The sequence below is a fragment of the Dasania marina DSM 21967 genome (assembly GCF_000373485.1).
Taxonomy (GTDB): Bacteria; Pseudomonadota; Gammaproteobacteria; order Pseudomonadales; family Dasaniaceae; genus Dasania; species Dasania marina.
This window is the reverse complement of record NZ_KB891592.1, coordinates 1-57,671: the sequence shown is the minus strand read 5'-3', so window position 1 is coordinate 57,671 and position 57,671 is coordinate 1. Positions and strand designations below refer to the sequence as shown.

The 57,671-nt window shown below is 45.9% G+C and carries 50 protein-coding genes (1 of these 50 running past the window's edge); 10 read left to right on the top strand and 40 right to left on the bottom strand.

What is annotated here, in order from left to right:
• The 7 genes from B067_RS0118975 to msrA form a co-directional block, all read right to left on the bottom strand.
• Positions 1 to 694: the 5' portion of a GGDEF/EAL domain-containing response regulator gene (locus tag B067_RS0118975; RefSeq protein ID WP_019531683.1), read on the bottom strand. 1,091 nt of this gene lie to the left of the window's left edge; 694 of the gene's 1,785 nt are visible here — the first part of the coding sequence; its start codon is at positions 692 to 694; the stop codon falls past the left edge of the window.
• A gap of 29 nt (positions 695 to 723) precedes the next feature.
• On the bottom strand, positions 724 to 3,618 hold the full coding sequence (locus B067_RS21530; protein WP_169335599.1) for a hybrid sensor histidine kinase/response regulator: 2,895 nt from the start codon (positions 3,616 to 3,618) through the stop codon (positions 724 to 726).
• An 11-nt stretch (positions 3,619 to 3,629) separates the two neighbouring features.
• Positions 3,630 to 8,723, bottom strand: a complete 5,094-nt coding sequence (locus B067_RS0118965) for a DUF4347 domain-containing protein (RefSeq protein WP_083921472.1) — start codon at positions 8,721 to 8,723, stop codon at positions 3,630 to 3,632.
• A gap of 82 nt (positions 8,724 to 8,805) precedes the next feature.
• On the bottom strand, positions 8,806 to 9,663 hold the full coding sequence (locus B067_RS21020) for an efflux RND transporter periplasmic adaptor subunit (protein WP_019531679.1): 858 nt from the start codon (positions 9,661 to 9,663) through the stop codon (positions 8,806 to 8,808).
• Between the two features lie 152 nt (positions 9,664 to 9,815).
• Complete coding sequence (locus B067_RS0118950) at positions 9,816 to 12,023, bottom strand: HlyD family efflux transporter periplasmic adaptor subunit (protein ID WP_169335598.1); 2,208 nt, start codon at positions 12,021 to 12,023, stop codon at positions 9,816 to 9,818.
• Complete coding sequence (locus B067_RS0118945) at positions 12,020 to 13,765, bottom strand: efflux RND transporter periplasmic adaptor subunit (RefSeq protein ID WP_019531677.1); 1,746 nt, start codon at positions 13,763 to 13,765, stop codon at positions 12,020 to 12,022. Before B067_RS0118945 ends, B067_RS0118950 begins: the two co-directional genes overlap by 4 nt.
• A 74-nt stretch (positions 13,766 to 13,839) precedes the next feature.
• Positions 13,840 to 14,400 carry a peptide-methionine (S)-S-oxide reductase MsrA gene (gene msrA / locus B067_RS21015; RefSeq protein WP_019531676.1) on the bottom strand — a complete coding sequence of 187 codons (561 nt, stop codon included), beginning with the start codon at positions 14,398 to 14,400 and terminating at the stop codon, positions 13,840 to 13,842.
• Between the two features lie 125 nt (positions 14,401 to 14,525).
• Here msrA and B067_RS0118935 point away from each other — a divergent pair, with 125 nt between their 5' ends.
• The 3 genes from B067_RS0118935 to B067_RS21525 all read left to right on the top strand — a co-directional run bounded on the left by B067_RS0118935 (position 14,526) and on the right by B067_RS21525 (position 15,846).
• Positions 14,526 to 14,723 carry a hypothetical protein gene (locus B067_RS0118935; protein ID WP_019531675.1) on the top strand — a complete coding sequence of 66 codons (198 nt, stop codon included), beginning with the start codon at positions 14,526 to 14,528 and terminating at the stop codon, positions 14,721 to 14,723.
• Positions 14,724 to 14,817: 94 nt separating this feature from the next.
• Positions 14,818 to 15,303 carry a DnaJ domain-containing protein gene (locus tag B067_RS0118930; protein WP_019531674.1) on the top strand — a complete coding sequence of 162 codons (486 nt, stop codon included), beginning with the start codon at positions 14,818 to 14,820 and terminating at the stop codon, positions 15,301 to 15,303.
• 117 nt (positions 15,304 to 15,420) lie between these two features.
• Positions 15,421 to 15,846 carry a hypothetical protein gene (locus tag B067_RS21525; protein WP_156820912.1) on the top strand — a complete coding sequence of 142 codons (426 nt, stop codon included), beginning with the start codon at positions 15,421 to 15,423 and terminating at the stop codon, positions 15,844 to 15,846.
• 164 nt (positions 15,847 to 16,010) lie between these two features.
• Here the strand turns inward: B067_RS21525 and B067_RS0118920 are convergent, their stop codons facing one another.
• From B067_RS0118920 to B067_RS0118905, 4 genes are all read right to left on the bottom strand, one after another.
• Positions 16,011 to 18,683, bottom strand: a complete 2,673-nt coding sequence (locus B067_RS0118920; RefSeq protein WP_019531672.1) for an ATP-binding protein — start codon at positions 18,681 to 18,683, stop codon at positions 16,011 to 16,013.
• Positions 18,684 to 18,697: 14 nt separating this feature from the next.
• Positions 18,698 to 19,987: an ABC transporter substrate-binding protein gene (locus B067_RS0118915; RefSeq protein WP_019531671.1), complete on the bottom strand. Its 1,290-nt coding sequence runs from the start codon at positions 19,985 to 19,987 to the stop codon at positions 18,698 to 18,700.
• A 175-nt stretch (positions 19,988 to 20,162) separates the two neighbouring features.
• A complete protein-coding gene (locus B067_RS0118910) occupies positions 20,163 to 21,026 on the bottom strand; it encodes an HpcH/HpaI aldolase/citrate lyase family protein (protein WP_019531670.1) in 864 nt (287 codons plus the stop codon).
• 113 nt (positions 21,027 to 21,139) lie between these two features.
• The gene (locus B067_RS0118905; protein ID WP_019531669.1) at positions 21,140 to 21,955 is read right to left on the bottom strand and encodes a flagellin N-terminal helical domain-containing protein; all 816 of its coding nucleotides are present in this window, start codon (positions 21,953 to 21,955) and stop codon (positions 21,140 to 21,142) included.
• 208 nt (positions 21,956 to 22,163) lie between these two features.
• Between B067_RS0118905 and B067_RS0118900 the strand changes: the two genes are divergently transcribed.
• From B067_RS0118900 to B067_RS0118875, 5 genes are all read left to right on the top strand, one after another.
• Positions 22,164 to 22,553, top strand: a complete 390-nt coding sequence (locus B067_RS0118900; RefSeq protein ID WP_019531668.1) for a carboxymuconolactone decarboxylase family protein — start codon at positions 22,164 to 22,166, stop codon at positions 22,551 to 22,553.
• A gap of 218 nt (positions 22,554 to 22,771) precedes the next feature.
• Positions 22,772 to 23,443, top strand: coding sequence for a PEP-CTERM sorting domain-containing protein (locus B067_RS0118895; RefSeq protein WP_169335597.1), 672 nt, complete (start codon positions 22,772 to 22,774; stop codon positions 23,441 to 23,443).
• A gap of 151 nt (positions 23,444 to 23,594) precedes the next feature.
• The gene (locus tag B067_RS0118890; RefSeq protein ID WP_019531665.1) at positions 23,595 to 24,377 is read left to right on the top strand and encodes an SDR family NAD(P)-dependent oxidoreductase; all 783 of its coding nucleotides are present in this window, start codon (positions 23,595 to 23,597) and stop codon (positions 24,375 to 24,377) included.
• A 512-nt stretch (positions 24,378 to 24,889) separates the two neighbouring features.
• Positions 24,890 to 25,570, top strand: coding sequence for a YiaD family glycine zipper/OmpA-like lipoprotein (locus tag B067_RS0118880; RefSeq protein ID WP_019531663.1), 681 nt, complete (start codon positions 24,890 to 24,892; stop codon positions 25,568 to 25,570).
• A gap of 63 nt (positions 25,571 to 25,633) precedes the next feature.
• Positions 25,634 to 25,939 (top strand): hypothetical protein, encoded by a 306-nt coding sequence (locus tag B067_RS0118875; RefSeq protein ID WP_019531662.1) that lies wholly within the window; start codon positions 25,634 to 25,636, stop codon positions 25,937 to 25,939.
• A 136-nt stretch (positions 25,940 to 26,075) separates the two neighbouring features.
• Here the strand turns inward: B067_RS0118875 and B067_RS21005 are convergent, their stop codons facing one another.
• Genes B067_RS21005 through B067_RS0118860 form a run of 3 tightly spaced genes read right to left on the bottom strand, consistent with a single transcriptional unit; the run spans position 26,076 to position 28,890 of the window.
• Entirely contained in the window at positions 26,076 to 26,810 is a 735-nt protein-coding gene (locus tag B067_RS21005; RefSeq protein ID WP_156820911.1) for an NUDIX hydrolase, read from the bottom strand.
• Positions 26,811 to 26,813: 3 nt separating this feature from the next.
• Positions 26,814 to 27,326: a hypothetical protein gene (locus B067_RS0118865; protein WP_019531660.1), complete on the bottom strand. Its 513-nt coding sequence runs from the start codon at positions 27,324 to 27,326 to the stop codon at positions 26,814 to 26,816.
• A gap of 46 nt (positions 27,327 to 27,372) precedes the next feature.
• On the bottom strand, positions 27,373 to 28,890 hold the full coding sequence (locus B067_RS0118860) for an AMP-binding protein (protein WP_019531659.1): 1,518 nt from the start codon (positions 28,888 to 28,890) through the stop codon (positions 27,373 to 27,375).
• A 198-nt stretch (positions 28,891 to 29,088) separates the two neighbouring features.
• Between B067_RS0118860 and B067_RS0118855 the strand changes: the two genes are divergently transcribed.
• Positions 29,089 to 30,822 carry a DEAD/DEAH box helicase gene (locus tag B067_RS0118855; protein ID WP_019531658.1) on the top strand — a complete coding sequence of 578 codons (1,734 nt, stop codon included), beginning with the start codon at positions 29,089 to 29,091 and terminating at the stop codon, positions 30,820 to 30,822.
• Between the two features lie 380 nt (positions 30,823 to 31,202).
• On the opposite strand, the gene B067_RS0118850 is transcribed toward B067_RS0118855, so the two are convergent.
• The 26 genes from B067_RS0118850 to B067_RS0118725 form a co-directional block, all read right to left on the bottom strand.
• The gene (locus tag B067_RS0118850; protein ID WP_169335596.1) at positions 31,203 to 32,093 is read right to left on the bottom strand and encodes a helix-turn-helix domain-containing protein; all 891 of its coding nucleotides are present in this window, start codon (positions 32,091 to 32,093) and stop codon (positions 31,203 to 31,205) included.
• 669 nt (positions 32,094 to 32,762) lie between these two features.
• Positions 32,763 to 33,323, bottom strand: coding sequence for a c-type cytochrome (locus B067_RS0118845; protein ID WP_169335595.1), 561 nt, complete (start codon positions 33,321 to 33,323; stop codon positions 32,763 to 32,765).
• 11 nt (positions 33,324 to 33,334) lie between these two features.
• A complete protein-coding gene (locus B067_RS0118840; protein ID WP_205620008.1) occupies positions 33,335 to 33,742 on the bottom strand; it encodes a cytochrome c, class I in 408 nt (135 codons plus the stop codon).
• An 11-nt stretch (positions 33,743 to 33,753) separates the two neighbouring features.
• Entirely contained in the window at positions 33,754 to 34,269 is a 516-nt protein-coding gene (locus tag B067_RS21735; protein WP_083921470.1) for a methylamine dehydrogenase light chain, read from the bottom strand.
• Positions 34,270 to 34,293: 24 nt separating this feature from the next.
• Positions 34,294 to 34,896, bottom strand: coding sequence for a methylamine dehydrogenase accessory protein MauD (gene mauD / locus B067_RS0118835; protein ID WP_020700334.1), 603 nt, complete (start codon positions 34,894 to 34,896; stop codon positions 34,294 to 34,296).
• Positions 34,897 to 34,911: 15 nt separating this feature from the next.
• Positions 34,912 to 35,457, bottom strand: a complete 546-nt coding sequence (locus tag B067_RS0118830) for a MauE/DoxX family redox-associated membrane protein (RefSeq protein WP_019531653.1) — start codon at positions 35,455 to 35,457, stop codon at positions 34,912 to 34,914.
• A gap of 13 nt (positions 35,458 to 35,470) precedes the next feature.
• On the bottom strand, positions 35,471 to 36,778 hold the full coding sequence (locus tag B067_RS0118825) for an amine dehydrogenase large subunit (RefSeq protein WP_019531652.1): 1,308 nt from the start codon (positions 36,776 to 36,778) through the stop codon (positions 35,471 to 35,473).
• A gap of 42 nt (positions 36,779 to 36,820) precedes the next feature.
• Positions 36,821 to 38,242 (bottom strand): aldehyde dehydrogenase family protein, encoded by a 1,422-nt coding sequence (locus tag B067_RS0118820; RefSeq protein WP_019531651.1) that lies wholly within the window; start codon positions 38,240 to 38,242, stop codon positions 36,821 to 36,823.
• 121 nt (positions 38,243 to 38,363) lie between these two features.
• Complete coding sequence (locus B067_RS0118815; protein WP_019531650.1) at positions 38,364 to 40,658, bottom strand: TonB-dependent receptor; 2,295 nt, start codon at positions 40,656 to 40,658, stop codon at positions 38,364 to 38,366.
• 189 nt (positions 40,659 to 40,847) lie between these two features.
• A complete protein-coding gene (locus tag B067_RS0118810) occupies positions 40,848 to 42,053 on the bottom strand; it encodes a multidrug effflux MFS transporter (RefSeq protein ID WP_019531649.1) in 1,206 nt (401 codons plus the stop codon).
• A 315-nt stretch (positions 42,054 to 42,368) separates the two neighbouring features.
• Complete coding sequence (gene pcaD, locus B067_RS0118805; RefSeq protein WP_169335594.1) at positions 42,369 to 43,172, bottom strand: 3-oxoadipate enol-lactonase; 804 nt, start codon at positions 43,170 to 43,172, stop codon at positions 42,369 to 42,371.
• A gap of 4 nt (positions 43,173 to 43,176) precedes the next feature.
• Positions 43,177 to 44,058: a dioxygenase family protein gene (locus B067_RS0118800; protein ID WP_019531647.1), complete on the bottom strand. Its 882-nt coding sequence runs from the start codon at positions 44,056 to 44,058 to the stop codon at positions 43,177 to 43,179.
• A gap of 44 nt (positions 44,059 to 44,102) precedes the next feature.
• Positions 44,103 to 44,393, bottom strand: coding sequence for a muconolactone Delta-isomerase (gene catC, locus B067_RS0118795; RefSeq protein WP_019531646.1), 291 nt, complete (start codon positions 44,391 to 44,393; stop codon positions 44,103 to 44,105).
• 28 nt (positions 44,394 to 44,421) lie between these two features.
• On the bottom strand, positions 44,422 to 45,549 hold the full coding sequence (locus B067_RS0118790; protein WP_205620007.1) for a muconate/chloromuconate family cycloisomerase: 1,128 nt from the start codon (positions 45,547 to 45,549) through the stop codon (positions 44,422 to 44,424).
• Positions 45,550 to 45,802: 253 nt separating this feature from the next.
• Positions 45,803 to 47,161: a 3-oxoacid CoA-transferase gene (locus B067_RS21730; RefSeq protein WP_019531643.1), complete on the bottom strand. Its 1,359-nt coding sequence runs from the start codon at positions 47,159 to 47,161 to the stop codon at positions 45,803 to 45,805.
• Positions 47,158 to 48,366, bottom strand: a complete 1,209-nt coding sequence (gene pcaF, locus B067_RS0118775; protein WP_019531642.1) for a 3-oxoadipyl-CoA thiolase — start codon at positions 48,364 to 48,366, stop codon at positions 47,158 to 47,160. The genes B067_RS21730 and pcaF overlap by 4 nt, the downstream gene beginning before the upstream one ends.
• A 127-nt stretch (positions 48,367 to 48,493) precedes the next feature.
• The gene (locus B067_RS0118770; protein WP_019531641.1) at positions 48,494 to 49,426 is read right to left on the bottom strand and encodes a flavin reductase; all 933 of its coding nucleotides are present in this window, start codon (positions 49,424 to 49,426) and stop codon (positions 48,494 to 48,496) included.
• Positions 49,427 to 49,457: 31 nt separating this feature from the next.
• On the bottom strand, positions 49,458 to 49,649 hold the full coding sequence (locus B067_RS0118765) for a 2-hydroxymuconate tautomerase (protein ID WP_019531640.1): 192 nt from the start codon (positions 49,647 to 49,649) through the stop codon (positions 49,458 to 49,460).
• Between the two features lie 58 nt (positions 49,650 to 49,707).
• The gene (locus B067_RS0118760) at positions 49,708 to 50,664 is read right to left on the bottom strand and encodes a PDR/VanB family oxidoreductase (RefSeq protein WP_019531639.1); all 957 of its coding nucleotides are present in this window, start codon (positions 50,662 to 50,664) and stop codon (positions 49,708 to 49,710) included.
• 42 nt (positions 50,665 to 50,706) lie between these two features.
• Positions 50,707 to 51,450: an SDR family NAD(P)-dependent oxidoreductase gene (locus tag B067_RS0118755; RefSeq protein ID WP_019531638.1), complete on the bottom strand. Its 744-nt coding sequence runs from the start codon at positions 51,448 to 51,450 to the stop codon at positions 50,707 to 50,709.
• Between the two features lie 8 nt (positions 51,451 to 51,458).
• Positions 51,459 to 51,941: an aromatic-ring-hydroxylating dioxygenase subunit beta gene (locus B067_RS0118750; protein ID WP_019531637.1), complete on the bottom strand. Its 483-nt coding sequence runs from the start codon at positions 51,939 to 51,941 to the stop codon at positions 51,459 to 51,461.
• 14 nt (positions 51,942 to 51,955) lie between these two features.
• On the bottom strand, positions 51,956 to 53,233 hold the full coding sequence (locus tag B067_RS0118745; protein ID WP_019531636.1) for an aromatic ring-hydroxylating oxygenase subunit alpha: 1,278 nt from the start codon (positions 53,231 to 53,233) through the stop codon (positions 51,956 to 51,958).
• 45 nt (positions 53,234 to 53,278) lie between these two features.
• Positions 53,279 to 53,800, bottom strand: a complete 522-nt coding sequence (locus tag B067_RS0118740) for a nuclear transport factor 2 family protein (protein ID WP_019531635.1) — start codon at positions 53,798 to 53,800, stop codon at positions 53,279 to 53,281.
• Between the two features lie 13 nt (positions 53,801 to 53,813).
• Positions 53,814 to 54,173, bottom strand: coding sequence for a hypothetical protein (locus B067_RS0118735; RefSeq protein ID WP_019531634.1), 360 nt, complete (start codon positions 54,171 to 54,173; stop codon positions 53,814 to 53,816).
• Between the two features lie 29 nt (positions 54,174 to 54,202).
• Complete coding sequence (locus B067_RS0118730; RefSeq protein WP_019531633.1) at positions 54,203 to 55,351, bottom strand: acyl-CoA dehydrogenase family protein; 1,149 nt, start codon at positions 55,349 to 55,351, stop codon at positions 54,203 to 54,205.
• 44 nt (positions 55,352 to 55,395) lie between these two features.
• Positions 55,396 to 56,505: an amidase gene (locus B067_RS0118725; protein ID WP_019531632.1), complete on the bottom strand. Its 1,110-nt coding sequence runs from the start codon at positions 56,503 to 56,505 to the stop codon at positions 55,396 to 55,398.
• 249 nt (positions 56,506 to 56,754) lie between these two features.
• Here B067_RS0118725 and B067_RS0118720 point away from each other — a divergent pair, with 249 nt between their 5' ends.
• The gene (locus B067_RS0118720) at positions 56,755 to 57,231 is read left to right on the top strand and encodes a MarR family winged helix-turn-helix transcriptional regulator (protein ID WP_019531631.1); all 477 of its coding nucleotides are present in this window, start codon (positions 56,755 to 56,757) and stop codon (positions 57,229 to 57,231) included.
• Positions 57,232 to 57,671 lie beyond the last annotated feature (440 nt).

The following is a 57,671-nucleotide window of genomic DNA, read 5'->3' as shown; positions in this document are numbered from 1 at the left end:
ATAGGTCATCTATCCCTAAGCGCGACACCAAGTCACTCTCACGCACACTTTCTATCAAGCGCATAGAGACTTCTGTTAAAATTTCATCACCAGTTCGTGGCCCCAGGCTATCATTCACCTGTTTAAACTTATCTAGGCCTATATTTAATAGCGCCATGCGCTCATGGTCTCTGCGCGTTTTTTTGAGTGACCACTCTAATCTATCTAAAAACAATTGCCGATTGGGCAAATGGGTAAGCGCATCATAGTAGGTAAGCTGATCCTGATAGGCTTTAACCATTAAGGTGTTACGCAAACGCAGGGCTAGTTCACTAGAATCTACCGGCTTAGAAAGAAAATCTGTCGCTCCCAACTCCAAGGCTTTGAGCTTGGTTGCACCGTCACTGGAGGAAGTCAGTACTATCACCGGAATCTTCTGCATCATTTTAAGCTTGCGAACAGCCTCTAATATATCAAAGCCATCCACATGCGGCATATTTAAATCCAGCAATAAAATATCGGGACGTTTTGTATCCAGAATTTCCATGGCCTTACGTGAATCTTCTACCGCAATAAAATTTTTATAGCCTTCTTCTTCTAAAAAAGCCTGCAGCAATTCCATTAGCAAAGGCTCATCATCGACCATCATAATGACAGCATCTTTCAACTGCGTAAAAAGTTCATCAACATGTAATTTAGAAATCTTTTCGTTCATAAATATCCTTGCGAGCTTTCTTAACGGCGTTAAACCGTGTCGTTAACTTCGGCTTTTCCTATACGCTCAAACAACGCTCTAATGGTTTTCATAATCGCTTTAACTTGTTCTACGCTTTGCTGCTTAGCCTGTAGCTCTAATTCAGCAGCCTGCTCGGTAAATACACCAAAACCGGCTGTGCCGGCCGACCCTTTCAACCAGTGAGCTAGGTCGGCGACTCTAACAAAATCATGTTGTTCTACAGCGGCATCCATAGCGTGCAGTTGCGCCTCTAAACGCATAACAAATCTCTCTATAATGGGTCGCAGCTTTGGGTTGCCTATCAGCGATGATGTTACCTCCCCAACGGGCTGATGGTTTGAGCTAGTAACGTGTGACGCGGGCGCGGCTTGACGCGGCACTACTGCTGGCTCCGTATCGCTTATCCCTGCCTGCACCCGCTGGGTTAGCTTTTTAATACGCGCTAGGGTTGCCTCTAGCCCAGCGTTATCCTGTTGCTTTGCAAAATCCTCTAGCGCCTTACCGGGCTCATTAAATTGATGGAAGCCCACTGACCCCGCCGAGCCCTTTAACCAATGGCCTAAGTCCTGCAAAGTTTTATACTCATTTTTCTGCACTGCAGTTTCTATAGTATTGAGCTGTTGCTGCAAGCGCTGCACAAATTTATTGACAATAGTTTGATACTTTTTATTAGCCCATAAGCTGCTCACTATGGGGCTGTCATCGGTAGCAATTGATTCTACATCACTGTTTTCTGTCGCTAGTGTAGGAATCGTGACATCACTATCGTTATCGTCCTGCCACTGGCCGCCCAATTCTGCGGCCACCAGCTCTAACAATTTTTCTATATTGATAGGTTTAGTCATATAGCCTGAATAGCCGGCCTGTAGGCATTTTTCCCTTGCACCTTTCATGGCGTCAGCGGTCAATGCAACAACAGGTATTTGCAAGCCTTGCTGGCGCATTGTAGCCACCGCGGTAAAACCATCCATAACCGGCATTTGCACATCCATTAACACCAAATCATAGTGCTGTTCATCCAATGCCTCTAGCGCTTGCAGGCCATTGTCTGCGGTATCAATAGCCAAGCCCACTTCGGTAAGCACTACGCTTAACAACTCGCGGTTTTCAACGCCATCATCAACCACTAAAATTTTGGCGGGTTTAAACAACCAGCGACCGTGGTTATGGGTTTCTTCCAGTTTATTCGCCGTGGTCATTTGCTCAGGGCTTAACAGGCTTACCCCGCTAACATCGCCCGCGGTGATGCGCGTTTTAAAACAACTGCCCGCACCTTGCTCGCTGCTAACCACAATGTCACCACCCAAAGCTTCGGCAAAGCGTTTACTGATGGTTAGCCCTAAGCCGGTGCCACCAAAGCGACGGGTAATAGAACTGTCGGCCTGCACAAAGGGCGAGAATACAGCGCTGGCCTGTTGCTCGGTCATGCCTATACCGGTATCCAACACATCAATTTCTATAATAGAATCTTTGCCGCCGCTAACTAAGCGCGTGACCACTTTCACGCCACCCTGCTCGGTAAACTTAATAGCATTGCCGATAAGGTTGGTAAGAATTTGTCGCAAGCGTCCAGGGTCCGAATGTATAGTCGCGGGAAAATCACCTTCCGGGATAAATTCCAAGCTCAGGTTTTTTTCTTGCGCTTTTACCCGCATAACCTGTATCACATCATGAATAATGCTATGCAGCGAACACGGTAAGGTTTCCACCTCCACCTGCCCGGCTTCTACTTTAGATAAATCGAGTATGTCGTTAATTAACTCCAGCAGGTGCTGGCTGCTGTTGGCGATAGTGTTGAGGTATTGCAGGCTATCACCCTGCACTTTATCGCTGTTGCGGTTGCTGTAAGCGCGTTTTAGCACTTCGGTGAAGCCCATAATGGCATTCATGGGGGTACGGATTTCATGGCTCATATTGGCCAAAAAGTCACTCTTAGCTTGGTTGGCTTGTTCAGCTTCCAGCTTTGATATCCGCAACTGCTGCTCTTTTTCTTCTAACTCAGTAATATCATCAAAGCTAATTAACACACCGCCGGCTTTATCATCATTACCTAATACCGGTGAACAATTCGTTAAAAAGGTACGGTTACTGTTGTCGGGTAAGCGCAACTTAATGGTGCGGCCCTTTTGTGCGAGGCTGTCGTTTAAAGCCTCGGTCCAGGGATAATTAGCTTGGATTAGGGGCTGATCTTCACCATCAAACCACTCAAATCGCGACACCTTTCTGCCAAACAATTGTTCGCGCGTGAGTTGCACCAAGGTTGAGAATGCCTCATTCGCCAAGACTATATTTTGTTTGGCGTCTAGCACCAACAAACCTTCAGCCATGGTATCTAAAGCTGAACGCACCCTCTCTGGCACCGCCTGTGATGGATCTAAATCTTTAAGCATTTTTCGTAAATAAAGAAAAAACAACAACAAACAAGTAAACGATAAAAACGCAATCAGTAAAAAAATGGGTTCAAGCATAAAACCCAAATAACCTTGCGGCCGTAGAGGCTCAAAACGTAACTCTATTTGCCCCCATTGACTTTCACCTTCCCATATAGGCACCACCAGCTGACTATTATTGTCGCCATCTACCAACCAGTTAGCTTCATGATCACCTACCATCATTATGGCTTTGGCCTCACCTCTGCGTATAGCCGCCGATAATATTTCAGGGTTACGGCTTAGCACTAAGCGTAGGTTGGCCTCCATGCGGCCTAGATCAGAACGGGTAATAAATATGGAAGCATTAGAGACTATCGCTTCCGCCACGGCCACGCGGCCATCTATTATGGCTTGATCGCGGTTAGGGATTAAACCAAAAAACGCCGCCACTAATAGCAAGGTAATTAATATACTGCACTGCCCCATTGCCAGGCGTAAGGTAGTGCCATTACTTTTAAAAAATTGTTTCAAAACCTGCATGCTTAATGACTCAACTTATTATTGTTATCGGTTTGCTGTTCAGGCAGATCATTGGCGGCATTACTTTTATTGGCCACTATAGACTCTAGTGATTCATCATCTCCGCCCGCCAAGCCGCTATTGCCCTGCGACAATATGGGCAGGGGATCAATAAAACGCCATGCGGGTAAGGCGCTTAAAGCACTGCTTAATAACACGCCACTGCGTACCAGCCACACCACATAACCCACGGACAAACCTGCCGTAGCGGTAACTGTGCCACCCAATATGGATTGGCTGCGCTCAGCCTTGCCAATAAAATTTTTCCTCATGCTATCTAAGCTGTCCGATAAATTTTGCGATCTCACCAACACCAAAGGATCAATAAGAGAAGAAAAACCAGTATTAACGCTGCCCGACACACTGGCTTCTACCGCCGTGGCTAAGGCAGAATCTTTATTCAGCAAGCGTACGTTAATACCGCTGCCATTGTTGTTAGCGGATGCATTGTCACCATTAGCAAATTCATTAGCAAAGCCGGTTAAGCCCTCTAAATCGACACCCTGCAAATTACCAAAGGCTGGACTCTGGTTATCGAACGTTTCAGCCTCTGACGCTACATAGGCCGCAGCTTCGCTCTCTTCATCATCTTCTGACTCTTCTGATTCTTCTGCTGTGCTACTATCGTCAGTATCCTCAGTACTTTCTTCTGAGTCTGGGCTTTCAGGCGCTGGTGCCTCTGGCACTACCGGCTCAGTCACAACTACAAACGCAGACTCAACCGCCACCGCTGCACTGGTGCGAGCCTCTACCGAGCCGTGGCTGTCGGTAGCATTTACCCGCACACTGATGTCGCTACTCGCGTCATCACTGCTTAACAAATAGCTACTGCCGGTAGCACCGCTAATGGCCACACCGTCACGCAACCATTGGTAACTAAAACTGGCAAGGCCATCCTCATCCGACAACCCTGAGGTGTTAGCGGTTACCGTGCTGCCCATAAAGGTGCTGCCATCCACAACCACACTGCCGGTTAACGGGTCATTGATATTAGCCACTGCTGCTGTCGCCGTGCTGTTGAGGCTTTCTGCATTGCCGCTGCCGTCGGTATAACTCACCACTACCTGTATCGCTTTATCGACATCGGTATCGCCTAGGATGTAGCTACTACCGGTAGCGCCGCTAATGGCCACGCCATTGCGCTGCCATTGGTAGCTAAAGGTTCCCAAACCATCGTTATCGCTGATAGTGGAGGTGTTAGCTGTGAGTTTTTGGTCTTCCACCGCCGAGCCGGTAATAGTGACACTGCCGGTAGGCACATCATTTACCGCCTGTACCGTCACGGTAGAGCTAATACTCAACGCCACTTCATCATCGCCACCATTAGCCGTGCCGCCGCTATCTTTAAAGCTAATGATGGTCACCACTCGGTTGCTGGTATTAGGTGCTTCACTGTTGTTTTGGTAGCTAATACCCTTAACCAAGTTTTGCGTAGCGGCTGCATTTATGCTGCCGCCACTTAGGGTGATGGTGGCTGTGGTGCCGCTTACCGACACGCTATAGCTCAAACCATTGGTGGCGGTGACGCCGCTGCTGCTATTGGTGAGCGCTATGGCCGTGCCGTCTAGGTTTAGGATTTCATCAGCGCCGTTATTAACATTATTTACCGTTAGGGTGAGTTCGCTAAGGGTTTGTGCAGCCTCTATGGTATCAACCGCCGCTGCGCTAAATAGGTTTTGCGCAGCCCCCCCCTCGGTAAAGGTAGGGTTGCTGGCGGTGGCGGTGAGCGTGGGTTCGTCGTTAACGGCTAGCACGGTTACGGTACTGGCGATGCCTAACGCGGCGGTATCGTCACCACCATTGGCAACGCCGCCACTGTCTTTGAGGTTGGCAAGGGTGACTACCCGGCTGCTGATGCTGGGGTCGTCGCTGTTGTTTTGGTAATTCATACCATCAACCAACGCTTCCATTTGCGCGCCCGTCATGGTGCCTCCCACCAAGCTCACAGTGGCTGTGCTCCCCACTAGGCTCACACTGTAAACCAAACTATTGTTGGCGGTAATACCACCGTTGCCATTGGTTAAGGCAATGGTGGTGCCATCTATATTAAGCACTTCGTTACTACCATCATTAACGTTGGTGACGGTGAGGCTCAGATCCGTAAGTGTTTGACCCAGCTCTATAGTCGAGGCATTAGTACCGCTAAAGAGGCTGGCAGCAGCCCCTCCTTCGATAAACGTAGGATCGGTAGCCGTGGTGCTAAAACCGGGTTCAGTGTTCACCTCTTGCATAGTTACCGTACTACTAAGAGCGAGTGCTGCGGTATTATCGCCGCTATTGGCTGTGCCGCCGTTGTCTTTCAGGCTGGTAATAGTGATGACCCGATCGCTGGTGCTAGGGACAACACTGTCGTTCCGGTAGCTCAGGTTATCCACCAGTGTTTGCGTTTCTGCTTCACTTAGGCTGCCACTCAAACTAATCGTCGCCGTGCCGCTCACCACGCTAACGCTATAGACTAGGCCATTGTTAGCAGTGAACCCCGGGAGAATGGTGTTAATCAGCCATATGGTGCTGCCATCGATGTTGAGTTTTTCATTACTACCATCATTGACGTTGGTAACGGTTAAGGTCATCGCGGTAAAGGTTTGGCCACTTTCTATGGTACTGGCACTGGCACCACTAAACAGGCCTTGGGCTACCCCCGTTTCGGTAAAGGTGGGGTTGCTGGCGGTGGCGGTTAAGGTAGGTTCATCGTTAACACCGACCAGGGTAATGGTGCTGGCTATGCTTAACTCGGCAGTATCGTCGCCGCTACTGGCTGTGCCGCCGCTGTCTTGCAAGCTGGTAATGGTAACAACGCGATTGCTAGTATTGGGGTCATCGCTGTCGTTTTGGTAGCTAATGTTGTCGACTAAGGTTTGGGTATCAGCGGCACTTAAACTGCCACCAGTAATTGTCACCGTTGCCGTAGAACCCACTACGCTGACGCTGTAGGTCAAGCTATTGGTGGCGGTGATACCGCCGTTGCCATTGGTGAGTTCAATAGCAGTGCCATCAAGGTTGAGTTTTTCATCGCTACCGTCATTAACATTGGTAACGGTCAGTCCCATGCCGATAAATGTTTGACTGCCTTCGATGGTGTCAGCACTGGCGCCACTAAATAAACTTGCTGCTGCCCCGCCCTCGGTGAAGCTTGGGTCATTACCGGTGGCGGTTAAGGTTGGCTCGGCATTAGGTGCACTCACCAGCGTTAGGCCGCTTATATGCACACCGCCGCTGTCTAGCCTGACATTATCGTCGCCATCAAATAACAATGTAGCATTACCCTCAGCAGTAAACCCTGGCCCCTCTAAGCTAGTTTTACTGATATCGAGAACAAATACATCATATTCAGTTGCGGCTAAATTGTTATCGCCTACATCCTCACTACCCCAGATACTCACCAGAATATTGCCAGAAGTTAACGGGGCACCCGCAATCGTGGTATCAGTTTCGATAAGCTCCAAACCAGAAATACTCTCTGAAATACCAATGTCAGCGCCGCTGATTAGCACGGTTTTAGTGCCAGAGGTGGTACCGGCCCCTACCTCGTCGGCGCTAAATGTCAAAATATCCTCGTGATTAAAACCGCCACCATTTTTTTGGGTAAATAAGAAAGTACCCGCATTGAGGGTGGTACCCCCCACGTCCGTTTGTTGCTCAACTAAAGTAATAGCTCTTACTTCATCACCCGAAGTACCTAGCCCCTGAAGTAACATATAAAAACTACCTGAGCTGTAGTCATTGGCAGTGTCGGGCCTAAAGACAAATACATCCTCTTTACCCACTACGAGAGTATTAGTACTTTTAAGGGTTTCGGCGTCGTTAACCGACACCAGCACATCACCTGGCTGTAAATCGAAGGTGTCGTTAGTGCCTACGGTAATATTGGTAGACACGTAATGCATAGAACGAATGTTTACATCATCATTGCCACCCACGCTAACGGGGTTAAAATCATCGAAATCGACAATAGCAGTAAAGGTACCATCAGTAGTACCGGTAGCAGGTACAGGTGTAGTCTCAAATCGTAAGTTAGGGTCGGCAACCTCTAATAACTCACCTGCACTCCAGTTAGCGAGGCCTGGTGAGCTAGCGCCAGACACATCGCCTATCGTGGTTAACCACAGCGCATCCACCGTTCCCGGTGGGCCAAGAGTAGAATTCCAGCTTGCCTGCGCCGATAAATTAATCGCGATAGCCGTATCGATTTGCCCGGTATGATGCTCTAGCTGCCAATCGCCACCTAATGCTGCCGCACCGGTTAAATCGTCACTGGCGGCTATATCCGCACCGGTGATGCTGGCTAGGCTGGTTAATAAGTCACGGCCGGCTTCACCAGCGGCCAATTCACAACCGTAAATTAATAGGTCGGCTTCGCTATCTAAAAATTCGCGCCACTGGCTAAGCGATTGTTGATAGTCGTTTAGGGTGTTGCTGCTTAGCCACTCGTCACCTAAGGCAAAGCCGCTGTCATTACCGTGGCTGACGATGTGTATGGCATCAACCTCACCTAACGCTTGCAAGGTATGGGTAATGTCAGCCAAGGCATCGTCACCGGGCTGCCATTCTATGATGGTGTAGTGGGTTTGCTCGTCGTTGTTGGGTATACCCGCTAGCAGCGTTTGGTAATCCTCTACGCTGGTATCAACAAAAATAATTTCTTGGCGGATGTTGTCATCGGCTGCAGGCAGTAGTGCAGCCAAGTCGTCCATTAATGCCGTGCTGCCATCCGCTGCTGAATCGGTGCTGTGGAAAGTGGTGGCTTGTGGGCCGTTCAAGCTGTCTTGATAGGACAATTGCCCTAGGCTGCTGAGGTTAATCGCATCAGGGCTGGCGGCGGTTATTATGGGCGTGTTTTGAGCGCTGGTGGCTATGGCTTGTAGCAGTTGTTCGGCGGCCGCTTGATCATCAAGTAGCAGTGGGTCGTCTATTTGCCCTAATAAGCCGGTGGGATCGGCGGCCCCTAGCGGGTCGGCAGACATGAGTAACCTAGGCTCCAGTGATTCTAGGTTATACATCGCTAGGGGGAGTTTTTCGGCCGCTTTGCGGCGAAAAATCATACTAAGGGGCTTCATGGTTTGCACTCCAAGCTAGCGATTTATGCATCAGTAATAACATATCGATACCTTGGGCTATATAAGCACTTAACACGCCGACTTATTGGGGCACGGCTATGACTGATGATGCGCTCTGCTGCTGGGCACTGCTAGCAACTGCGCCTGATTCGGTGAACTTCATCGAACATTTTAAGCCCGCGGGTAACTGATAATCAGGGTTGGGTAAATTAAGCCTTACCGCAAAGGTGCCGCTGGCAGCATCACCCACTTTATCGACTACCGTTACCACCGCTACTCTGGGTTGTTGCACGTTGGTTTCTGGATGTACCTGTGCCGTCATACCGGCACGAATGCGGCCGTAAAATTCTATAGGCACTATGGCCTCAACATACAGTGGGTCTAGTTGGGCTATACGCATAATGGGCTGGTCTTCTACATATTCACCAGCCTCTTTAAATACCTGCAGTACATAGCCGTCTATAGGCGTGCGTATAGTTTTTTGTTTGAGCTGTTCCTGCGCACGGCGCAACTCCAATTGGCGTATATTTTTTAAATCCAGAGATTGCTGTAAGCGCCAGGTGGATAAATTGTATTCGCGCTCAGCCTGATCTTTGGTATCAAAGGACACGCTTTTCTTTTCGTAGAGCACGTCTATACGCTCTTTGCGGCGCTGATCAAACGCTTTATTAACCTTACTCACTTCAACTTCGGACTGTATATCCGCCCTGGCCTTGGCCAACACCACTGAAGATTTTTCCACCCCAGCCTCTAGGCTTGCCGCCACTTGGCCTTGAGCAATGAAATCGCTTTTTTCTACATAGATTTTATCCAGCACCCCAGCCACAGAACTAGACAGGTCCACCGTTTGATAGGGGCTGATTACGCAGTCTAAGGGGGGCAGCGGTTTATCTTCAGCCCAGCTTAAGGGCGAGTTGATCGCCAATAATACACACAGCATAAATGGACGGTTTAACGGTTTTTTTATTATCGATTGTTTGTGGCAATACACGTAGCGGCTCTCATATGAACTAAACAATTCCTAAAGCATAACAGTTAAGTGCTAATTTAAAAGCGGCCAAGCTGAAAAAAGCATAATATTCAATAAGTTGGCTATATTTGGAAGCGAGTCATCAAAAACTGCTGCAACCATGCTAAACCTTGCTGGGCCAATGGCCGGCGGGTATGGATAAAGCGCACACTCAAACGGTGTGGCAACGCCGCCTCTGGCGACAGCGCGGGCAAGATAATTTCAAACTGAAACAAACTATCTAATGCCGCCAAACCCTCATCATCCCTAGCGTCTACGGCTATATTGCCACCACCCTGAGTACCCAGGGAACGACTGGGCAAGCGCATGGACGCCTGCGGCACTTCACGCACGATGCTGGCCTGCCAGGTTTGCTGGGGCCGGTTATGAATTTTTACCTGTACCGCCTGAGTATGGCGCCTCACCTTATCAACATCGGCTTGGCTTACCACCACCCGCGCCGTCAGGTACTGCTTGTCTATCACATAGGCCAAGATATCGCCCTGTTTAATATAGCGGCCAGGCATATCGTTGGCCGCCACCATGGATAACACCCCCGCAACCGGGCTGAGTAATTTCAGCGAGCCCAACTGCTGCTGCACATCGGCCAAGCCCTGTGCGTTAAGACGCAGGTCGGCAGCGTATTTTTGCGCCTCGGCAGGGTCACGCACTAGCGCCTGCTGATAGCGCGCTGCCAGCTCATCGCCGTAGGCCTGCAAGCGCTGGCTACGCTGCGCTAGGGTATAGTTAGTGAGACTGAATAAGGACTGGCCCACCTGCACGTCATCGCCATCGCTGGCCTGTACTGACACTATAAAACCATCGGCACCGGCACGAACTATGGACTGCTCCGGCAGGCTTACCACCCCCTGGGCATAGCTGCTATCGCTCACCGGCACCACAAATAGCATCAGCAACAAGGCCAGCGCCAAGCCGCCGGTCACCGCCAATAAACGCTTTTGCAACTGCGCCTGTTGCGCCTGCTGCCACAGCGAGCGGGCAATTTTAATGGAGGGTAGCAGCCACTGGTTGGCCAGCGCCCACAGCGCCAAGATCACCCCGATAAAGAAAAATTGGCTGGCCACGTATAGCGCTATCACCAGACTAATAAACAAACGATAAATACCCGCCGCCACACCATAGCCCAGCAACCACCCGCGCTCACCCTCAGCCCTTACTGGCGACGCCGCTTGAGTAAAACCATAGAGATAACGCTTGCACAGGTAGCCTAGGTATTGGCTGGAGCGGCTGCCCAGATTGGGAATTTCCAGCATATCCATCAAGATGTAATAGCCATCAAAACGTAGCAGCGGGTTGCCATTAAACAACAGCGTGGAGACGCTACCAATCACCGCAACATTAAAGCAAAAATCTTTTAATAAACCCGTATCCAGCTGCGACCACAACAAGAAAGCCACAGCGGCCAACCACAGCTCCGCCATAATGCCAGCGCTGGCCACCAAAATGCGGCGGCGCTTACTGTAAAAGCCATTGCTGGCGGTGGCGTCCACATAGGGCAGCGGTATAAATACAATAAACATCAGCCCCATTTCATGCACCTCGCCGCCCCATACCTTGGTGGCAAAACCGTGAGCTAGCTCATGCAGCGCTTTAATTAGGGGATAGGCCAGGCCCAACAGTAAAATATTGACCGGGTCGGCAAAACGGGTGGCTAAGTGTTGGCTAATGTCGGCGCTGTGCTGTCCCACTAGCAACAGTGCCGACAGCACCACCAGCAACCACAGCATAAAACCCGCCGGGCTAAAAATCGGCTGCACCCAAGGTAGTAAGCGGCTGAGCAAACGGTCGGGGTCTATCAGCGCAACACGCTGCATCAAGGGCTGACGCAGGCGCTGCCAAACACTGCTTTTAGGTAGCGACTGTTGCGCCGCACCCACCGCAGCGGCGGGCATATCGCCCTGTAGCAAGCGGGCGTTGTGCAGCTTGCCTAGCAGCACGGCGACTTCGTAATAGCTGGGCGCCACGCCTGTTTGCGCTAGCTGAGCATAGGCCTCGGCCACGGTATGTCGGCCATCCAACAAGCTGAGCAACTGAAAGGCCGCGGCGGGCAGGCGAAAATAATTACCCGCTAACTCATCGGCTAACACATACCAAGGCTGGCCTCGATAATGGTGCAGATAAAACGCTAAATGCGGCCGCAGCTGGAGCTTTAATACAGCTAGCTGCGCCCAACTGGCGGGGTCCATACTTTCATCAGCACCTATGCCGACACCGGGGCTGGGGTTGGGACTGGCCGAATCTATATCTGCATCTACGCCGGGCGAACTCATGGCAGCCAGGCCCATAATTTAAGGCTTAGCCAATCCACAAAGCTGTGGCTAAGCATCCAACTATAGCGGCGCTCACCCACGTCCACCTTGGCTAGGCCCTGCATACCGGGGCGTAAAAATAAGGCGTTTTCTAATAAGCGTGCTTCGGTGCGGTAGCTAATGCGCGCGCCATCGCGCTCGAACACAGTGGCAACATCGCTCACTTCAAACTCAATAGCGGTATCAGGGTAGGCGTTGAGAAATAAACGGCCGTGCTGACCGGCTTTTACATGGGGCACATCGCGCTCGTCTATATTGAGCACTAAGCGGTATTCGTTGAGCGGCGCAATTTCAAACAACACCTGGCCCTTGCTCACCGGTGCGCCCAGTGAACGGCTTAAATCGCCCTCTATAATCACGCCATCAAAAGGTACGGTAAGCTGAGTGCGCTTGAGCTGTTCTTGTAGCAATTGCAGCTCGGCCGCCGCTTGTGCCATTTGTGCATGAACGATTTGCGATTGCGCTAGGTTTCTATCGGCCAGCTCTTTGCGGTATTGCTGCTGGTATTCATCGTGCTGATTTTGCAGGCGTCGGTATTCCAGTTTCAGCTCGGTATCATCTAGCTCGGCGATCACCTGCCCTAAGCTTACCGACTCGCCGGCTCTGGCATGCGCCTGTGATACATAACCATCTATAGGCGCCACCACCGCTCGTTGAATCACGCCTTCTAATTTAGCCGCTGCCGCCACCCGGTAAGTACCCGAACCCATTAGCAACAAGCCCAAGCACACCGCCACCGCCACCAACAGGTATTTGCCGCGACCACCGTGGCTAGTCACTGCCGCCGCCCAGCCCTGCCGCAAGCTATCGCGGCCGCGCTGTAGTAGCGAGCGCTCACTTAGCCGCTTAGCCTCAAATAATGCGCCCAAAAAGCCACTAAGCGTTGCCAAACGCTGCTCTTCCTCGGCATTAAAGGGCTGGTCTCGTTGCAGCGATAACACCCCCAACTGCTGATCTTGCCGACACATAGGCAGGCTATAAATCGGGGTTTTATGTAACTCGGCATAATGTTGATGAGCAGGGCAGGCGATGGTTTGTGCAGCCGCTAAAGTGTGCGGCGCCTGTAGCGCGTGGCCGTGCTGTAGGCACTCGGCCATTAGCTCTTCGACACTGCGGGCCATATTGGTTTTGACGTTAAAAGCAGTATTATGGGCCAGCCCCTGCAGCACCACATCCTCACCTGACTTTAGGCCTATAGCGACTTGTTGGCAGCCAAACAATTGCGCTAAGCAGGTAGCGGCAGCTTCTATTGAAGTTTTGAGTAGCGGCTCGCTGCAGGCTGCAGCCAGTACGCTGTAATCTTGTTCGGGCACCTCAACATCACCACTAGCCGTGCTAGCTGGCTGTTGCGCCAATAACTGCAGCCATGACTCGCCCCAAGCCAATAGCTGTAGCAGTAGCTTTTGCTGCTCATGCTGGGCGGGTAACTCCACCACAATAACGGCCGCTTGCGGGGTAGCTAGCGTTTGCGCTAACAACATCATGCTGCGGCCGCTAGCATCTTCGGCCACGCTGACTACCGGTGCCCGCCGACTAGCGGCCAAAGTAGCGGTGTCTAATAAGTCGCTGGTCGCTATAGTTTGCTGGGGCCAGCTAGCCATTAATTGTAGCGACTGACCGGGCTCAGCCGCTAACGCCACAATGGCGCGCTGCACATTGGGCAGCATACGGCACTGCAAATCTAACCAGGCGAGATAATCCATTGTGTGTTTTATTGTTCCTAGTAAAAATAACCAATCGTGTTATGGGCAGCCGTGGCGACCACCCCTGCTTATTATTATGCGCCGCTGTAGGCCACCCCTAAGCCACCCAAGCCACAATAGCCATTGGGGTTTTTATCCAAGTATTGCTGGTGATAGTCCTCAGCATAATAAAATGGTGGCATTAATAAAATTTCGGTGGTGATAGCAGGTAGACCCCGCGCATCCAACTGTTTTTGGTAACACTGCTGGGAAGCTTCGGCCTGCGCTAGCGCGCTGTCATTATTAACATAGATGGCCGAGCGATACTGCGAGCCGGTATCGTTGCCTTGGCGCATACCTTGAGTGGGGTTATGGCTTTGCCAAAAACAGCTTAACAGGCTCTCAAAGCTTCTTTGCTGGGGATCGTATACCACCAACACCACTTCGGCATGGCCGGTTAAGCCACTGCAAACATCATTATAACTGGGGTTTTCGCCAGTGCCGCCAGCATAGCCCACGGCGGTGGTGTACACCCCCGGCAATTGCCAAAACTTGCGCTCAGCCCCCCAAAAACACCCCATGCCAAACAGCACTTGTTCACAGTGCGGTGGAAATGGCGGCTGCATATTACTAGCTAACACCGTATGTGTAGGCATGGCGCTCTCCTCTTAATAATTCTGTTAAAACTGAACAAGCTTGGAACTTTTGTCATCAAACTGACATCTATAACAAGCATTATGACTCACGAAACGATAAATAAGGAGAATAAGAGAGCGATACTATGAGAGCAATCGATAAAAACAAAGACACCGTCTTAGAGATAAATAACCTCAGCAGCCGTAAATTATGGGAGCTGTTAAACCACAACAACAATCTTAGCTATAACGACAAGGCACAGCTTAAAATTACCCTGCGTACACGCCGGCACTATGAACAGGAGCTAGACCAGCTACAACCAAAGCAAGGCTCACTGCATTGAGGCATGATTAGGCACTATTTAAGCACTATGCAGCCCCAGCCATAAGCTATAGAATCCTGCGCTTATCCGTAGATAAAATAAGGTTAAGCGTCGCATGATACGTCTCATCCTCATTATTGCCATTGTTGTGGCGATAGTGATAGTACTTAAGCAAGTTAAAAACACCCCGCCCGCCCAGCGTAAAAAACTTTATCTCAAGCTAACCATAGGCTTAAGCGCTGCGGTGGTGGTTTTGCTAGCCTTAACCGGGCGCATACATTGGATAGGCGGCCTCATTGCCGCCTCTGTGCCGCTGTTGCGGTCAGCCCTGCCCCATGTGTTACAGTATCTGCCTTTTTTGCGAAAGTATTTTAGCCAACAAACGCACAACGATCAGCAAGCCCCACCGGCCAGTACAGTAGACCTTAGCGTGGAGCAGGCCTACCAAATCTTGGGTTTAACCGCCGACGCCGACACAGACGCGGTAATCGCCGCCCATCGCAAACTAATACAAAAAATGCACCCCGACCGTGGCGGTAATGATTACCTAGCCGCACAAATCAACCAAGCCAAAGATATTTTGCTTAAACATCTAGCTTAAAACCGTGCCTTAAAATCTTGCCTTAAAAACATGGTTCGCAAGGATAAATCGCGCTAAAATATCGCCCTCTAGCAACAGCCATACCGCAATAAACAAATAGTAGTGAGTAGTGACCGCATGAGTGAAGTTTACGTAGTGACCAACCAAGACGGTTATTTCGCCAGCAAACAAAAAGTGTGGTTAGATGGCCGCGACCCCAAGCAATTATTTCGCAGCCCTCACAAAGACGAAGCCATCAATCTGGTATTTGAACTCAGCTCCAAAGACATACACGTACGCGCCAGCACTTTATTGGTAGAGCTAAACGACAAAGGCCTGCCCACAGTAGAAGTAACAGTACCGCTAGAAGTAGCCAGCCCACAAAGCGAACTGCTAGAAACAGAACAAGAATCTGAACAAGAACAGCCTCAAGAACTAGACAGCACTACAGATCCAAAATCTGACGCCGAACCAGAACAAACCCCAGAACAACCCAAAGAACTCACCGCCTCAGAGCGGCTATCAAGAATGGCGGCAAGACTGCGCGAACAAGAGAAAGTTTGAAACAGCCCTACGGGCAGCTACAAGAGGCAAGCTGCAAGCCATAGTGCTCGAGACAGCTAGTCTCTAGTCTCTAGTCTCTAGTCTCTAGTCTCTAGTCTCTAGTCTCTAGTCTCTAGTCTCTAGTCTCTAGTCTTAAAAAATTTTTGCTGGCGACTAGAGGCTAGTCAACTAGCGACTCCCCTTTTCAAATACTTTTCAACAACCGCCACCAAGTCATCCCACTCTATGGGCTTGGTAACATAGTCATTCATCCCTGACACTTTAGCGTCGGCCGCATCATGTGCCATGGCATTCGCTGATAAACCACAGATCACTAAATCATCATAACCCGCCTCTCGTATGCGTTTGGTGGCAGTGTGGCCATCCATTACCGGCATTTGTATATCCATAAAAACTAAATCATAGCTTGTACCATTAGTCACTCTCTCAACAGCTACCTCACCATTTTCGACTATCTCAAAACTCAAGCCCATGTCAGTCAACATATCACCCACAACCATTTGGTTAATGCGATTATCCTCAACTACCAAAGCATGGCCCTGGAATAATAAACTACCGCGCGACTCTATAGCATCGCCTTCTTTATGCTGTGCAGCGCCAGAAATCATAGACAGGATGAAACGTGAAAAATCAGCTGGCGAATACGGGTGCGACAATACCGGCAGCTTAAAGTGCTGTTTTAACGCGTGCCTTATAGTGGCTGGCTGCATATCGGTAATAAAGCCTATGGGATAACCCTGATCAAACAACTGTTCAAACAACACGTGATGTTTGTCAACAAAGCTTTGGCTAACTACATCCACTAACACCAAGGTTTTACCGTCGCCTACCGGCAAGGGCAGCTCTGACAACGGCTCTAGGCTAAGCGCTGTTTTTTCCATACGGCTAAATTTAAAATAATTATCCGAAATAAGACCATTATCACCTGCCGGCAAATAATAAGCATGTAACTGCCGCTCATCTAACTCGCTCAATACCGATAGGCTCTCTACCTCTGCTACGCTACAGTTTACCGTAAAGCAACTACCTACCCCTTGCTCCGATTTAACCTTAACTTCTCCACCCATTAACTCTGTCAACTGCTTAACAATAGCCAAACCTAAACCCGTGCCACCAAAACGCCTACTGGTAGAGTCATCGGCTTGGGTAAAAGAATCAAATACCGTTTCCAGTTGCTGCTCACTCATACCCATACCGGTATCGCTTACATCAACCACAAGATATGCCGAGCCATCTACCGGTTTAGGGGAAAAACTGATATCCACAGTCACTTCACCCTGCTCAGTGAACTTAACTGCGTTATTACATAAATTTAATAACACTTGGCTGATACGTAAAGGGTCACCTAGTAGATGCTCAGGCATACTAGTTAACAAATTAACCCGAAAGTTCAACTGTTTTTCTTTGGCTTTAACACGCACAGAAGCAATTAAGTTTTCTATTAAAGTATTTATCGAAAACGCTACCTGCTCTATATCCAGCCTGCCAGCTTCTATTTTTGAAAAATCCAGTATGTCGTTAATAACCCCCATCATAATACGGCCAGAATAGGCGATTTTTTCCAAGTAACTGCGCTGTTTTTTATCAAGATCAGTTCTTAAAGCCAACTGCACCAAGCCGATAATGCCATTCATAGGAGTACGTATTTCATGACTCATATTAGCCAAAAATATACTTTTTGAAGCTGCCGCTAGCTCGGCATTTTCTTTTTCTATAGCCAGCTCTAAGTTCAAGACCTCTTGTTCAAAATGTAACTTTTGCGTTTTCTCTAATAATTCCACCGACTCTTTGTTTTTATCATGAAAAATATTAGCCGCCTTGGCCAAGTCACCTATCTCATCACTGCGTTCTATACAGGGAATCTCCTCAACATCGTCGCCAGTAGAAAGCCTGCGAAAAACATCGGTGATCTTTCTAACAGGTATAATAATTCGCAGTATTAAAAACACAGCCACCATAATGGACAAACCTATAGAAGCCATCACAACCAACCTGGAATTACGTTTTGTTTTAGTGGCATCAGAAATAATTTTGTTGTTATTAATCTGCTGCTTATCCGTAAAACTTTTTGTAATCTCTTTCGTTAAAAACAAAAACTCATTAGCGGAACCAGCCATTACCACATTAACCAAAAATATATACCCTCTGGTCAGATGGGTTAATTGATTAAAATCGTCACTTATGTGACGAAATGTATCGCGCATCGCATCTTTGTTAGGGTAACTATTATTTAAGTACGCCTCCACCGCAGCCATATGACCATTAAATTTTTCTATTAATTGATAGTCGGGGTCTAACATATAACCCAGCATGTAACGCTTAGCAGACATCAATTCATAACGCATTTTATAATTACCCTCATCATCCTGATGCAGGCCTAGCATGCTATCTAAATAGTCAAAACCTTTAATGATTTTATTTTTATATATATCTTCACGCTTAGCTCTACCACTGACAACACTCACAAAATTATCTTGATAATCTTTCAGGTGAGAACGCATGCGTCTAATTAAATCATTGTACCTCTCATCGTTAATGTCCGAGACATTATGCTCAAAGGTACCCAGATCTTTATTAACGCTGTCGATAAGTTCATTAAACCGTGACACAGCTGACTCACTAGCAGTGTCTTTGTAAATTAAAACATTACGCTTTAAATCGACCACATCGCGCTCTAGCCGATTCACCAAGGCAATATTAGCCATAGCTTGCATGGTGAGGCTTTGATTATCAATCAGGGTTTCCTGTGCCGCCTTAGACAATAAAGCTTGCACCAACAAAATGGATATTAAACAGGCAACAACCAATAGTATTTGTATCTGTAATGAGCGAAACATCGTCTTCCCTAAAGTCATGAACTGATAAACTCATACCATTTTTGCAGGCTATAATCGTAATTGGGCATCACCGTATTCCAAACCGCCACATTGCTAAAACGTTTGTCATAGCTGCCCCCTGTGCGCACCTCGCCTTGCTGCACAGATACTTTGCCGTCAGTGCCTCGCAAATCCTCAGCAGCCGCTTTACCCTGATACCAATAATCCCATTCCGCCGTACTTAATTGTGATTTAGAGCGTTGCGGATTAGAAATATAATACCCCTGGCGCGCAATAAAAGCGCCGGGCCAGCCCGACAGCCACCAGTTCATATAGTCATAGGCGGCATCTTTTCTTTTGCCTTCGGTAGCTGCGGATAAACACATCACTCCGTGCCACCCCCTATAACCCTCTTTAGGGGCAGCATAGGTAACGGGAATATTCATCCCATTAAGCGCGGCTACCGCTGGCGAGAACATACTCTCTATAACAACGCGTTTATTGGCCATAAAATCTACCGACTCCGGCACCGAGTTCCAAAAACCACTAAAATGCCCTGTTTTTTTCTTAGCTATCAGCACTTTAAATAAGGCATCCAATTCAACACGGCTTAAGGCACCTATATCATCAAATTGCACCAGGCCTTTGGCTTGTGCCGCCAAAATTAAATCGAACAAGCCTATGGTGGGCTCATTAACTATACCCACCTTACCCGCATAAGCCTCATCCAATAACCAACCCCAACTCTCAGTTTCATAAGGTATACCTTTGGCTACAACATCGGTGTTATAACCAAAGGAATCGACATTATGGACGTAGGGTAAAAAGCTAATATTATCGGTATGCTCTGTACCTAATTGACCATTAGCCTGCACATGCAATATTTTATAAGGCGCATCCCCCGCCCCCAATTTTGCCTGCGGAGTAAGCTTGCCGGTTTTACTAAGATCATTAATTTCATCCCAGTAACGCAGCTGTTTTTTATCGATAGATTGTATAGATCCCGACCGCCACAACACATTAATACTGTTAGACCACTGCTCATACAGATCAAAAGACTGTGGCGCCATAAACGCTTTTTGTAATACGGCAGCGCTGCCTCCTGGCTGAAACTCTATATTAATACCTAAATCTGCCATAGCCTGCTGACGGATTTCTTCCTGCAAGGTGACATGAGTACCCAGTACCCGCAGGGTGGTTTTATTACGGGCAAAAACAAAAGGCGCCTTACCTGCTATGCAGACCGAAGCACCTAAGGCGGCCAATGCTTTTACACTCTTTCTTTTCGGTACATCAATGGGTTTATTGTTATTACCTGTAGACACGCCATACTCCTATAACATAACGGGAGGCGTCCTCCTCCCTATTAGTTCAACTGATGCTAAGTGTAGACCTTGACGGTAAAATGTCTGCTTTATTTCCCTGCATCTATTAAGCTCAGCCAACCGTTAGGCACAAAACCTAACAGCGGATACTACGCTTTACTGCCACGCTAATAGATCACCGCTCAGCTATAGCTGCAGCTATAGCCAAAGTACGTTTGGCCTCATCTACATGTAGATTTTCTATTAAGCGACCATCTAACAGCACTAATGCCTCACCGGCTTGTTCAGCCTGCTGCCAAGCCACTAGCACTTTATGCGCCCACTCTATATCGGTAGCACTGGGGGAAAACATTTGATTGGCATAGGCTATTTGCTTGGGGTGTATCACGCTTTTACCATCAAAGCCTAAATCTCGCCCCTGTTCGCAACTATGCTGATAAGCCTGCTCGTTATTTAAATCCAGTTGCACGCCATCAATAATATCTAGGTTATGCGCTCGCGCTGCCAGCACACACAAATTAAGCGAGGCCACTAAACCTAAGCGATCATCACGATTACGCAGGCGCAACTCTTTTGATAAGTCACTAGTGCCCATCATCAACACGGCAATGCGTGTACTGGCACCACACACCTCTTGAATATTTAACACGCCCCTAGGGGTTTCAGCCATTACCCATAAATACAGGCTACCCGGTGCCTGTGCTTTATCTAAAATAGCCAGCGCCTCTGCCACCTCTGCTGCGGTTTCAACTTTAGGTAGGCAGATGGCATGAGCACCACTGCGGGCCATGGCTTTTAAATCGCCCTCACCCCATTCGGTATCCAGCGCGTTAACTCGCACCACTATTTCACGAGTGCCGTAATCGCCCAGCTGTATCGCTGATGTAATAATTTCTCTGGCTTGCACTTTGGCTGCAGGTGCCACCGCATCTTCCATATCAAAAATAAGACTATCGGCTGCTAGCTGCTGGGCTTTTTGTAAGGCTCTGGGGTGTGAACCGGGCATGTATAAAACGGAACGGCGGGGGCGTATCTGCATGGCTACCTCATACAACTGTCATAGAGCTCGCATTCTAACAGCGCGCCGTCTGTAAGCTCTATAAAGTAGCAACTATATTCATTATTTTTTACTTTATGGCAGGCACTCGCACTTTACGACAATAAGCGCAACACCAGTTGTGAACTGGCATTAGCCTGCGCTTGCAGAGCATTACCGGCGCCTTTGAGTAGTGACTGTTTGACTTGCTCACTGGAGGCTTGGGCATAGTCGGTATCACTAATACGGCTGCGCGCAGCAGCAATATTTTCGGCGCTACTGCGATTATTATTAATTGCCGATTCTATACGGCTACTCACCGCACCTAAATCACCACGAAAGCTATCCACTGCGGCTATGGCCGTATCAACTACCGACAAGGCATTACTGGCACCTGACGCAGTGGAAATATCCACAGCCTGCGTTGTCGCTAGGCTGCTGCTGACATCTTGTAATTGCACAGTCAGCTTCTCGCCGGCTTCACCGCCTACCTGCAAATCTATAGCCGTATTATTGTTAAGCAAATTAACATTATTAAATCTAGTATTATCCAACACGCTGCTAATTTGCTCTTGTAGCTGGCCCACTTCGACCTGCAAGGCATTGCGTTGTGCGCCACCTAAGGTGCCGTTGGCCGCCTGCAGGGATAGCTCCCGGATACGAGTGAGATTTTCGGTAATGGATGATAGGCCACCGTCCGCCACCTGCACTAAAGAAATACCATCACTGGCATTGCGTGCGGCTTGGTCTAATGCGGTTAACTCGCTTAGCAGTTGTTGGGAAATAATTAGGCCCGCGGCATCATCTTTGGCGCTGTTAATTTTTTTGCCCGAACTTAAGGGTTGTAAGCCCTCACTCTCTTTCTTTGCAGTTTTCTGCAAATTATTGAGTAAGCTCTCGTTGTTGGTGGTTTCACCTATAGTCAAACCCATATGGTCACCTATTAATATACTATTTACGTCACCCTAGCCTAGCAGCTATAGGCCTAAGCGCTAGGTCTAGCTTTATCTGAAGCAGCCTGAGGCTATAACTATGTAGCATATAGCCGCTACCCCCATAAACCTACTCAATAGCCCTGCTAACTGGGTATAAAAACCTGTTATATTTGCAAGCTTTAACAAACAAACTGAGTAACACACAATGTCAGAACAAGATAAGAAAAACGGCCTGAAAGTAAGAACTGAAGTGATGGGTGAGGCCTTTGTGCAGCGCGCCATAGACAATACCAGCGAACTGACTGCACCCTTGCAAGACTGGATTAACGAGCATGCCTGGGGCTCCACTTGGCAGCGCGACACCCTGCCCCGCCAAACCCGCTCGCTAATCACCATCGCCATGCTAGCGGCACTTAAAACCCCTACCGAATTAAAAGGCCACGTGCGCGGCGCGCTCAATAACGGCTGTAGCGTGGCAGAAATACAAGAAGTGCTACTGCACTCTATAGTTTATTGTGGCGCCCCCGCCGCCCAAGAAGCCTTTCGAGCGGCGCAAGAAGTTATTAGCGAGTGGCAGCAAACCAACCCCAATTAACTTATAAGTAAATTTTTAAAAATATACAAACTTCCAAAGCAAACCAAATAACAGGTGACGAAAAATCTTACAACACAGCGCAATTAGTTGGTATATTTAACAGTAACATACTGTTAAATAATAACTTAATAACTTGGCACAGATAATGCTACATCTAAATCATAGTAAAACAACACTGGTCAATTTCCAGTACGAAGATAATGATTAAGGTGCCATCCATGTTAAAAGCTCTTGCCCTGACTATTGTAACCGGCCTAGTGTCGCTACCAGCCTCTGCCTCGTTAATATTAGAGTCCTACAGCTCAGGCTCAGCCAACCCCAATACTATTGGCGGCTACGCTATGACGGACTTTAACCTCATCGCAGGCAATACCGGCGACGCCATCTCTAGCATCAGCTCACCGATTAGCGGCAGCGTTGGCCTCAGCGATCAATATGGCAACCCTGTTAGCCTAGGTTTTGCCGATAGTACAACGTGGTGGGTAAACGGCGAAGCCAACGACAGCAACATTTTCACAACAGGCACTAACACCATCACTATCGTATTACCCGAAAACACCTTAGCTTTTGCCTTTAACGTAGGTGCTAACCAAAATGCACAAGGCTGGATAGATACTTTTGAAACCAATGGCAGCGGTTTGAGTGGTAACAGCAGACACTACTTTAGCCCCAGCGCCAGCAACACCCCAGGCTTTGGTGTTTATGCCGACAGCAGCCAAGAGTGCTCTTACCTATCATCCATCGTAATTGACCCCACATTTATTTGGGGCGCAGGTAACTTCTCTATTAACCAAGGCTCTTGTAATACCGCCGTGCCTGAGCCCTCACCTATCATACTGCTAGGTTTAGGTTTAGTTGGCTTAGTAATTATTCGTAGAAAAAACAGCTAACAGCAAACCGTATTCGCAAAGGCTCTAGCTGTTATGGCTAGGGCCTTTTTTGTTTTTAGCTGCCCCCCCTAGCCGTTTGCGCTGCGCAGCGTTACTATCGCTACACAGATTTAACACCCCTAATAATGATTCCTAATAGCGAGTTACTACTATGCACCCACTCTTTTCCCTACAAGGCCAAGTCGCCTTCATTACCGGCGCAGGCAGTGATACGGGTATAGGCTTTGCCGCGGCAAAAATTTTAGCGGAGCTAGGCGCAGAGATTGCCATTACCGCTACCTCTGAACGCATACACCAGCGCGCCAAAGATCTGGCCAGCATTAGCCCAAAAGTAAAAAGTTATATTTGTGATTTAACCGACCGCCCTGCCACCCGCGAATTAATTAAAACCATAGAGCAGGACTTTGGCAAAATTGATGTATTAGTCAATAACGCCGGCATGACTATGGTGGGCTCGGAAGAGGTGTATGGTTTGTTTCATTTAAGCAGTGACGAAGAGTGGGACACGGGCATAGAACGCAACCTCACCACCTGCTACAACGTCACCCGCGCGGTATTACCCGGCATGGTGGATAGACAGTACGGCCGCATAGTCAATGTTTCATCGGTAACCGGGCCACTGGTGAGCAACGTAGGCGAGGCGGCTTACAGCGCCGCCAAGGCAGCTATGATAGGCATGAGCCGCAGCATAGCCCTAGATGTTGCCAAGCATCACATCACGATTAATAACGTTGCCCCGGGCTGGGTAGCTACCGCCTCACAAACCGAAGAAGAAGCCATAGCCTCAAAATACACCCCGGTAGGGCGCGGCGGCAGCGCCATGGAAATGGCCACCATGATTGCCTATTTGGCGTCACCAGGTGCAAGCTATGTAACAGGGCAAATGATGGTCGTGGATGGCGGTAATTGCCTGCAGGAAAGCAAAGGGCCATAACAAACCAGCATCACTCCTTTCAAAAAAACAGGGTGTCAATCTAGCTCATTAGAACACCCGGCAAGGGTATCTATACTGAATGCCACTCATAGGGTGCTAGGCATTATTATGGATACCAGCACCGACCCTCATATTAGAGAAATATTTACAGTAATGAGCTGAAAACCACCAGTTTATATAGGGTTTTCATTTACACGGACTAGATTTAAATTTACGTGATATTAAGCTAGCAAACACTACGCTAATAAAAGCCTATTTAAACCTGTAAGCAACTTACTTATAAGAAAGTTATCATCCCCCGCTGATAAACCTATGCGCTTAGCCCAAGGGGGGGGGTTATAGCCAAACTGGCCGCGGCCTTGGTTAAATATACAATAAGCCTTTACTGTCATTTTTTAAAAACTAGCTGTACCGCAAAGTTTTACAATCCTTTACAAGCCCATGTTTACTTAATTTATCGCTTTATCCATACTGCAAGTCTAAACTCCACCACACTAATCATAGGTATTATCATGAACGCAGCAATTATAAAGGCTCCCATTATCGCCCTAGCGCTGTTAAGCGCATCCGCGTGCACAACATTTGATCCTTATACCGGCGAACAAAAAACCTCTAACACCGCAAAAGGTGCAGGTATAGGTGCAGGCCTTGCGGCAGTAGTCGCCTATGCTGCCAACAAAGATGAAGATGATGCCAGAAAGAGAAACCAACGCATATTAAGAGCTGCTACTGGCGGCGCAGCCATAGGCGGCGGTATCGGCTACTACATGGATACCCAAGAAGCCAAATTACGTAAACAACTGCGCGACAGTGGCGTGAGCATAGAAAGAGAGGGCAATAATATTAATTTAATTATGCCTGGCAACATCACTTTTCAAACAGGCAAGTTCACCTTAAACCCTAACTTTCACTCGGTATTGGATTCTGTTGCCTTAGTATTGAAAGAATACGACCAAACATTAGTTATCGTGTCTGGCCATACCGATAACACCGGCTCGGCAACTACCAACCAAACCTTATCAGAGCAACGCGCCGCATCAGTCTCCACTCATTTGAGATCGAAAGGCGTACTTAACGATAGGATAGAAAATATAGGTTTTGGCTTTAGCCAGCCCATCGCTAGCAATAGCACCGCCACCGGCCGTGAACAAAACCGCCGTGTAGAAATCGCCCTTATCCCTATCACTGAATAAATACAGGCTAATATGAGCCTTCACGCAGCTGAAGGCTCAACGGCCTTATAAAAAGAGAGCACAATGAAATCTGTCTATTTAATACTGATGATAGCCGCATGCCTGAATATTAGCGCCTGCCAAACGGCTAGCACATTACAGAGCGCCAGCCAAAAAAGTATCGCTGAAAGTTACTCATGTAGCCAAGTCTATGCTGTATTTGATGCCTACAATGCCGATAAGGTGTCGTTAAGTGCCTTAGGGGATATCGCCAAAGCTTCAGGTTTAGTGCTGGCACAAAACCCCAACACTGACCCCAGCGCCTATTATGACGGGGCGAAAAATGCAGCTAACTTAATACTGCTTACCCAAGGCTGTCAGCCGCTGTAACTAGTTGCGGTACTACCCGGATAGATAGCAATACACTGCGTAAACTATAACGCGCTATGTGACAGGGTAAGTGGATGCTGGCAACTGCTTGCAGGAAAGCAAATGCGTTTGAAGGCTATACGTTGCTGGCATTATCTCAAGATAAAAAATCACATTCATAAATCCAAGTACCACCATTCTCCCACAGCCGGTGCCTAGCACCGGCAATATGGGCATTATTCGCTTCATAGCCAGCATCACCGGCATAGAGCATACATCTATCCTGCTGGGCATCAAGCCAATAGCTGGCAGCATAGCGCAGCGGCTCTCTGCTTTGATAAAAGGCCAGCGCCTCAGCAACGGTTGCTTGCCGCGCCAACTCTAACAGACTCACATAGGTAGGCGGCATCATCGCTAATTGCTGGTTTTCAAAGTCAGCTAGTGCTTGTTGCGGGCGACACCAGCGATGGTTATCAATCTCATAATTATCAACCTGCACCGCATCATTCACGTTATGCTCAGCAATAAAAAACCAAGTATTAAAACGCTTGCTCATACCTTTAGGCGCTAACCACTGCGACATGGGGATTAATTGCTGTGGGCAAATCTGTAGCTGTGCCTCTTCATAGGTTTCACGCACCGCTGCTTGTCTGGCGGCGGTGTGTATAGCTTCTGGGGGCAGCTGGCTGACGGAGAGCTTGCTGATTTGTTTATCTGGATGCTTATCGGAATGACTGCCGGGGTAATCCTCGGCATCGATACGGCCGCCAGGAAAGACCCAGTAGCCAGCGGCAAAATCCATAGCCTGCGAACGGCGCAGTAATAACACCTCTAAACCCTGGCCACCATCACGTATCAGCATCGCGGTGGCGGCAGGAATTAATGCAGGCATCACTTAGTCACCAGTATCACTAGTGTGCTCAGCAGGCTGCTCTGCGGCGGCTTTAAACTGCTCGGGATTCATAAACATCATATGCGCAACTATAGAGGCGTCTTTAGCAAACTCTAGCGCTATCATCAGTATATTTTCTTGCTCATGGGCGCGCACTACGCCGGGGATACCGACTAACTGTAATCCCTCTTCGCTGTGCATAATGCGTATATCTTTTTTGGCTTTCAGATCTACCGCTATGCGATTAAGCAAGCCACCTAAAGCTACCTTAAAAATATCATAGTTAAAACCGGGGCCCTGAAATTCACTGTGATCTAATTTGAGCTTGCAATCTAGCTTCAGCTTTTCGCCTTGATTGATGGCCCCCACGCTTAATACTTTACCCTGTTTTAAATCTTTAAAGGCAGCTTTAGCTTTTTCTTTAGGTGCGGATACCAAGATACGGCCCATCACGCCGCCCATAACATCCAGTACCTGAAAAAAATTAATTTGTATTTCTTTTGCTTGCTCAGTCATAACAACCTCATCGATAATTTCGTTTTTTATTGTTCATAATGTAACGCTATACAGTATGGGTAAACTGCTCGCGCAAACTGTTTTTTTGCACCTTAGCCATGGTGTTTCTAGGCAAGGCATCCACAAAGAATATTTTTTTAGGCACCTTATAGGCCGCCAGTTTTTTCCTAGCTTGAGCGATAAGCTCAGTCTCATCAAGCGCCGCGTCAGCTGCAGCATCCATCACCACTGCTGCGGCCACCATTTCACCCAAATCAGCATGCGGTAAACCAATCACTGCACTCTCTTTTACCCCTTTGATGGCATCTAACACTAGCTCTACTTCTTTAGGGTAAACATTATAGCCGCCGCTAATCACCATGTCTTTGGCGCGGCCGACGATGCTGATATAACCGTCGTCACTGCAGTAGCCCTGATCGCCGGTAATAAAATAGCCGTCGCAGGTAAACTCTTGGGCAGTTTTTTCTGGTTTGCGCCAATAGCCTTTAAAGACATTAGCGCCTTTAACCTGAATACTGCCTATCTCACCACTGGCTAACGGCAGCTGTTGCTCATCCACTATGCGCACTAACACCTCGGGTAAGGGCCAACCTATCGTGCCCGCACGACGCTCACCCTGCAAGGGGTTAGAGATTAACATACCTGTTTCGGTCATGCCGTATCGTTCCAAGATTTTATGGCCTGTGCGCTCAGCAAACTGCTGATGAGTGCTGGCCAATAAAGGCGCCGAACCGGAAATGAATACCCGTATATTGCGGCACTGTTCAGCGTTAAAGCGCTGCTCGGCCAGCAAACGCGTATAAAAAGTAGGCACCCCCATCATCACGGTGGCCTTGGGCAGTGCCGCCATAACTTTATCTAGATCAAAGCTGGGTAAAAACTGCATGCTGGCCCCCGCCGCTAACACACAGTGGCAGGCAACAAATAAGCCATGCACATGGAATATAGGCAGGGCATGTAGCAACACATCATCGGCAGTAAAGCCCCACATCGCCTTTAGGGTATAGGCATTGGCCGCTAAGTTACCGTGGCTAAGCATGGCGCCTTTAGGCTGGCCGGTGGTACCTGAGGTATACAAGATGGCAGCGATATCGTTAGCCTCACAGGGCACATCGACAAATTCGCCTAGCAGTGCTGGCAACTGCGCCAGCCAATCGCCCTGACCTTGCTCATCTAACACCTCAAGTAAGGCGTCACTGCCAGCCTCGGTCAGCACAGCTTGTAAGGCCTGCTGCCGCTGGGGGCTACACAGCAATAAACTAGGCTGGGCGTCCGCTATAAAATAGGCCATTTCAGCATCGGTGTAGCCGGTATTTAAAGGCAGATAGATCAAACCCGCTCGCAGAGCAGCTAAATACACCAGCAACGCCATAGGAGATTTCGCCACTTGCACAGCGACACGGTCGCCCGGCTGTAAGCCTAGGCCTACAAAATAGTGAGCCATCTGGCCGCTCAAGCGCTGCACATCGCCATAGCTGATGACACTGCCATCAGGGCTAACAATGCAAGCCTGCTGCCTATTCGCGGGGAAGCCTTGCTGGAAACGGGTGAATAAATTACTCATATATGAAAACGACGATACACCAAGCCAGTTTTTTAAGAGAACTCAAGAAGATATTAGCGCTTTTATAGCCTTATTCGGCCAGTGTACCCCATCAAAGCAGATAATCCGATAGCGTCTACGCCCTATAACGCCTATAATATGCGGTCATCCCTTGGCTCTGCGCCAACTGCATTACCGCCTCTAGATAGAGAATATTGAATGTCATCCCCTGAAACAATCAGTTTTACTGACCTGGCGTTGTCTGCGCCAGTGTTAAAAGCCGTACAAAATGTAGGCTACGAACAACCTTCCCCCATACAGGCTGCCAGCATCCCCCACCTATTAAACGGTGAAGACTTATTAGGCGTCGCACAAACCGGTACGGGCAAAACCGCCGCCTTCGCCCTGCCACTGCTAAGCAACATTGATGTAAAGAACAAAGTACCGCAAGTATTGGTATTAGCCCCCACCCGCGAACTGGCCATACAAGTAGCTGAAGCCTTTAAAAGCTACGCCTGTGAAATGAAGGGATTTCAAGTACTACCTATATACGGAGGCCAAGACATGCGCGGCCAATTAAAGCAATTAGAGCGCGGCCCACAAGTCGTTGTTGGCACTCCAGGGCGAGTAATGGATCACCTGCGTCGTGGCAGCCTAAAGCTAGGCGCACTTAAGTGTGTAGTGCTGGATGAAGCCGACGAAATGTTACGCATGGGTTTTATCGATGACGTAGAGTGGATACTAGAGCACACCCCCAAAGAGCGCCAAGTGGCCTTATTCTCCGCTACCATGCCTGCGCCCATTAAAAAAGTAGCCGACACCTATCTGCGCAACCCTAAAGAAGTACGCATAGCCAGTGCCACCCAAACCGGCTCGCACATTAAACAAAGCTACCTGATAGTCAATGGCTTTGAGCGCAAACTAGATGCCATCACCCGCATTTTAGAAGCACACGATTTTGATGCCATGATTATTTTTGTGCGCACCAAAACTGCTACGGCAGAATTAGCCGAAAAATTAGAAGCCCGCGGTTACTCCGCCGCCGCCCTAAACGGCGACATGAACCAACAACTGCGCGAGCGCACCATCAGCCGCCTTAAAAACAAACAACTAGACATAGTGGTCGCCACTGACGTAGCCGCTCGCGGTATAGACGTAGAGCGAGTAAGCCACGTACTCAACTTCGACATCCCCTACGATAGCGAAGCTTATGTACATCGCATAGGCCGCACCGGCCGCGCTGGTCGCAATGGCAGCGCGATTTTGTTTGTTGCACCACGCGAAAAGCGTTTGTTATTTTCTATAGAAAAAAACACCCGCCAAAAAATCGAACCTATGGAGCTGCCCAGCGGCAAGGAAGTGTCTAGCCGTCGTGTAGAGCAATTTAAACAATTGCTAACTGACACCTTGGCGTCACAGCCCAATTTAGATTACTTCTTTCAAATACTCAGCGAGTACAGCACCGAGCATGACTGCTCTGCCGAAGATATCGCTTGTGCCCTAGCTTATTTACACCAACTAGAGCGCCCGCTAGAAGTAAAAGACAATCAAAAAGGTCGCCAAGAAAAAGGCTTTACCAACGTAGAAGAAAATCGCCAATCACGAACAGGCGACAGCGACCAAATGATGCGCTACCGCATAGAGCTAGGCCGTGATCAACAAGTAGGCCCCGGCGACATCGTAGGTGCCCTAATGAATGAAACCGACTTACACAAAAACGATATAGGCCACATCAAACTAAACGACGACCACAGTACTGTGGATTTACCTTTAGCTTTACCTAAAGAATTAGTCGCTAAGTTAAAAACCTTAACCGTACGTAACTTGCCGATTAACATCAGCGAAGTAGGCCCAGCTAAGCGTGAGCAACGCCAGCCGGGCAAGCGTAGCGGTGCACCGGGTGCGAATAATAAAGCGCCACGGAAAAAACCTAGGAAAGCTAAAAAGGATTGATGTTTAGTTGATTTGGTTTGTTAACAATGCCCGCTGATGCGGGCATTGTTGTATATGAGGTGTGGGGTTTGTTTTTTATGCTGCTCACTTCCGTGTTGACTCAATGGATCGTTGCAACATAATGCTCTTTTAGCCAGCTTAACGAATATTTAACACCTGTGCGCGCTAGGCCCTACAGGCTCAAGTCTTGTAATACCGCTTATCAATTGATGAGTTTATATTAGCCTTTATGTGAACGGTAATCGAATACGCAATGCCCCACATGAAAAACAATAAAAAATTAATTGCTGCCCTTCGAAATGGAAGTAGTTGGACGTAGAGCAATAAACACTGCCTATTCAGTAATTATTGATCTCTACGAAAGAGTCTACCGCTAGCCATTAGCTATTAAGTGTTTTTACACGGTATTGCTTAGGGGTGATACCGAAGTGATTTCTAAAGGATCGGTAAAAACTCGATACATCATTAAAGCCCTGATCAAGAGCAATTTCTAATACTGATGCACGATTATATTGAGGATCAGATAACTTCTTAGCACAAGCCTCAAGACGCAGATATTGGATGTAACGTGAAATAGAAACACCCTCCGACTTAAACAACATATGTAAATAACGTGTACTGATACCTTCAATATCTGCAATAAAATCAGGCGATAATCGCGAGTCCGATAAATGTAAAAAAATAAACTGCTTAATACGCATGAAATGATCATCCTTTACCGACCGCTTCTCTTTAGAGCCCAGAGCTTTACTAGCCTCTAGCGAAGTCACCAATAGGTCTAAAGCGTTAGCTTCTAGGCGGCGAAAGCTATCAGGTGGAATGGTATTGTAGTTTTCCATCAACGATGAAACAAACTGGCTTAACATACCGTTAACAGGGCTATCACCAGACATTGTATACCCCACACTGTCTTCAACATCGGTTACTAGCGTATTTAATTGTGCCTGAGGTATGGCCATCACAGTTTGGCGATAATTATCTTTGAAGCTAAGCCTGTAGGGCTCAGAGCTATTACAAAGGATAAAGTCCCCTGGATGTAAAATAGATTCCCGCCCCATATGCTGAAGCTTAGACATACCATGTAATTGAAATTTCACCAAATAATAACTATCTGCAACCTGGGATATATGCTGCTTTCTTCTATCAACCTCAAGGGCGCTACCGCCAACATCGGACAATGTAACTCTATCCAAACACCCTTGGTTGAAATAGCCAGAATAATTTGAATTGTTAGCCCAACAACTCAGCGGGCAAAAAGTCTCTGACGCCATTTGCCCCAGCTGCTCTATAGCTGTATCACCCTGGAACTTCTCACAAATCAGCGCAGTGGATCTCATCTGCATAAAAACGCCCCTGAAACATACTGTCTTGATAATAAAAAAAACAAAGGCTAGGCCTCAATCCTCGTTAGGTAAAACCATAACGTTCGACAACTTGATAGCTTCCCCTCTCATATACAGCTTAGCGCCAGAGGAAATCAGCTCACAAGAAAAACAGAGCTGAAGAACATTCCCCCTTAAAAGACTCACTCAAATCTACCAATAGAATTAATATTTATTACCGTAAACCTGAATCAAACGCCTTAAAAATGATCAAGCATACTGGCAGTTACTTGAATAATCAACTAAACCATAGCCATGGTTTATAACAAATCCTTATAAGCCAACATTAAATCTTCCCCGATTTAACGGACACTATCTCTAACAAAGTTTGGGAATTATAGGACGTAGTGGCTTAGGCGCTTGTGCCTTAACTATAATGCACACCCAATCATCACCCTCGGCCAACCCCAGGAAAACTCTCACGACGAGCGGGAAAAACAGCAAACATAAAGTTAGAGTAGACTACATAGGTGCTGATTAGCCAGCGGTAATCTCACGAAAATCCCCCACAAAGCGGGGGCTGGGGCGACCTAGAAAGGGTAAAAAAGATATGGACAATTATAATTTACTATAGTGATCGGCTACGGCTGCAATCTGCTCATCATTTAGTTCATTGGCAATCACTTCCATAATGGGGCTTTTACGAGCTCCCGACTTAAAGTCCATTAACTGTTTTTTAACGTACTCATACTTCTGACCCGCTAAATTGGGCCATTCAGTGTTAACCGTACGGCCTTTCATACCATGGCATGAAACACAACGGGCTCGTACATTGAGACCCTCTAGAGCAAGGTCACCCGGGACATTCTGCTCTCTCTTTAGCGAGGAAAAATATCGGGCAATCGCAGCGACTTGTTTATCTGACAAGCCCTGAACACTTGCGTTCATCAAGGCATCACTTCTGCTACCGTTACGGAACGCATTGATTTGGCTAATTAAATATTGCTCTTTTTGACCAGCCAGATTCGGCCACTGGCCATTATTAGACACTCCATTAGCGCCATGACATGCAGCACAAGCCTTTACCGCTTTATCGATATTTTCACTGGCTATTACTGAGCCACTTATCGCCATTAACAAAACGGTCAACACCATAACCAACAACTTATTTATTTTCATAACTCGTACCATTACTTATTATTTTCCGATATAAAATCGACCAACTTCTTCCTATAATCAATAACTTCATAAAGAGGTTCTTGCCTATATTTTTCGACCTCTTCTGTAGTATAAACAGCCCATTTCTCAGGCACGCTACTACCACCATAAGTCACAATCATCCAATTCATTAACTCAGCTAATTGATAGCTATCAAGCGCAGAGTTTGCTGATCCCGGCACACGGATCAAATACTCTCTCCCCTCCTGAAAAGTCAAAAAGTTACCAATGAAATCTTTGATTTCAGGCACGCCTTTATGTCCAGAACCATCACCAACATGACAGCCTTGGCAAAACATTTGATAGTTGAATTTAGCTCGCGGCTCATTCACCTCAAGCGCAAAAATATGCGTCGACCCAATAACGGCTACTGCTAACACTAGCAAGCATTTCATTGTTCGAAAGCCACTCCAACCACCACAGCAGTAGAGCAATGATAAACACTACTACTGGAACCCAAACACCAATTAATGTCGTTAGACTTGTCCGATCGATACAGCGGCCTATCCCCTTCATCTCGTTGACACAGGCAGCTACCACACTGTGTTGTACCACAACAATCATTGTAGGAAATGACATAATTACGGCCATCTACCGGGTTGCGACACGTGCCAATCCAAGTAATGGGTGACATCTCTGTGCCCGGAGGGCAGGTATTATAAGTCCCACCGCAACATTCACACAAAAAACCATCGACTGCACAATAACGCCAATAGTCACAACTGGTTGGATCACCCTCATCCACTGGTTGTTTCGGAGCACCATCTGAAGCCCGTGCTACTGGCAATAGAGGAATCGATGCTGCACCAACCAAACCGGTACCAAGCGTCTTCAACAAGCCTCTTCTAGAGCTCCTCTGAGCAACACTGCGTGCAGACTTTTCAAAAAAACGATCAAGAAATTTCATACTGTTAAACCTTGTACCCGTTATTTAATATTGCTGATTTTTATTGCTCATGTAATCTTGAATTGAAGCGACTTTTCTTTCTTTGGCTTCAAAAAGGCTATCGATATGCTCTCGAGAATTGACTATACCCATAGACGCCACCTTACCCTGCTCGTCGATAATCACCGCATAAGGTAGTTTCGCCACGCCGTAGGTTTTTCCTAATAACTCAGAAACGATATAGGGGTAAGGCTCTAGCCCTTGTTCTTTAACATAACGCTTATGATCTTGATTTTTCCCATCACTACCAATAATTAAATTAACCCAATCGGCTTCATGCTTGGCTGCCGATTTCAACGCCGGCATCAGTGTTTTACACACGGGGCAATCGGGCGACGCAAAAAACAATAGCTGAGATTTTCCATCAGCAGATTTACCTCCAACAGTGACCAACTTAGAGTTGATCGTTGGTAACGACAATTCTGGCGCATCCTGCCCTACGTCTATGTTCTTGTTCATCGCCAAAGCTCCGGCGGGGGCAACTCGCTCATAAAGCACGCCGATCTGCCGGGTTAAGGCATATATGACCGCTGCCATAATCACCACAGCAACCCACAACAAAATATTAGAAACGACTAATACATCCACAACCACATCCTCAATTTAAAGCGCTTTAAGCACTTTTATTTTTTGTTCATTAATGATTAGCTGTTCCGTACTCAAACTAACAATAATAAAAATAAGCGCAAATATTATTGACACAAGCCACAAGCCTGCATCTACATCTACGCTATAAATATTCATACCTGAAAAAATAAGCAAGGCGATTAACACAGCATTACGAACCAATAACACCGGGCTGACGTTCATATTGACGCCAGGTCCGGAGCAACCACAACGTATATTTTTTTCGCCAGCTAGAACTTTGTTCGCCATCACGCCAAAATAAATTAACAAAATGGACACAGATGCCATCACACCAAACAGACGAGTATGCGGGATTAATGTTAGCACCCCGGTAACAATTTCAGCCAAGCCAACCAACACTGGCAATGTTTTAGCTAACTCAGGCAATACAAGACCGTAACCGGCCATCACTTCGATATAATAATCCCGGTTAGCCGGCATTAGTTTGCTGATACCCGCCGTAACAAACAGCCAGAGCATAAACACGGCGACGGAATTACTCATTGCAGATAATAGTTCCATACAACGCCCTTACTCAGTAAGACTTCTCTAAGGCCAATGGTGTGACATTGCCAAAGTCAGACACCGTGTGAATAAATGAACCATCATTGGCATTAAAAATATCCAGATTCATTTCACCATTAGTGACCACTAAAAGTGGATTTTCACCCCGTGTCACCACCAAAGAAACTGCCCAGTTAGGCACCTCAATTCGACGAACACGCTGCTTCGTTTTTAAGTCATGTACCCAAACTTCTGTGCCACCATGGGTCTGGGTGCCTTCATGGCCATCAGGCTGAAAAATGGTATACATTAAACCAGTATCATCGACATCGTTAAGGAACAAGCCACCAGGACGCCAGTTTTTTTCTTGCTCATCCTCTGAAACCAGACTACTGCTACCCAAGTATTTCACCTCTTCGCCACTAACATCAAAACCATGTAATAAACCGGTGAAACTAGGGTAAAAAGCTTGACCATTGAAGAATACGCCATGCTCAAAAATGGGTGTTTTATCGGTATCAAAGAACGGTTTAAGACGCTTTTGAGATTTCAATGTACCATCTTCATTCACCGTTGTACTTAACATGCCACCATTACTACAAAGCGAAGCAACAGTACGCTGACCGACGGGATAGGTCAGCACACAACCGGGAGTTCCAATCTCGGTGACGATTTCCTGCTTATCCAAATCCACAACAGTAAACGACGCCGCTGGGCTAAAATTGGCAGCAAATAGAAATTTTTCATCCTTAGAGAGTGAAATCGAATAACGCTCAGGTAACGCCATAATACGGTTGGGCTGTAACCAAACAATTTCTTTTTTAATCGAAAGCGTCTCTTTATCATAAATCACTAACACATCCGTTCTGGGCCCACGGGTTCCCCGCTCGTGGAAGGACTCTAATATATAAAGTTCACCGCGGGTTTTCGATTGCCCAAAATTACCCAGCAAACTACTGTCCATCATTCCCTTAATACGCTTTTGCGGCTTGGTCTCAGCCACATCAAGCACGATAACTTTACCGGAAAGATGGTTGAAAAAGTTAACCTCTCTTACCATCACCCAATGTTCAGGGTAGCTGCGAGGTAATCTAGCAACATTACCCGTCTCTTCAATAGGCAGCGGCGGCCTGGTGCTATCCGCCAATATTTGAGGTTTTTCATGGGGCGCCAGAGAATCTGCGCCAGTTATAGCAGGCCCTTTGGGCTTTGCTTCCACTTTAGCGTCGGCTGGAGCTTGTTCTGTGGTAGCAACTAAAGATTCATCTTTTGAGCAGCTCCAAAGAACCGTTAGCACTGCGCTAACCAGCACCAGCTTTTTCACAGTTTCAAATTTCATTCTTTGCCCTTTTCCTCAAGAGTAGTAGCCGAAAAACAATCATTATTTAGCAATTTTAACGGATTGGATGGAGGTAAATTCCTGTAGACCATGTAATCCAAACTCCACCCCAAAACCTGACTGTTTAACACCTCCGAATGGCATATCGGGTTGCACTGCGCCATGATCGTTAATCCATACTGTGCCCGTCTCAAGACGTTTACCAATTTCAACTGCACGGGCAGTATCGGTTGACCAAACAGAACCACCCAAGCCATTAGGGCTGCTATTAGCCTGCTTAATAACCTCATCGATGTCACTGTATTTAATCACCGGGACAATTGGCCCAAAAGGCTCTTCATCAACCAGTCGATTGCCATCAACCAAATCTGCGACGATAGTAGGCTCATAGAAATAGCCTTTACCTTCGCGCCTCTTACCACCACACAGGAAGCGGCCACCCTCGGTTCTCGCCGATTCAGCCAATGATTCTACAATCTCCAACTGCATTTGGTTTTGAACGGGGCCAAGCTCAGTGCCTTCCGCCAAGCCATTACCTACCACCAAGCCACTGGCTAACCTAGCCATTTCAGAGCAGACAGACTCGTACATACTTTCATGAACATAGAGCCGCTTTAATGCCGCGCAAGTCTGGCCATTGTTGTGAAAGCAAGCACCAATCAATTTAGGGGCTATAGCAATAGGATCAACATCGTCTAAGACGATGCCTGCATCATTACCGCCTAGCTCCAACGTCAGCCGCTTTAAGTTGCCAGATGCCGCTTTCATAATTTGCTTACCAGTATCGGTAGAGCCGGTAAAGACAACTTTGGCAATACCTTCATGGGCGGTCATTGCCGCACCCACGTCGCCATCACCTGACACCAAGTTTAGCACTCCCGGCGGCAATACCGTATTGGCCAACTCCACAAAACGCGCAGTCGTAACTGGCGTTAAGGGTGAAGGCTTAAGCACCACCGTGTTGCCGGCACGCATCGCGGGAATAATATGCCAAATAGCAATCAACAAAGGCCAGTTCCAAGGTGTAATAGACGCCACCACCCCTAACGGCTTACGATGCAACTCTATCCGAGCATCTTCATTGTCCTGAATCACTTCAACCGGTAAATCGATATCGGCATTAACGTGCGCCCAAGCTGCAGCACCGCCAACTTCCATACCCGCACCAACCTGATTCAAACCCAGCATTGGCTTACCAGTCTCCTGTACAATCAACTCCATTAATTCGGGCATATTGGTTTCAAGCAAACTTGCCACGGCATGTAGTGCTGCCTTACGATCAGCGTCAGCCATCACGCTCCAACTTTTAAATGCCTCGCTAGCAGCGTCCACCGCGCGATCCACATCATCTGCACTTCCTTTTGCGCACTGCGCAAAGACCTGTTCAGTTGCCGGATTAATGACATCAAAATAACTGTCTGAAATAATTTGCTGACCGTTGATAGTCATATTGAATTTTTTCATAAACTTAACACTTAGACATTAGTCAAATGGGCCAGCTAAACAACACTGGAAATAGCGGAATTTTATTTTCTATAATCAAAAAAACTGAACCAGCCTTTCGGCTGATTCAGTTTCTAACAGATTAAAAGTTATAGCTGGCAGTAACACCCGCCCAACGTGGTGGCGCAAAGAATTGCTGGTTAAACCCTGCAGGGCCAGTAAAGTCAAACGTGTATACACGGTACTCTTCATCAGTTAAGTTTTTAACAAATGCAGATAGCGTTAAGTTCTCATTCACCTCATAACCAACGCGGGCATTGAACACGGTATAGCTATCTTCCTTCGCTAGGTCACTATTACTAATATCAAAGTACTGGTCGGCTTGGTGACTAAAATCAACCTGTAGCGATAACTGATCAGTTGCCTGATAGCGCACTAAACCATTAGCAGTAAACCCTGGTGCCTGCACCATTTCGCTACCAGTCACACTGCCTACACCTCGGACAATGACCTCATCAACCTCGGTATCCAAGGCACTCATACCCAAACTAATATCCCAGCTCTCACTAGGCATCCACACCATCTCTAATTCCAAACCTTTAACAGTGGCGTCGGAGTTGTTGATGAACTGGCTTAAGCCGGCAAAAGTTAGTGCCTGGTAGTTTTTATAATCATAATAGAAAGCCGTACCGTTCAAGCGCAGGTCCCCATCAGCCATAGTTGATTTAAAACCTACTTCGTAACTGGTTAATAGCTCCTCATCGAAAGGAACATCCAATTCGGAAACACCATCAGTGAAATCTAAAAAGCCGCCGTTAAAACCACCACTTTTAAAACCTTGGGCAATATTAAAAAACACTAAGAGGTCATGTGAGGGCCGATAGTCAAAAGCTATCTTACCGGATACATTATCCACATCCAGCTCATTTAAATCGCCAGCAGCAACAACAGGGTTGCTATCCGTAAAATCCATGAAGGTATTAGTGCCAGGGAAAGAGCTACCAAAACCGAACCCGCAAACATCACCCGCTGGAATCAAACAAGAATTAAGCACTGCGCTAGGATCGCCGTCGGTGCGGTTCTGATAATCCATACTGCGTTCTTCTTGTGTATAACGTAAGCCCACGGTAACTAGCCATTCGTCATTAAGGTCGTAATCAACCTGGCCAAAAAGCCCCGCCGACTCGGTCTTCTGTAAATAATTGATTTTATAATCAAAAAATTTCACTAAATCGGTGCCAAAAGTACCTGCTGGTGCTCCCGTAATGCCATCAACCACTGGGCCAAAGTGGGAAACACCTAACGAGAGATCCCCATCCACTTCATTTTCAAAGTAGAAAGCACCCACCACCCATTCGTAGCCATCCTGCGAAGAGTTCAACCGAAATTCCTGGCTAAACTGTTCATTTTTAGAGCCAAAGTCAGGTTCAATACCACTATAAGGCCCCATATCGGTATCTTCCTGGTGCAATTTTTCTACATCTTCAATCGCAGTGATAGAGGCAAACTCATAATCCTCGCCATACCAATCTACAGTCAAAGACGCACCACGAGAGTCGATATCCAAGATGCCCTTGCGATTATAATCACCTGCCCATGGATCACCATCGGTATCACTATAACCATAAAGATCAGTCACACCCGCCGTACCCGTACCATCATCGGTGGCCTCATGCTGATACTGTGGAGCCAATGTCTTTGTTTTACCGCCGTGCACATTGATTAATGCAGATAATTCTTCATTAATTTGAAACTTAACCTGCAGTCGATAGGCTTCGCTGTTAGCCTCGTTAGCATCAGGACCAATACGGTTTTTAACATAGCCGTCATGGTCATTGGTCGCCACCGACAACCTTGCAGAAATACTATCAGTGATCGGGCCAGACAGTGCTCCCTCAAGCTTTACCTGATTGTATTCAGCAAGTGTCACATCAGCGTAACCGCTAAATTCCTCAGTGGGCGCGTTGGATATAAAGTGTACTAGGCCGCCAGTGGCATTACGTCCATACAATGTGCCCTGTGGCCCGCGTAAAACCTCTACGCGCTGTAAATCAAACAACTGGAAAGTAAGCCCAGGCATCGCCGCCTGATAAATATTGTCCCGGTAAATTGCGATAGGCCCTTCATTGTTATCGTTAAAATCATTAAGGCCGACGCCACGAAGGCTGATCGAGGGATTATTGCCCTCCCCAACCGGAGTACCAATATTTAGACCTGGGGTTTGGGCCGCAATATCAATACTGTTAGTCATATTCAATTCTTTTAGTGCCGCACCACTAAAAGCAGTTACTGAAACGCTAACGTCTTGAATAGTCTCATCTTTCTTTTGTGCAGTTACAATGATTTCTTCCAATATATTTGCATAGGTATTTGCACTTGCTATCAAAGAAACAGGCACCAAAGCACAGATTAACTTTTTCCTAAATTGCTTATTCATAGATTCCCCTAATTATTGTATTTTTGTGTGTAACCAGACTACCAAAGGGTCGCCTATAGAATCTTGGCGCTCAGCGAAGAAAAAAATGGTTTATAAGGAACTAAAGGGTAAAAATCAGCATGCTTAGAGTCTTCCCAGCGCTACTCGCCCCCTTAAAACTTCTCCACAAAACAACGAACTACCAACTTATTATCTACTCCTCGACCTTCCCGCCCAAAGAAGGCAGGTAAATCCAAGCATACCGCAAATCAAAAAACCAATCACAATAGGCCGTACTGTTCCGTCATAACACTGCCCTATGACGCCCGCAATAATAATAGCCATAAACGTCTGTACCGACGTCACCACTGAAGAGGCAAGGCCTGCTATATGCCCTAAAGGCTGGACAGCAAGCGCATTAACATTCCCATAAAACACACCAAAACAAAACAACATAATTGACAGATAGGCCAATAAAACGGCAAGCTCAGGTTGCTCAGTTAATGCCTCAACATAAATTAAAAATATACTTGACGATAGGCCAAATATTATTACTGAAACCAAACAAATTGCTCGCATGGAAAAAATTGTAACAAGGCGATAATTGAGAAACGATGCTAGGCCTATAACTAGCGCTAAGGCACTAAAATAAACAGAAAACAACTTCCCCAGATCATATTGAATCTTCAAGAGCTGGGGGGACAGGCTGATATAACAAATAAACGCGCCAAATATGAACCCAGACGAAAGCATATAAAAAAACGAATACTTGTTACTTAGCGTTTCTACCATCCCTGACCTGATAACACTAAAGGTAAAAGGTAGGCGCTTATCTAAGGGCAATGTTTCCACTTGCCGAACATACAACCAAGTAAAAGCTACTAAGCTAACACATGAGGTAAAAATAAAAATAAATCGCCAATCTAGAAAACGTAAGATTACCTGCCCTATAGATGGCGCGATGATGGGCACTAGAATAAAGAATGACATTATTAAAGACAGCACCTGCCCCATTTCCTTACCTTCAAATCTATCCCTAATAATAGCCAATGAAAGTACTCGGCATGAGGCCGCTCCAAAACCTTGGAGAAGCCGGCCGATAAGCATGACCTTGAAGTCACCTGCTAAAACCGAGACTAAGTTACCTATTAAAAATATAGCTATGCCCAGATAGATAACCCTCTTCCTACCATAAGAATCAGATAAAGGCCCAAACAAGATAATTCCAACTGCCATACCTAAGTAGATGGCTGATATAATTAACTGAATATTATTGGCATCTCCAACACCTAGATCGCCACCAATCTCAGTTAGTGCAGGCAATATTGTGTCAATAGATAAAGCCACCATGGACATCAACAGAGCCATGACACAAATAAACTCTTTTTTACCTATCTGATACGTTAATTGACTCATTAATTTCCTACAACATTATATTTATTTAAATAGTTTGTGTTGAGCAATGAGATAGACTAATAACTGAAAAAGAACTTTCATAAGAACCGGAACGGGCAGCTGATCCCCGTGAATGGCAGACGTATATATACAATAAATGCCACGTATTATAATTAAATAGCTGGCGCTTACCCGATGATATGTTTTATTTCTGTAGCTGCAGTTTAACCCCCCCCTACCACAATACAAGAACCACACCGATTCTCAGTGTGCCAGCCCTACCTATTCATAGTCATTTATATAAAAACCCACCTATTGCCACTATGAATTGAGGGATTAGCGTTCAACTAAAAAATCAAGGATAGCTTGATTAAACCCCTCAGTTTGCTCAACATTTGATAGATGACCCGCGTCTAATGTGATTAGCTTGCCATCAGAATATTGACTCAGTAAATATTCCGAATGTTCAATAGGCGTTGCTAAGTCCTGAGCTCCCGCGATAATTAGTGTAGGAAGCTTATTTAAATTAGCGACTTGACGCAGATCCATATCACGAATAGCCGCACAACAACCACAATAGCCATCACTATCAATACTACTAAACATGGCCTTCATATTGTCAACTGCTTCAGCATTATTTTTGATAAAATCCGAAGACAGCCATCGTGCAAGAACATTACCCCAAATACTGAGTAAACCTTCTTTTTGTACATGGTTAATGCGATCTTGCCACATAGAGGAAGGCTCTATACAGGCTGAAGTATTTGCCAATACAAGAGAATTAATTCGACTTGGGAAACGAGCAGCTAACCATTGACCAACCATCCCCCCAATAGAGAGACCACAGAAATGAACTTTATCAAGATCTAAAAAATCTAAAAGTTCAACAACATCACAACCTAGTCGATCTACTGAGTAAGACCCCGGAAACACATCTGAACAACCATGGCCTCGAGAATCATAACAAACAACACTAAAATGATTTTTTAAAACCTCTAATTGAGGCTCCCACATAGCCATTGTTGTACCTAAAGAATTAGATAGAACGAGTGTTGGCTTACCGGCATTAACATGATGGCTGTAATGTATATTACAGCCATCATTTGCCATAAACTTTATAGGTAAACTATTTAAGCTCATAGAATTAACCAGCCATCCGATTACGAGCAGCACGAGCGGTATCGTCATCGTCGTGGCTTTTTACTAAGGTTAAATCAAATTTAACCTTAGCTATACCATCTACATCACTGGACTCAACTACCAACTCATCACGAGTAGCAAAGGCAAAGTCATCGTAGGTGAACGGGTCACCGGCAATATTAATTTGTGTTGTCAAATGCTTATAACCAGGCGCAGAAACAAAGAAATGAATATGTGCAGGACGATTACCATGGCGACCTAGTTGACCTAAAAGAGTCTCACTTGAACCTCCAGGAGGCACTGCATAACCAGAAGGCATAATACTTTTCGCTTTATATGCACCATCAGCACCTGTGCGAATACCGCGACGGAAAGCAAACTCCACAAGGGTTGGGTCAAAGTGTGAGTAACCACCGGTTTCACTCGCATGCCAAATTTCAACTAGAGCGCTATCGATAGGGTTTCCTTGTTGATCTTTAACCACACCAGTCAACTCCATTGGATCACCGGGTTCATCAGTCACCATCTCAGCGTAGCCATCGCTAATAGGGGCATTCTCAACATATAACGGGCCTTCAATAGTCCGTGGCGTACCACCAAGTTTACCGGCCTTCTTATCAGCTTCATCCATCAGCACATCAAGAAAGTGGTCAAAGCCTAATCCAGGAGAAATTAAAATCAATTCGGGCGCGGCCGCCTGAATAAAATGTAAACCTTTCCAAAACTCAGTTTCATTAATTTCTAAATCTTCAATTGCTGCGAATAGATCACCTACTAAGCGACGCACGATCGTTTTAATACGCGGATTTCCTTGGTCATTATCCAAACCTGCAACTTTATCCAGAAATTTTTGAATTTCAACACTATCAGTTATTTCGTTACTCATTAGATTCACCTCATTTTATTATAGCTAAACAGATTTAAAACATTCTACCTATCATCGTTATGAATTGATGATGGGTGGCGACACAGAGGAGTTACCTCAACATTCATATAGGGGTACAAAGGTAGCCCCATTAACGTATCATGTAACGCCTGATTGCTATCAACATCAAAAATACTGATATTTTTATATTCTCCTGCCACCCTCCAGAGATGCCTCCATACGCCCTTAGACTGCAATTCACTGGCATATTCTTTTTCTTTACTTTTTATCGATTCAAAAATTTCAGGGTCCACATCATGAGGAACAATCACTTCCATTTCTACTTTAAACAACATACTTAGACCTCCAAAAAATACAATTTTTTTACTTGCGACTAAAATAACTTACTTTATCTTCATCTAAAGAAATACCTAAACCTGGGCTATTAGGAACAGTTAAACCAAAATCAACATAATCCAATGTTTCATTTACGTATTGTTCTTTTAATAATAGTGGCGCAAAAAGCTCCGTCCCCCACTCCAAACTAGGAAAGGTAGAAAATAACTGTGCAGACGCCACTGTTCCAATATGAGGTTCAAGCATAGTACCGCCATAAGGAGCAGCTCCCGATATGGAAACAATCGATGCAACTCTAGCTGCTTCGGATAACCCACCTGACTGCGCTATTTTAATCGAGTAAACATCTGCGGAATAAGCTGTCGTCATGTCAAAAGCAATTTTTGGCCCTTGCACACTTTCATCGGCCATAATTGCGATTCTTCCCTGTTGAACTAATTGCTTCATACCCTCAATATCATCATGCCTTAATGGTTGCTCTATCAGGTCAATACCTGCATCGGCTAACATCGCGGATCCGCGATTAGCTTGCCAACGTGTCCATGCTTGATTAACATCAACACGGATACTAGCCGCATCACCTAAAGCCTGTTTAATAGCAGCAACATGGGCAACATCTTGATCCACTGATCGCTTGCCAATTTTTATTTTAAAAACATTGTGTCGCCTGCTAGCAATCATTTCTTCCGCTTCGGCAATATCTTTGCTCAAATCACCACTCGCAAGCACCCAAAGAACCGGAATATGATCCACTATACGACCACCTAGCAACTCCGAAACAGGAACACCTAAGCGATGTCCCATAGCATCCATTAATGCAATTTCAATGGCGTTTTTAGCAAATCTATTACCGACAATATTTTTATTAATTCGCAACATTGTACCACCAACACTTTTATAAGGTTGATTGAGTAACAGTGGTGCAAAATAGCTATCAAGTGACACCTTTATACCTTCAGGGCTTTCATCACCATAAGCTAGCCCTCCAATAGTTGACGCCTCACCCAAACCGACCGTTCCATCAGAGAATGTTATTCTTAGCAGAACAATAGTTTGTGAATGCATGGTGGCCATAGATAAAATATGAGGACGTATTGTTGGAACATCCAACAAAAAAGATTCGAATTTTTCTATTTTTAATTCTGTAACATTCATTATAAGAACCATTGTAATAGGTGATTAAAGTTAACATTCATCGAATTTTTTACATCCTAGCCATGAAGAATAAATTCAAATGTAATGTTTTTTTACACAGTGACGATAAACTTAAAATTCAAAAAGTAATTTCAATCTTTGATATTCTCTACATAAATAAACCAACATTAAAACTTATTCATACTGATTACCATTATCAAAATAATTTCGAATCTGAATAATTATTATTGATAATTTCTTGTTCAGTAAGCAATTACTCAACCTTATTGAGAGAAACCTTAAATGGCATTGTTGTTTTTTTACTGACCTCTGCCAATTCAATACCCGGCATTAACTGAGTTAGGTTCCAAATATTTCCATCGCGATGAAAAACAGCCAGCTCAGTAATAATGACATCTACCGATGCAATTGCCGTGAGTGGTAACTTGCAGTCAGCTACCAACTTTGGTCGGCCTTTCTTATCGGTATGGGTCATAGTAACAATCAGACGCTTTGCACCACTAGCTAAATCCATGGCACCGCCAACACCAAGCAAGGGTTTGCCCGGCACTGCCCAGTTAGCAAGGTCAGCATGGCCATCAACTTCTAATCCGCCCATAACGGCAACATCGATATGCCCACCGCGAATCATTCCAAACGACTCAGAGGAATCGAAGTAACTGCTACCAGGCAAAGCGGTTACCGGAATTTTCCCGGCATTTACGGGGTAATCCATAGCACCACCACTTTTCGGTTCAGGCCCTACGCCCAACATACCGTTTTCGCTATGTAAAATAATGCCATGCTCGGGTGTAATAAGATCTGCAACCAAGGTTGGAATACCTATCCCTAAGTTCACTACATCGCCGCGCCGTAATTCACCCAACACTGCCCGTGCCATGCTCATACGCTCTGGGCTTACCACCTTATCACTGCTGGCCACATTGGCAGATGAGCCTAATGCCTCTTCCGTTAACGCCGCCTGCACTATGTAATCCACAAAACAACCCGGCGTATGAATTTGGTCTGGATTTAACTCGCCTTCGGCTACAATGTTTTGCACCTCAGCAATGACTATTTTTCCTGCCGTTGCCATCAAGGGGTTAAAATTGCGCTCGGTTAAACGATACTGCAAGTTACCGGCAGTATCCGCCGTCCAGGCGCGAATAAATGCCACATCACCATGAATAGCTTTTTGAAAAACCTGATCTTTTCCATCCAAATGCTTGCAGTCTTTATGCTCGGCTAACACAGTACCCGCACTGGTCGGGGTATAAAAACCACCTATACCTGCACCTGCCGCTCGTAAAGCCTCTGCCAATGTACCCTGTGGAATTAACTCGGTTTCTATCTTTCCCGTTTGCGCAGCTTCTACCGCTTCGCGATTACTGGTAAAAAAAGAACCAATCGCTTTTTTTAGCTGCCCGTTTCGTAACAAGCGACCACCACCCAAACCGGCTTCGCCGACGTTGTTACCGACATAGGTCAAATTATCAATCGATGTGTTCTCTGCCAAGGCATGAACTAATTGCACGGGGTTACCGGTCATACCAAAGCCGCCGACCAATAATGTATCACCGGATTTAACTTTTTCTGCAGCTTCCTGCGCAGAAATAATACTGACTTCTTTCATACTCGTTCCAAAATGATAGCGATGCCCTGCCCCACGCCTATGCACATTGTGCAAAGCGCAAAACGACCACCCGTTAATGATAGTTCTCGCGCCGCTGTCATCACTAATCGGGCGCCACTCATACCTAAAGGATGGCCCAAAGCTATCGCGCCACCATTAGGGTTAACTCGTTCATCGTCGTCTGCAACGCCTAGCTCTCTTAAGACGGCTAAACCTTGACTGGCAAAAGCTTCATTCAGCTCAATGACGTCAATATCATTTATACTCAAGCCCGCATTTTTGAGCGCTTTCAATGAAGCCGTTACCGGCCCGATACCCATCAATCTAGGCTCAACACCTGATGTTGCCATGGTAATAAATCGAGCAACCGGCTCTAAACCATTTTTAGCAGCTGATATTTCGTTTGCGACCAACATGGCTGCCGCACCATCATTCACACCCGATGCATTGCCGGCAGTAACTGTGCCCGATTGACGAAAAGGTGTTTTCAGTGACTGCAAACTCTCCAGATTGGTTTCGCGCGGATGCTCATCAACGCTAACAATGATAGGATCACCTTTACGCTGTGGAATCACGACCGGCTCAATCTCTGCTTGAAAACGGCCAGCCTTAATTGCCTGCGCTGCTTTTTGCTGTGAGCGTAAAGCAAATAAATCTTGATCCATTCTTGAAATAGAAAAAGCTTCAGCCACATTCTCAGCCGTTTCAGGCATGGTATCGGTGCCATACTCACGGTGTAGCTTGTCGTTGATAAATCGCCACCCCATGGTCGTGTCGTATAAATTCGAATCACGCGAGAAAGCGGTGTCAGCTTTGGCCATAACAAACGGTGCTCTGGACATCGACTCTACGCCTCCGGCAATCACCAATCCCAACTCACCCGCTATAATGCTTCTGGCTGCGCTGCCCACCGCATCCATGCCAGAACCACATAGACGATTAAGTGTGACACCCGGAACCGATTGTGGAATACCGGCTAACAAGCCGGCCATTCTTGCCACATTGCGATTATCTTCACCGGCCTGATTGGCGCAGCCAAAAAATATCTCATCAATACCAGCGGGATCTAGTTGTTTATTGCGATTTAATAAAGCACGAATCGCGTGAGCTCCTAAATCATCAGTACGGACTGAAGAAAGCGAACCACCATAGCGCCCAATGGGGGTACGAATACTGTCACAAATAAATACGTCATGCTTAATCATGATCTAATCCCTTTAAAGGAATATTTTTCGCCAGCAAAAGTGGCGTTTATTATTTAGAGCTTGTAAAAAAACCTCTATCAGATATTTTTTATTATGCTCATATGAAAGAAAAAATTAAATAAACTTTTTATTTAATACCGCAAATAGATTTTAGTGAAGATTTTAACTCCTTACATTGCGAATCACTCAGCGATGCAATCGTCATCTTCTCATGCGCTTTAGCCAGCGCGAACAATTTCTGGCTCATTTCTAAACCCTTTTCGGTAAGCGTTAAAACAGCAGTAGGTTCAACTTTCAAATAACCTTTATCCGTCATCTTTTCTGTCACGGAAGCAAGAAAAACCGTAGGCTGCATCAACATATCTGCAATATCCGAAAGGTTACTGCTACCCCTAGACTCCAATAAAGTGAATATCCTCCACTCTTCTGGCGTTACCTGATATCTCTCCATGAACTGTGGATATAGCTCAGCTCCAGATCCGGTAAAAGCTAAATGCAACAAAAACGGCAAGTAATCGGCCAGAAAATCATTAGGTTTAGCACTAACCTTGTTGCGTTTTATTGATTCAGGGTGCTGCATAGATACCGCATAACTCCCCTGTGAAAACACTAAAGGCAATTTAGACTGGTCGTGGCTGTATTTAATAACTTTACCAACAATAATAAGATGGTCACCACCTTCATAAACACTCCATGCTTCACACTCAAACTGTGCAGCACATTTTTCCAATAGAGGACATCCACCGATACCGACTGGCAAGTCCAAACCATCGAATTTATCCTCGCCTCGGCCAGCAAAACGATTAGATATTGATACCTGATCTCGACTTAACACACTAACAACAAAATTGCTGGCACTTTCAAAAATAGAAGCGCTGTACGCTTTCTTATCGACACTCCAAAGAATAAGCGGAGGATCCATTGAAACTGAATTAAAGCTGCTAGCTGTAACGCCAACAGATTCACCCTTTTCATCTACTGTGGTTATAACGGTTACGCCGGTTGGGAACTGACCCAATGCAGGGCGAAATTCTTTACTATCAAACTCTGAAGTATTCATTAATCTACACTCACTAAATTTATTTTTTCCGTTAACGACCCGCCTTGTGAGCAGGAATGGATCCTATACCCCAATGTTTTTTAGGATATTCCGAAATTAAGACTCTAATATTTTCTTCAGGCGCACCTATTGATTCCATTACTGCTTCAGCAACGGCTTTTATCAATGCTTCTTTTTGATCGTCAGTGCGACCTTCCATCATTTGTACATTTACTAAAGGCATAGCGATTCCTATTAATATTTTTCTAAACAACAAACAGATTACCTGTCTTCATATATGCTTAAAGATCAATAACTAGGCGCTTCGATTTCGCCCTAGAGCAACACAACGCCATTTGATCGTTATCGCTTCTTTCCTCTTCCGTTAAAAAATGATCTCGATGGTCCGGTTCACCCTCTAAAACGTCAGTAATACAGGTACCACAAACACCTTCTTCACAAGAAACATCGACTTTCACTCCTGCTGCAGCTAGCGCTTTAACAATCGTATCTTCCTCACCGACAGAAACAGTGATGTCGCTGACTGCACAGTAAACTTCAAACGCATCACCTGTGACATCGACATCAGCACTAAAATATTCGAAGTGAATCTGCTCCGATGGATAATTAAATGATTTTGCATTATTTATAACCCAGTCCATGAAACCGGTTGGACCACACACGTAAATATGTAAATCGGCATCATAAGGAAGAAACAGTTTTTCTGGCGAGAATAATTGCTCACCTCCATCGTCGTCATAATGGAAAATAACTTGCTCTGGAAACTGCTGTAATAGCTCCCGCTCAAAAGCACCTGCGCCTTTTGAACGCGTACAATAATGAAGTTCAAAGGGTTTACCCTGTGACTTTAAGGTATAAGCCATCGAAATCATCGGTGTAATACCAATACCGCCGCCAGCCAAAATTGTTTTTTTGGCATCAGCATCTAGAGGAAAGTGATTTCTTGGTTCACTTATTTTTATTAATTGACCTTTTTTAAACTCTTGATAAAGCTTTACAGAACCACCTCGAGAATTAGGATCATTTAAAACACCTAGACGGTAACTGTTTTTATTTTCTGAATTGCCACTCAGAGAATACTGCCTAATAAAATTGTCGCCTATATGCACATCGATATGAGCGCCCGCATCAAACCTCGGCAGCTCATCCCCTGATGGTCTCGCAAGTTCAAAAACGGCAATGCCCGCTCCTTGGTCTTCCCTAGCAGTAATCACAACATCAATTAATTTAATCGTCATAATATATCTCTAATCCTGGCACTGTCGGCTAGCTATGCTAACTCAGCGCATATAAATTCCACCATTGGCATCCCAACAAGCTCCGGTCACGGTACTAGACTGCTCACTCGCCAACATAACGACCATACTGGCAATTAATCCCGGGCTACTCATCGCTTTAACTGGGATCATGGTATTGATTATATGTTCAAGCTTTTCAGCTGGTACCTTATCTCTTACCGAAGGCACATCCACTGGACCTGGAGCAACGGCATTTACCGTAACGCCCTGATCAGCAAACTGACGAGCGAACACTTTTGTTAAAGTCATTATGCCAGCTTTCGATGCAGCATAATGAGCGCCCGATGCTGTGCCACCCATTTGACCTGCCAATGAAGCCATATTAATAATTCGACCAAAACCATTTTCTGAAAAGTGCTTAGCAAACACCTGGCAACCAAATAATGTACCACGGAGATTAACGCTCATTACCGCATCAAACTCTTCCGCAGTTATATCTAAAACTGGTGTTGTTGGCGTCATCGCAGCATTATTAACAAGCACATCGCAGCGCCCAAAACGGTCAATTACAAAATCTAGGGCTTGTTGAAAGTCATCTTTTTTTAGCACATCTAGCTTAAATCCTATAGCGCGACTGCGACTGTCGTCAATTGACTTTGCAGCCTCAGCGACAAGATTCTCATCAACATCAGTCAATACCACACTATAGCCCGCATCATAAAAACCTTGAGCGATAGCAAATCCTAACCCTTGCCCAGCCCCTGTTATCAAAACAACTTCCGACATAAACACCTCTAAAATATATAGCTGACTGTTTTAAGATGCTGATCTGACAGCAATATATTAATAACTTTTTGCTCAATCAAAAATGAATCATCCAAGCGACGTAACTTGAATTCAACATTGGCTGGAAAGCTTCTAATTTTTCCTTTCTTATGTTCATACAAACAATAAGCACAACGTACATTTATCAAGCCATCCTCTTCACCAACAACCCGAATTCGAGACAGAGTTCTAACAGTCTTTTCAGCATATTGTGTAGAAACAGCTTCTCCACTTAGTAATCTATCCGTACGCATAACGCGCATTTCTGCATCGTCGTAGGCTATATTCAGCGAATTTTTATAATCAGTATTACTGTGATCAACCGGCACTATATACAACCCCGTTTCAGACCAAAGTTTTAACCAATCTGCGTACTCTTTGTAATCAAGCATATCTGACTCTTGATTAATAAAATGAGTGACTTCTGTAATTAGTTGGCTATCAATATTCATTATTTATTCCCACTCTAGATAGACATCTGTTTTTTATATTGCTGATAAGCGGCACGCATGCCTGTCTCCGAACAAACAGCGCCTTGTACATTACCATCTTCAGATGTTCTCAATTTTGACATACCTCGGTTAACCATAATCCAACCGTCTGTTCCTGCCATAGAACCAGCTTGTACACGCTCCCACGCCTCACCATCATCGGGCGTACCAAAACCCATGGGGCCTTGGAAATGTTCATGCAAACGCATGCGCTCTTGGTTATAAGCAGCTGGAGCGCCTTGGCCGCCAATCGCAATATGGTGAATTTCAGTTTCTGCTGGGCCAATAGGTACCAAGTTTCTGAAAAAGGCCATTGAGCAAGCAATATTGGGAAATAGATTTAAATTAAAACCACAGCCGCCAACGGCTTTAACCATGCGCTTGATTTCTTCCTCACTGCAACCTTCTTCCTTCAAAGACTCTGCGAATTCTTTAAAGCGATCAGGAATTGGATCATCTAAGGCTTCATCTAAATCTTTTAACTCAGGAATCATCAGCATCACACTGTGGCCATTACCCAGATCTTCAACAAACCCTTCGCCATCCAAGAAATCAAATACTTCTTGAGTCGCCTCATCGACAGACGATATAAATGACTTATGAACAATAGGGAAATGGTAAGCGTCGGTGGTATTTTCTAACTGAATCTTCCAGTTACCAGGAAAACGGAAACGATGGGTGCCCAATACTTGTACAGGGTAGCCGCCCCCCTGTTTCATGAACAAATCTATCCATTTTTTTGCTCCGCCCAAAAAGTCTTCTAAAGGCTCAATGTCGTCTTTGAAGGTCGCAAATATCATTCCCTGATAAGTTTCAAAGCGTAAGCTTTCCAAACTATATTTTGATTTATCTAAAATTCCTTCATATTCTTCTGGCTTAGGCAATGCACGCAGCTCTCCGTCTAACGAGTAACCCCAACCATGGTACGGACAGGTAAAAGCCTTAGTTTTGCCATGATTTCCTTCACATACTGTGGCGCCACGGTGACGACAGCGATTGAGTAAAACATGGATATTCTTTTTGCGATCACGAGAAATAATAACCGGCTGACGACCTATTTTTGCCGTTTTGTATGAACCTACTTCTGCAATCTCGCTCTCATGAGCAACCCACACCCAAGTATTATTAAAAACTTTATCTAACTCTTCCTCAAATATTTCTGGGTCAGAATATAGAGACTTATGCACTCTATCTTCAAGCACCAAATCAGCGGCACTGGTCTTTGTCGATTTTGCAATTACATCAGCGCTCATACGAGCCTCCTAATAACGTAAATATTCTTTGTTTACTCTGGCTTTTTAATCTGGAACAGGTAATAGTGCCGGCTGATCCCATGGCTCTGACATGGGGCGACTGAATAAACTCTCAGTTTGAAAATGATCTATCAGCCATCGCTCATTGTTCTTTATAAATTTAGCGGTTATGCGCGCACAACTCAGTTGAGATTTTCCGCTGGTAAAACTGGAAGGCTGTACTAACACCCAACTTCCAGTTGCACTATCAGCATCAACATTAATGACTTCATTGCCTAGCACATGAACATTCAATTCAAAGTGTGCAGGTGGCAGGGTATATTTTTTGAACATTTGTGCGATAGCATCTCGTCCCTCACATCGACCAAAGCTTTTTGAGTATCGGCCGCCTTTACCCTCCCACACTGCACCCTCTGAAAACAGTTGGGTTAACTTTTCTAATGGGAAATCGATACCGATATCATCACAAAGATACATATATCGGTTCATGCACTCTCTTACTTCTTTTTCACTTTCAAGTGCGGTTAGCCTTTTTTCTAAAGCGTTAATCGTTTTTTCCACAGACATAATAATTAACCTTTTAGCCGCCAATGACTAAAGCGCGACCAATTCTTGCTTCAATCTTGCAGTACTTCCATAACTTATAAGTACCATCGCCAACCGGAGTTGAACGGCAGAAATCACAAGCACTAATTATGGTTTCTAGATCGGGCACATCAGCCATAATATACGCTGTCCAGGGTGCATCTGCTGATGGCCCAACTTGAATACGGTCATCATCCATAACACCCAAAACATTCACGCCGGGAAGATTAGAAATACCGCTCATTAAAGCGCTAAATGCCTGCCAAACATCCCCCATTTCTTCTTTTTTTGCATCCATGAAGTTTTGGTTAATACCAATACAAAATAAAACTCTATGTGTTTTTATATCTGTCATTGTCGCTCTCCTAAATTGTTTAACTAAAATTATAAATAACCAGGTAATGGTTTATGCCCAAACAGCATGGATCCCGCATTTTGGTAGGTTATCTCACCCATAAAAGCGTGCTGAGTTGCCATTTGCGAATCTCGAAAAATGCGTGATAACGGATGATCATAATAAGTACTTGTCATCCCAGCCAATCTATAGGCGGTTTGAACAACCTCCGCACATTCACGGGTTAAATTTGTTGTTGCCAAACGAATCATGCTAGTTTGTTGAGGAGTGGGCTTACCCCCTGCAGTAACCGCAGCCCAAGCATCCTCCGTTGCTTCGTAAAAGAAAGCTCTGGATGATCGAAGCTTAGCCTCTGCCTTTGCCATTTCAATTTGCGCATAGACGCGATCACCTATTAACGGAGCCCCCGTTACTGACTTACGGACTTCTGACATTGCCACAATAATATCCAGGGCCTCTCTGGCAAGCCCCAACGTTGTTACTGATAAAACCTGCGAAGCAAAAGCAATTGATGGATAACGAAAAAAGGGGGAATCTAAAACTGGCGCAGCCCCCCTCACGAAGGTCCACTCTTCTGGCACAAATACATCTTTCACCACTAGGTCAAAGCTACCGGTAGCAACCATGCCATGTACATTCCAAGTCTTTTCAATTTCAACTTGGTCAGGTTGCAGTACGGCCATGCGAGGTAAGCCACCCTCGACATCAGGTAAAATACCCACACCCAGTACTGTGGCCCCCATACAACCACTGGCAAACTGCCAACGGCCATTAATAATAAACCCACCATCAACTTTCTTTGCCGGTTGCGGAGGAAATATCCCACCTGCAAAAACAACATCTGGACTATCCTTCCACACCTTCTCAATCGTTCCCAAGGGCAAGGCGGCTAAGTAGGCAGGGTTCATGCCAAAACTGGCAACCCAACCTGAAGAACCATCTGCTGCCGAGATGGCCTCTATCGCTTGCAAAAACTCAGCGGGGGTTTTGTTATCACCGCCAAATTGCTCAGGGGCAAAGGCACGATAAATACCGATTCTCTTAAACTTTTCGACAACATCATGAGAAATATAACGCTGTTCATCAAATTCATTACGGCGCACCCGTATATCACTCAGCAAATTATCGAATTGCTCGCTACCACCCCATTTTGATTTATCTAATATTGCTATTGACATTTTTTCTCTCTTTATTAGTAAAACCATGTAGCCAGTACAATTGATTAGTTAATGACACCATCTATTATTTTGGCTGCTTCACACAATTCTTCGTCATTCCATTTTTTTGCTATAAGTTGTATAGACACCGGATGACCACCAGAACGCTGTATAGGTATTGTTATTGCGGGATGGCCTGACAAGTTAAAAGGCCTAACAAGCCTGCTAATATTTAAATCAACTGCTCCGCTTATCGCATCATCGAGCTTCAACGGAAAACTGGGCAGTGTTGGCATTATCAAGAAGTCGACATTTCTGAACGCACTATTCACATCTTCGTCAAACGAACTTCTTATTTGTTTTGCCGCGTCTAACTCTTCACTTGTTACGTTCTTTGCCGCCAGCAAACGTGCACTGACATCATTACCTATACTGCCTGTATTTAATAAACCACCATAAGCATTCCAGGCCTCGGCATTTATCAATGATAAGGCCGCCTCGTAAGCCGCGCTCATTAATGGCAACTCAACACATTCCAATTCAAAATTAAGTTTTGCTATTGCCTGCTCAAAGACTGATTTGACTCCGGCATCAACATCGGCTTTGACTAAGCCCAATTTAAACACCTTCAACCCTGAAACCTTGATAAAACTGGGATCCATCATTCTCATTGCAGTAATGATCATGCCTGCGCTAGCAGCCATGGGCCCGACACAATCTAATTCGCTTTCTTTTGGCATCACACCTTTACGACTCACCCGACCAAATGTCGGTTTGAAGCCATAAACACCACAGCACGCCGCAGGTACTCGAATCGACCCCCCGGTATCAGTCCCTATAGAGAAGTCCGCATCGCCATTCGCAACGGCCACTGCCGACCCACTTGATGATCCACCGGGTATATACTCCGGGTAGTGCGTATTAGTCGGTGTACCTGCCCACGCATTGACACCACTCATACCAAAGGCAAGCTCATGCATAGTGGTCTTGCCAACAAGCTCACCTCCAGCCTCTATCACATTAGCGACCACTTCGGCATGTTGACTAGCCGCTGGATGATGCTCATAAGCCGCACTACCGCACGTAGTGACCCTCCCCTCAACATCAATAGAGTCCTTAATAGCCACCCTAGGCCCAGGACCGCCTAGACAAAATTTATCTATGAAAACTACCATTTACACTAAACCCATTACTTACTCACAAGAAGAATACTGATATATTTCACTTGAAAAGTAAAGTAATAATATAAGGGGATCCATCTATTTATATTCACTGGTTACAGACGGCATCAACATAGCTTATCCGCTTGGTGTTATTCGCCTACGTTATAAGGATTTCTTAGCTTAAACTTGCTAAAATCATAACCCAACACCAGCTGACCAGCACATCAACCACTAAATCTAACCGTCAATTTAAGATCCATAATGAAGAGAAAATCTAAACAACATAGTACCTATAAACCGGCTAGTAAAGATTTCGACTATAGCCAATCCCCCTTCTATTGGTTGATGCAGTTGAGCAATCGCTACACACAGCAAATGGAAAAAAAGCTTAAAAAGGTTGGATTGAATATTACTGGCTGGCGAGTAGGCATGATTCTTCATATACATGGATCATTAAGCGTAACCGAAATCACAACTCATGCAGGTGCTCGAATGCCAACGATCACAAAACTGGTGTATAAAATGCGGGACCAAGGACTTGTTACGATAAGGCCCTCTGAAGGTGATGGCAGGGTTTCAATCGTTGCCATAACTGAAGAAGGCACTGCCATAATTGAATCTGCTATTAAGGACACCTCAAAATTATACGACTCTGCTTATGAAGGGCTAACCATCAGCGAAGTTAAGAACGTAAACAAAGCACTGAGAACAATCTTGACAAATATTTCTAATGACTGAATATAGTTACCGCGTCTTGCTATAGCCAGCTAACACGTACCTGATGAATCAATAACTTAGATGAATCAGTCACCATTCTTCCAAATGCTAACGGCTCATTATTCATTTGAAAACTTACTAGTTTATTAGATGTCACAATTGTACCCTACAGGTGCTATCTGAAAGCTGGCCACTATCTGATGTGACCCACATAAAACGGACACCTAGACTGCAGCTTTATAACAGAGCATTGGCACCTGATTCAAGGTGCCATGTACACGCCACGTGTTATAAAAACCATTAATGTAGGACTGCACCAAGCGTTTCATTTGATTCATTACCATCATATCCTGCCGGATAAATCCATTGTTGCTTCATTAGTGAGAAGAAACTCTCCGCACAGGCATTATCCCAGCAGTTACCACGGCGTGACTGGCTGATCGTTGCTCCCTGCCTAGTTA

What these genes read in the sequence shown, in the direction of transcription:
- B067_RS0118965 (WP_083921472.1), bottom strand. Translation starts at nt 8,723, where the DNA reads ATGAAGCCCCTTAGTATGATTTTTCGCCGCAAAGCGGCCGAAAAACTC.
- B067_RS21020 (WP_019531679.1), bottom strand. Translation starts at nt 9,663, where the DNA reads ATGCTGTGTGTATTATTGGCGATCAACTCGCCCTTAAGCTGGGCTGAA.
- B067_RS0118950 (WP_169335598.1), bottom strand. Translation starts at nt 12,023, where the DNA reads ATGAGTTCGCCCGGCGTAGATGCAGATATAGATTCGGCCAGTCCCAAC.
- B067_RS0118945 (WP_019531677.1), bottom strand. Translation starts at nt 13,765, where the DNA reads ATGGATTATCTCGCCTGGTTAGATTTGCAGTGCCGTATGCTGCCCAAT.
- msrA (WP_019531676.1), bottom strand. Translation starts at nt 14,400, where the DNA reads ATGCCTACACATACGGTGTTAGCTAGTAATATGCAGCCGCCATTTCCA.
- B067_RS0118935 (WP_019531675.1), top strand. Translation starts at nt 14,526, where the DNA reads ATGAGAGCAATCGATAAAAACAAAGACACCGTCTTAGAGATAAATAAC.
- B067_RS0118930 (WP_019531674.1), top strand. Translation starts at nt 14,818, where the DNA reads ATGATACGTCTCATCCTCATTATTGCCATTGTTGTGGCGATAGTGATA.
- B067_RS21525 (WP_156820912.1), top strand. Translation starts at nt 15,421, where the DNA reads ATGAGTGAAGTTTACGTAGTGACCAACCAAGACGGTTATTTCGCCAGC.
- B067_RS0118920 (WP_019531672.1), bottom strand. Translation starts at nt 18,683, where the DNA reads ATGTTTCGCTCATTACAGATACAAATACTATTGGTTGTTGCCTGTTTA.
- B067_RS0118910 (WP_019531670.1), bottom strand. Translation starts at nt 21,026, where the DNA reads ATGCAGATACGCCCCCGCCGTTCCGTTTTATACATGCCCGGTTCACAC.
- B067_RS0118905 (WP_019531669.1), bottom strand. Translation starts at nt 21,955, where the DNA reads ATGGGTTTGACTATAGGTGAAACCACCAACAACGAGAGCTTACTCAAT.
- B067_RS0118900 (WP_019531668.1), top strand. Translation starts at nt 22,164, where the DNA reads ATGTCAGAACAAGATAAGAAAAACGGCCTGAAAGTAAGAACTGAAGTG.
- B067_RS0118895 (WP_169335597.1), top strand. Translation starts at nt 22,772, where the DNA reads ATGTTAAAAGCTCTTGCCCTGACTATTGTAACCGGCCTAGTGTCGCTA.
- B067_RS0118890 (WP_019531665.1), top strand. Translation starts at nt 23,595, where the DNA reads ATGCACCCACTCTTTTCCCTACAAGGCCAAGTCGCCTTCATTACCGGC.
- B067_RS0118880 (WP_019531663.1), top strand. Translation starts at nt 24,890, where the DNA reads ATGAACGCAGCAATTATAAAGGCTCCCATTATCGCCCTAGCGCTGTTA.
- B067_RS0118875 (WP_019531662.1), top strand. Translation starts at nt 25,634, where the DNA reads ATGAAATCTGTCTATTTAATACTGATGATAGCCGCATGCCTGAATATT.
- B067_RS21005 (WP_156820911.1), bottom strand. Translation starts at nt 26,810, where the DNA reads ATGCCTGCATTAATTCCTGCCGCCACCGCGATGCTGATACGTGATGGT.
- B067_RS0118865 (WP_019531660.1), bottom strand. Translation starts at nt 27,326, where the DNA reads ATGACTGAGCAAGCAAAAGAAATACAAATTAATTTTTTTCAGGTACTG.
- B067_RS0118860 (WP_019531659.1), bottom strand. Translation starts at nt 28,890, where the DNA reads ATGAGTAATTTATTCACCCGTTTCCAGCAAGGCTTCCCCGCGAATAGG.
- B067_RS0118855 (WP_019531658.1), top strand. Translation starts at nt 29,089, where the DNA reads ATGTCATCCCCTGAAACAATCAGTTTTACTGACCTGGCGTTGTCTGCG.
- B067_RS0118850 (WP_169335596.1), bottom strand. Translation starts at nt 32,093, where the DNA reads ATGGCGTCAGAGACTTTTTGCCCGCTGAGTTGTTGGGCTAACAATTCA.
- B067_RS0118845 (WP_169335595.1), bottom strand. Translation starts at nt 33,323, where the DNA reads ATGAAAATAAATAAGTTGTTGGTTATGGTGTTGACCGTTTTGTTAATG.
- B067_RS21735 (WP_083921470.1), bottom strand. Translation starts at nt 34,269, where the DNA reads ATGAAATTTCTTGATCGTTTTTTTGAAAAGTCTGCACGCAGTGTTGCT.
- B067_RS0118830 (WP_019531653.1), bottom strand. Translation starts at nt 35,457, where the DNA reads ATGGAACTATTATCTGCAATGAGTAATTCCGTCGCCGTGTTTATGCTC.
- B067_RS0118825 (WP_019531652.1), bottom strand. Translation starts at nt 36,778, where the DNA reads ATGAAATTTGAAACTGTGAAAAAGCTGGTGCTGGTTAGCGCAGTGCTA.
- B067_RS0118820 (WP_019531651.1), bottom strand. Translation starts at nt 38,242, where the DNA reads ATGAAAAAATTCAATATGACTATCAACGGTCAGCAAATTATTTCAGAC.
- B067_RS0118815 (WP_019531650.1), bottom strand. Translation starts at nt 40,658, where the DNA reads ATGAATAAGCAATTTAGGAAAAAGTTAATCTGTGCTTTGGTGCCTGTT.
- B067_RS0118810 (WP_019531649.1), bottom strand. Translation starts at nt 42,053, where the DNA reads ATGAGTCAATTAACGTATCAGATAGGTAAAAAAGAGTTTATTTGTGTC.
- pcaD (WP_169335594.1), bottom strand. Translation starts at nt 43,172, where the DNA reads ATGAGCTTAAATAGTTTACCTATAAAGTTTATGGCAAATGATGGCTGT.
- B067_RS0118800 (WP_019531647.1), bottom strand. Translation starts at nt 44,058, where the DNA reads ATGAGTAACGAAATAACTGATAGTGTTGAAATTCAAAAATTTCTGGAT.
- catC (WP_019531646.1), bottom strand. Translation starts at nt 44,393, where the DNA reads ATGTTGTTTAAAGTAGAAATGGAAGTGATTGTTCCTCATGATGTGGAC.
- B067_RS0118790 (WP_205620007.1), bottom strand. Translation starts at nt 45,549, where the DNA reads ATGAATGTTACAGAATTAAAAATAGAAAAATTCGAATCTTTTTTGTTG.
- B067_RS21730 (WP_019531643.1), bottom strand. Translation starts at nt 47,161, where the DNA reads ATGAAAGAAGTCAGTATTATTTCTGCGCAGGAAGCTGCAGAAAAAGTT.
- pcaF (WP_019531642.1), bottom strand. Translation starts at nt 48,366, where the DNA reads ATGATTAAGCATGACGTATTTATTTGTGACAGTATTCGTACCCCCATT.
- B067_RS0118770 (WP_019531641.1), bottom strand. Translation starts at nt 49,426, where the DNA reads ATGAATACTTCAGAGTTTGATAGTAAAGAATTTCGCCCTGCATTGGGT.
- B067_RS0118765 (WP_019531640.1), bottom strand. Translation starts at nt 49,649, where the DNA reads ATGCCTTTAGTAAATGTACAAATGATGGAAGGTCGCACTGACGATCAA.
- B067_RS0118760 (WP_019531639.1), bottom strand. Translation starts at nt 50,664, where the DNA reads ATGACGATTAAATTAATTGATGTTGTGATTACTGCTAGGGAAGACCAA.
- B067_RS0118755 (WP_019531638.1), bottom strand. Translation starts at nt 51,450, where the DNA reads ATGTCGGAAGTTGTTTTGATAACAGGGGCTGGGCAAGGGTTAGGATTT.
- B067_RS0118750 (WP_019531637.1), bottom strand. Translation starts at nt 51,941, where the DNA reads ATGAATATTGATAGCCAACTAATTACAGAAGTCACTCATTTTATTAAT.
- B067_RS0118745 (WP_019531636.1), bottom strand. Translation starts at nt 53,233, where the DNA reads ATGAGCGCTGATGTAATTGCAAAATCGACAAAGACCAGTGCCGCTGAT.
- B067_RS0118740 (WP_019531635.1), bottom strand. Translation starts at nt 53,800, where the DNA reads ATGTCTGTGGAAAAAACGATTAACGCTTTAGAAAAAAGGCTAACCGCA.
- B067_RS0118735 (WP_019531634.1), bottom strand. Translation starts at nt 54,173, where the DNA reads ATGACAGATATAAAAACACATAGAGTTTTATTTTGTATTGGTATTAAC.
- B067_RS0118730 (WP_019531633.1), bottom strand. Translation starts at nt 55,351, where the DNA reads ATGTCAATAGCAATATTAGATAAATCAAAATGGGGTGGTAGCGAGCAA.
- B067_RS0118725 (WP_019531632.1), bottom strand. Translation starts at nt 56,505, where the DNA reads ATGGTAGTTTTCATAGATAAATTTTGTCTAGGCGGTCCTGGGCCTAGG.
- B067_RS0118720 (WP_019531631.1), top strand. Translation starts at nt 56,755, where the DNA reads ATGAAGAGAAAATCTAAACAACATAGTACCTATAAACCGGCTAGTAAA.